The 50,942-nt window shown below is 62.7% G+C and carries 49 protein-coding genes; 17 read left to right on the top strand and 32 right to left on the bottom strand.

The features are described 5' to 3' along the window. Window positions 1-199: 199 nt before the first annotated feature. The gene (locus tag QCE73_RS12895; RefSeq protein WP_309881525.1) at window positions 200-1,834 is read left to right on the top strand and encodes an NAD(P)/FAD-dependent oxidoreductase; all 1,635 of its coding nucleotides are present in this window, start codon (window positions 200-202) and stop codon (window positions 1,832-1,834) included. 56 nt (window positions 1,835-1,890) lie between these two features. On the opposite strand, the gene QCE73_RS12890 is transcribed toward QCE73_RS12895, so the two are convergent. The 3 genes from QCE73_RS12890 to QCE73_RS12880 all read right to left on the bottom strand — a co-directional run bounded on the left by QCE73_RS12890 (window position 1,891) and on the right by QCE73_RS12880 (window position 5,948). Next, window positions 1,891-3,432 (bottom strand): UxaA family hydrolase, encoded by a 1,542-nt coding sequence (locus QCE73_RS12890; protein ID WP_035509878.1) that lies wholly within the window; start codon window positions 3,430-3,432, stop codon window positions 1,891-1,893. A gap of 10 nt (window positions 3,433-3,442) precedes the next feature. Continuing rightward, window positions 3,443-4,729, bottom strand: a complete 1,287-nt coding sequence (locus QCE73_RS12885) for an MFS transporter (RefSeq protein WP_035509880.1) — start codon at window positions 4,727-4,729, stop codon at window positions 3,443-3,445. A 94-nt stretch (window positions 4,730-4,823) separates the two neighbouring features. Then, window positions 4,824-5,948, bottom strand: a complete 1,125-nt coding sequence (locus QCE73_RS12880) for a mannitol dehydrogenase family protein (RefSeq protein ID WP_309881524.1) — start codon at window positions 5,946-5,948, stop codon at window positions 4,824-4,826. 220 nt (window positions 5,949-6,168) lie between these two features. Here QCE73_RS12880 and QCE73_RS12875 point away from each other — a divergent pair, with 220 nt between their 5' ends. Next, a complete protein-coding gene (locus tag QCE73_RS12875) occupies window positions 6,169-6,867 on the top strand; it encodes a FadR/GntR family transcriptional regulator (RefSeq protein ID WP_035509886.1) in 699 nt (232 codons plus the stop codon). A gap of 51 nt (window positions 6,868-6,918) precedes the next feature. On the opposite strand, the gene QCE73_RS12870 is transcribed toward QCE73_RS12875, so the two are convergent. Next, complete coding sequence (locus tag QCE73_RS12870; RefSeq protein WP_035509889.1) at window positions 6,919-7,239, bottom strand: hypothetical protein; 321 nt, start codon at window positions 7,237-7,239, stop codon at window positions 6,919-6,921. 375 nt (window positions 7,240-7,614) lie between these two features. Here QCE73_RS12870 and QCE73_RS12865 point away from each other — a divergent pair, with 375 nt between their 5' ends. Next, complete coding sequence (locus QCE73_RS12865; RefSeq protein ID WP_051627222.1) at window positions 7,615-8,490, top strand: SAM-dependent methyltransferase; 876 nt, start codon at window positions 7,615-7,617, stop codon at window positions 8,488-8,490. Here QCE73_RS12865 and QCE73_RS12860 read toward each other — a convergent pair whose 3' ends face one another. Next, the gene (locus QCE73_RS12860; RefSeq protein ID WP_309881522.1) at window positions 8,491-9,048 is read right to left on the bottom strand and encodes a DUF1415 domain-containing protein; all 558 of its coding nucleotides are present in this window, start codon (window positions 9,046-9,048) and stop codon (window positions 8,491-8,493) included. It lies immediately after the preceding gene. Next, a complete protein-coding gene (locus QCE73_RS12855; RefSeq protein WP_309881520.1) occupies window positions 9,041-9,691 on the bottom strand; it encodes a TetR/AcrR family transcriptional regulator in 651 nt (216 codons plus the stop codon). Before QCE73_RS12855 ends, QCE73_RS12860 begins: the two co-directional genes overlap by 8 nt. A 122-nt stretch (window positions 9,692-9,813) precedes the next feature. Here QCE73_RS12855 and QCE73_RS12850 point away from each other — a divergent pair, with 122 nt between their 5' ends. Both QCE73_RS12850 and QCE73_RS12845 read left to right on the top strand, forming a co-directional pair. Next, window positions 9,814-11,097, top strand: coding sequence for an MFS transporter (locus QCE73_RS12850; RefSeq protein ID WP_035509896.1), 1,284 nt, complete (start codon window positions 9,814-9,816; stop codon window positions 11,095-11,097). 102 nt (window positions 11,098-11,199) lie between these two features. Then, window positions 11,200-11,796 (top strand): nitroreductase family protein, encoded by a 597-nt coding sequence (locus tag QCE73_RS12845; protein ID WP_035509899.1) that lies wholly within the window; start codon window positions 11,200-11,202, stop codon window positions 11,794-11,796. Between the two features lie 6 nt (window positions 11,797-11,802). On the opposite strand, the gene QCE73_RS12840 is transcribed toward QCE73_RS12845, so the two are convergent. Continuing rightward, window positions 11,803-13,257, bottom strand: coding sequence for an MFS transporter (locus QCE73_RS12840; protein ID WP_309881518.1), 1,455 nt, complete (start codon window positions 13,255-13,257; stop codon window positions 11,803-11,805). 237 nt (window positions 13,258-13,494) lie between these two features. Here QCE73_RS12840 and QCE73_RS12835 point away from each other — a divergent pair, with 237 nt between their 5' ends. Beyond that, the gene (locus QCE73_RS12835; RefSeq protein WP_309882001.1) at window positions 13,495-14,745 is read left to right on the top strand and encodes an Hsp70 family protein; all 1,251 of its coding nucleotides are present in this window, start codon (window positions 13,495-13,497) and stop codon (window positions 14,743-14,745) included. A 73-nt stretch (window positions 14,746-14,818) separates the two neighbouring features. Here QCE73_RS12835 and QCE73_RS12830 read toward each other — a convergent pair whose 3' ends face one another. Then, window positions 14,819-15,022 (bottom strand): cold-shock protein, encoded by a 204-nt coding sequence (locus QCE73_RS12830; RefSeq protein ID WP_007000074.1) that lies wholly within the window; start codon window positions 15,020-15,022, stop codon window positions 14,819-14,821. A 401-nt stretch (window positions 15,023-15,423) separates the two neighbouring features. Between QCE73_RS12830 and QCE73_RS12825 the strand changes: the two genes are divergently transcribed. After that, window positions 15,424-17,016, top strand: coding sequence for an APC family permease (locus QCE73_RS12825; protein WP_309881517.1), 1,593 nt, complete (start codon window positions 15,424-15,426; stop codon window positions 17,014-17,016). A gap of 72 nt (window positions 17,017-17,088) precedes the next feature. Here QCE73_RS12825 and QCE73_RS12820 read toward each other — a convergent pair whose 3' ends face one another. From QCE73_RS12820 to QCE73_RS12790, 7 genes are all read right to left on the bottom strand, one after another. Then, on the bottom strand, window positions 17,089-17,874 hold the full coding sequence (locus tag QCE73_RS12820; RefSeq protein ID WP_309881516.1) for a class III extradiol ring-cleavage dioxygenase: 786 nt from the start codon (window positions 17,872-17,874) through the stop codon (window positions 17,089-17,091). A gap of 94 nt (window positions 17,875-17,968) precedes the next feature. Continuing rightward, window positions 17,969-18,571, bottom strand: coding sequence for a UbiX family flavin prenyltransferase (locus QCE73_RS12815; RefSeq protein ID WP_309881515.1), 603 nt, complete (start codon window positions 18,569-18,571; stop codon window positions 17,969-17,971). Window positions 18,572-18,581: 10 nt separating this feature from the next. Further along, complete coding sequence (grxD, locus tag QCE73_RS12810; RefSeq protein WP_035509911.1) at window positions 18,582-18,893, bottom strand: Grx4 family monothiol glutaredoxin; 312 nt, start codon at window positions 18,891-18,893, stop codon at window positions 18,582-18,584. An 83-nt stretch (window positions 18,894-18,976) separates the two neighbouring features. Continuing rightward, entirely contained in the window at window positions 18,977-19,813 is an 837-nt protein-coding gene (prmC, locus tag QCE73_RS12805) for a peptide chain release factor N(5)-glutamine methyltransferase (protein ID WP_309881514.1), read from the bottom strand. Next, on the bottom strand, window positions 19,810-20,892 hold the full coding sequence (gene prfA, locus QCE73_RS12800) for a peptide chain release factor 1 (protein WP_035509915.1): 1,083 nt from the start codon (window positions 20,890-20,892) through the stop codon (window positions 19,810-19,812). Before prfA ends, prmC begins: the two co-directional genes overlap by 4 nt. A gap of 100 nt (window positions 20,893-20,992) precedes the next feature. Beyond that, a complete protein-coding gene (hemA, locus tag QCE73_RS12795) occupies window positions 20,993-22,288 on the bottom strand; it encodes a glutamyl-tRNA reductase (RefSeq protein WP_187609502.1) in 1,296 nt (431 codons plus the stop codon). Window positions 22,289-22,478: 190 nt separating this feature from the next. Further along, the gene (locus QCE73_RS12790) at window positions 22,479-23,297 is read right to left on the bottom strand and encodes a galactosyltransferase-related protein (RefSeq protein ID WP_309881512.1); all 819 of its coding nucleotides are present in this window, start codon (window positions 23,295-23,297) and stop codon (window positions 22,479-22,481) included. A 413-nt stretch (window positions 23,298-23,710) separates the two neighbouring features. Here QCE73_RS12790 and QCE73_RS12785 point away from each other — a divergent pair, with 413 nt between their 5' ends. The 3 genes from QCE73_RS12785 (at window position 23,711) to QCE73_RS12775 (ending at window position 26,546) form a co-directional block, all read left to right on the top strand. Then, window positions 23,711-23,983, top strand: coding sequence for a hypothetical protein (locus QCE73_RS12785; RefSeq protein WP_309881510.1), 273 nt, complete (start codon window positions 23,711-23,713; stop codon window positions 23,981-23,983). A 127-nt stretch (window positions 23,984-24,110) separates the two neighbouring features. Further along, window positions 24,111-25,898: an aminopeptidase P family protein gene (locus tag QCE73_RS12780; protein WP_309882000.1), complete on the top strand. Its 1,788-nt coding sequence runs from the start codon at window positions 24,111-24,113 to the stop codon at window positions 25,896-25,898. 24 nt (window positions 25,899-25,922) lie between these two features. Further along, window positions 25,923-26,546 carry an HAD family phosphatase gene (locus QCE73_RS12775; protein WP_309881508.1) on the top strand — a complete coding sequence of 208 codons (624 nt, stop codon included), beginning with the start codon at window positions 25,923-25,925 and terminating at the stop codon, window positions 26,544-26,546. Between the two features lie 18 nt (window positions 26,547-26,564). On the opposite strand, the gene QCE73_RS12770 is transcribed toward QCE73_RS12775, so the two are convergent. The 4 genes from QCE73_RS12770 to ychF form a co-directional block, all read right to left on the bottom strand. Further along, entirely contained in the window at window positions 26,565-27,692 is a 1,128-nt protein-coding gene (locus QCE73_RS12770) for a DUF748 domain-containing protein (protein WP_035509930.1), read from the bottom strand. A 148-nt stretch (window positions 27,693-27,840) separates the two neighbouring features. Further along, the gene (gene ettA, locus QCE73_RS12765; RefSeq protein ID WP_187609507.1) at window positions 27,841-29,508 is read right to left on the bottom strand and encodes an energy-dependent translational throttle protein EttA; all 1,668 of its coding nucleotides are present in this window, start codon (window positions 29,506-29,508) and stop codon (window positions 27,841-27,843) included. A gap of 144 nt (window positions 29,509-29,652) precedes the next feature. Next, entirely contained in the window at window positions 29,653-29,973 is a 321-nt protein-coding gene (locus QCE73_RS12760; RefSeq protein WP_309881506.1) for a DUF3761 domain-containing protein, read from the bottom strand. A gap of 132 nt (window positions 29,974-30,105) precedes the next feature. Beyond that, the gene (gene ychF, locus QCE73_RS12755; RefSeq protein ID WP_187609508.1) at window positions 30,106-31,200 is read right to left on the bottom strand and encodes a redox-regulated ATPase YchF; all 1,095 of its coding nucleotides are present in this window, start codon (window positions 31,198-31,200) and stop codon (window positions 30,106-30,108) included. 200 nt (window positions 31,201-31,400) lie between these two features. Here ychF and QCE73_RS12750 point away from each other — a divergent pair, with 200 nt between their 5' ends. The 4 genes from QCE73_RS12750 to QCE73_RS12735 all read left to right on the top strand — a co-directional run bounded on the left by QCE73_RS12750 (window position 31,401) and on the right by QCE73_RS12735 (window position 36,061). Next, window positions 31,401-32,573: a UbiH/UbiF family hydroxylase gene (locus QCE73_RS12750; RefSeq protein WP_309881505.1), complete on the top strand. Its 1,173-nt coding sequence runs from the start codon at window positions 31,401-31,403 to the stop codon at window positions 32,571-32,573. A gap of 55 nt (window positions 32,574-32,628) precedes the next feature. Beyond that, entirely contained in the window at window positions 32,629-33,360 is a 732-nt protein-coding gene (locus QCE73_RS12745; protein WP_035510936.1) for a DsbC family protein, read from the top strand. Window positions 33,361-33,519: 159 nt separating this feature from the next. Further along, window positions 33,520-35,319, top strand: a complete 1,800-nt coding sequence (locus QCE73_RS12740; protein ID WP_309881999.1) for a PDZ domain-containing protein — start codon at window positions 33,520-33,522, stop codon at window positions 35,317-35,319. A gap of 145 nt (window positions 35,320-35,464) precedes the next feature. After that, window positions 35,465-36,061 (top strand): FMN-dependent NADH-azoreductase, encoded by a 597-nt coding sequence (locus QCE73_RS12735; RefSeq protein WP_238217917.1) that lies wholly within the window; start codon window positions 35,465-35,467, stop codon window positions 36,059-36,061. A 49-nt stretch (window positions 36,062-36,110) separates the two neighbouring features. On the opposite strand, the gene QCE73_RS12730 is transcribed toward QCE73_RS12735, so the two are convergent. The 8 genes from QCE73_RS12730 to rpe all read right to left on the bottom strand — a co-directional run bounded on the left by QCE73_RS12730 (window position 36,111) and on the right by rpe (window position 43,287). Further along, window positions 36,111-36,890, bottom strand: a complete 780-nt coding sequence (locus tag QCE73_RS12730; protein ID WP_309881501.1) for a uracil-DNA glycosylase — start codon at window positions 36,888-36,890, stop codon at window positions 36,111-36,113. Further along, window positions 36,887-37,534, bottom strand: a complete 648-nt coding sequence (locus QCE73_RS12725) for a CYTH domain-containing protein (protein ID WP_309881499.1) — start codon at window positions 37,532-37,534, stop codon at window positions 36,887-36,889. The genes QCE73_RS12730 and QCE73_RS12725 overlap by 4 nt, the downstream gene beginning before the upstream one ends. 19 nt (window positions 37,535-37,553) lie before the next feature. Further along, window positions 37,554-38,339 (bottom strand): indole-3-glycerol phosphate synthase TrpC, encoded by a 786-nt coding sequence (gene trpC / locus QCE73_RS12720; protein WP_309881497.1) that lies wholly within the window; start codon window positions 38,337-38,339, stop codon window positions 37,554-37,556. An 11-nt stretch (window positions 38,340-38,350) separates the two neighbouring features. After that, complete coding sequence (gene trpD / locus QCE73_RS12715) at window positions 38,351-39,385, bottom strand: anthranilate phosphoribosyltransferase (RefSeq protein WP_035510931.1); 1,035 nt, start codon at window positions 39,383-39,385, stop codon at window positions 38,351-38,353. Window positions 39,386-39,389: 4 nt separating this feature from the next. Then, window positions 39,390-39,974: an aminodeoxychorismate/anthranilate synthase component II gene (locus QCE73_RS12710; protein WP_035510930.1), complete on the bottom strand. Its 585-nt coding sequence runs from the start codon at window positions 39,972-39,974 to the stop codon at window positions 39,390-39,392. Window positions 39,975-39,986: 12 nt separating this feature from the next. Continuing rightward, entirely contained in the window at window positions 39,987-41,483 is a 1,497-nt protein-coding gene (gene trpE, locus QCE73_RS12705) for an anthranilate synthase component I (protein WP_309881494.1), read from the bottom strand. Window positions 41,484-41,854: 371 nt separating this feature from the next. Next, window positions 41,855-42,595: a phosphoglycolate phosphatase gene (locus tag QCE73_RS12700; RefSeq protein WP_035510928.1), complete on the bottom strand. Its 741-nt coding sequence runs from the start codon at window positions 42,593-42,595 to the stop codon at window positions 41,855-41,857. Further along, window positions 42,592-43,287 (bottom strand): ribulose-phosphate 3-epimerase, encoded by a 696-nt coding sequence (gene rpe, locus QCE73_RS12695; protein ID WP_035510927.1) that lies wholly within the window; start codon window positions 43,285-43,287, stop codon window positions 42,592-42,594. Before rpe ends, QCE73_RS12700 begins: the two co-directional genes overlap by 4 nt. Before the next feature lie 231 nt (window positions 43,288-43,518). On the opposite strand from rpe, the gene apaG reads away from it, so the two are divergent. Next, the gene (apaG, locus tag QCE73_RS12690) at window positions 43,519-43,893 is read left to right on the top strand and encodes a Co2+/Mg2+ efflux protein ApaG (protein ID WP_035510926.1); all 375 of its coding nucleotides are present in this window, start codon (window positions 43,519-43,521) and stop codon (window positions 43,891-43,893) included. Between the two features lie 97 nt (window positions 43,894-43,990). Then, window positions 43,991-45,232 carry a murein transglycosylase A gene (locus QCE73_RS12680; RefSeq protein WP_404989751.1) on the top strand — a complete coding sequence of 414 codons (1,242 nt, stop codon included), beginning with the start codon at window positions 43,991-43,993 and terminating at the stop codon, window positions 45,230-45,232. Between the two features lie 64 nt (window positions 45,233-45,296). On the opposite strand, the gene paaK is transcribed toward QCE73_RS12680, so the two are convergent. From paaK to paaN, 4 genes are all read right to left on the bottom strand, one after another. Continuing rightward, window positions 45,297-46,601, bottom strand: a complete 1,305-nt coding sequence (gene paaK, locus QCE73_RS12675) for a phenylacetate--CoA ligase PaaK (protein ID WP_309881491.1) — start codon at window positions 46,599-46,601, stop codon at window positions 45,297-45,299. A gap of 68 nt (window positions 46,602-46,669) precedes the next feature. Further along, the gene (gene paaI / locus QCE73_RS12670; RefSeq protein ID WP_309881998.1) at window positions 46,670-47,056 is read right to left on the bottom strand and encodes a hydroxyphenylacetyl-CoA thioesterase PaaI; all 387 of its coding nucleotides are present in this window, start codon (window positions 47,054-47,056) and stop codon (window positions 46,670-46,672) included. Between the two features lie 64 nt (window positions 47,057-47,120). Next, a complete protein-coding gene (gene paaG / locus QCE73_RS12665; RefSeq protein ID WP_309881489.1) occupies window positions 47,121-47,912 on the bottom strand; it encodes a 2-(1,2-epoxy-1,2-dihydrophenyl)acetyl-CoA isomerase PaaG in 792 nt (263 codons plus the stop codon). A 154-nt stretch (window positions 47,913-48,066) separates the two neighbouring features. Next, window positions 48,067-49,776, bottom strand: coding sequence for a phenylacetic acid degradation protein PaaN (paaN, locus tag QCE73_RS12660; RefSeq protein ID WP_309881488.1), 1,710 nt, complete (start codon window positions 49,774-49,776; stop codon window positions 48,067-48,069). Between the two features lie 138 nt (window positions 49,777-49,914). Between paaN and QCE73_RS12655 the strand changes: the two genes are divergently transcribed. Further along, a complete protein-coding gene (locus QCE73_RS12655) occupies window positions 49,915-50,691 on the top strand; it encodes an enoyl-CoA hydratase (RefSeq protein ID WP_309881486.1) in 777 nt (258 codons plus the stop codon). A 40-nt stretch (window positions 50,692-50,731) separates the two neighbouring features. On the opposite strand, the gene QCE73_RS12650 is transcribed toward QCE73_RS12655, so the two are convergent. Next, window positions 50,732-50,942: hypothetical protein (locus tag QCE73_RS12650; protein WP_309881485.1), on the bottom strand; the 211-nt coding region annotated here is incomplete at its 5' end.

Genomic DNA, 50,942 nt, shown 5'->3' with positions numbered 1-50,942 from the left:
CCGATGATAGTGCGGATCACCCGTGTGAAAGTAGGTAATCGTCAGGCTCCTCATGCTAAAAACAAAAACCCCACCCCATAAAGGTGGGGTTTTTGCGTTGGAGAACGCGCTACGGAAAAGGAGCAAAAGTCGCACCCCCAAGCGCTAAAATCCCCTCCACGTATTTTCGAAAGGCACGGCCAGCGCCGTCGATGTCCCCATGCTACGTTTAAGCGAAATCAAGCTCCCGCTCGATCATCCCGAATCGGCTATCGAATCGGCGGTTCTCGCACGTCTCGCGGAAATCGGCGTGACGGCGAACGAGCTCATCCGCTTCCACGTATTTCGCCGTGCGCACGACGCCCGCAAGCGCTCCGACATCAAGCTCACCTACATCATCGATGTCGAACTGCAAGACGAAGCATCGGTATTGAAGCGTCTCGACGAGCATCCCCATCCGCATTGCAGCGTTACGCCCGACATGGCGTATCGCTTCGTGGCGAAAGCGCCGGCGCATTCGACGTTGCTGCGTCCTGTCGTCATCGGCATGGGGCCTTGCGGGCTGTTTGCAGGCTTGATCCTCGCGCAGATGGGCTTTCGCCCGATCATCCTCGAGCGCGGCAAGGCCGTGCGCGAACGCACGAAAGACACGTGGGGGCTCTGGCGACGCAACGAGCTCAACCCGGAGTCGAATGTGCAGTTCGGAGAAGGCGGCGCCGGCACGTTTTCCGATGGCAAGCTCTACAGCCAGATCAAGGATCCCAAGCACTACGGTCGCAAAGTACTCGACGAATTCGTTAAAGCCGGCGCGCCGGAAGACATCCTGTACTTGAGCCGCCCGCACATCGGCACGTTTCGGCTCGTGAGCATGGTCGAGAAGATGCGCGCGCAGATCCACCAGCTCGGCGGTGAAGTGCGATTCCAGCAGCGGGTCGAGGACATCGACATCGATAACGGCAAGGTGCGTGGTCTCAAGCTTTCGACCGGCGAAACGCTGCGCTGCGATCATGTCGTGCTCGCCGTGGGGCACAGCGCGCGCGACACCTTCGAGATGCTGCACGACCGCGGCGTGTACATGGAAGCCAAGCCATTCTCGCTCGGCTTTCGCATCGAACATCCGCAAGGCGTGATCGATAGAAGTCGCTTCGGCAAATTCGCCGGTCACGAAAAGCTGGGCGCGGCCGACTACAAAGTTGTCCACCATTGCAGCAACGGCCGCGCCGTGTATAGCTTCTGCATGTGCCCGGGCGGTACGGTGGTCGCGGCGACGTCGGAGCCGGGGCGCGTCGTGACGAATGGCATGAGTCAGTATTCACGCAACGAGCGCAACGCGAATGCGGGCATCGTGGTAGGCATTACACCGGATGATTTTCCGGGTGGCCCGCTTGCCGGCATCGCGTTTCAACGCAAGTGGGAAGAAAGGGCGTTCGAACTGGGCGGTGGTGATTATTCCGCGCCCGGACAACTCGTCGGCGACTTCATCGCGGGGCGCGCGTCGACATCGCTTGGTTCGGTCAATCCGTCGTACAAGCCGGGCGTGAAGCCCACCGACCTGAGCACCGCGCTGCCCGATTACGTGATCGAAGCGATCCGCGAAGCCTTGCCCGAACTCGACAAGAAGATCAAAGGATTCGCGATGCACGACGCCGTATTGACTGGCGTCGAGACGCGGACGTCTTCGCCGATTCGCGTGCGTCGCAAGGACGATTATCAGAGCGTCAATGTCGACGGTCTATACCCGGCGGGCGAGGGCGCAGGCTACGCTGGCGGTATCTACTCGGCGGCGATCGATGGCATCGAAGTCGCGGAAGCCGTCGCGTTGCAGATGATGGCGCAGCACGCGGCCGCCCTATAAAAAAAGAGCGCATCGGTCGATCCGCTGCGCTCTTCACAACTCAAACCGCGGCAAGCTCAGGTCACCACACCCACTTGCCAGGGCACGAATTCACTCTGCCCGTATCCGTGCAGTTCGCTCTTCGACGCTACGCCTGACGCGCAGTCGAGCATCATCTGGAAGATCTGTTCGCCGAGTTGCTCGATGGTCGCCGAACCGTCGATCACGCCGCCGCAGTTGATATCCATATCCTCTTCCTGCCGCTCCCACAACGCCGTGTTCGTCGCGAGCTTGAGCGAAGGCGAGGGCGCGCATCCATAAGCAGAACCGCGGCCCGTCGTGAAGCAGATCAGATTCGCGCCCGACGCAACCTGCCCCGTCGCGGACATCGGATCGTATCCGGGCGAATCCATGAAGACGAAGCCCTTCGCATCGATACGCTGCGCGTATTCATACACTTCGACGAGGTTCGTTGTTCCGCCCTTCGCGACCGCGCCGAGCGACTTTTCGAGGATCGTCGTCAGACCGCCGACCTTGTTGCCGGCCGACGGATTGTTGTCCATCGCCGCGCCATTGCGCGCGCAGTATTCTTCCCACCACTTGATGCGCGCGAGCAGCTTTTCGCCGACTTCGCGGCTCACCGCGCGGCGCGTCAGCAGATGCTCCGCGCCATAGACTTCGGGCGTCTCGGAGAGAATCGCCGTGCCGCCGTGAGCGACGAGCTTGTCGACCGCGGCGCCCAATGCGGGGTTCGCCGAAATGCCTGAATAACCATCCGACCCACCGCACTGCAATCCGACGACCAGATGCGCCGCCGGCACCGGCTCGCGCTTCACGCGATTCGCATCGACGAGCATTTCCTCGATCATCGCGATGCCGCGCTCGATCGTCTTTCGCGTGCCGCCGCTGTCCTGAATCGTGAAGCTGCGCAGCTTTGCGCCGTCCTTCAGCCCACTCGATTCGAGCACGCCCGAAATCTGGTTCGTCTCGCATCCCAATCCGACGAACAGCACGGAATGAAAGTTCGGATGGATGGCGTAACCCGCAAGCGTGCGGCGCAGAATGCCGAGGCCTTCGCCCTGCATGTCGATGCCGCATCCGAGTCCGTGCGTGAGCGCGATCACGCCATCGACGTTCGGATAATCCGCGAGCGCTTCCGGATGCACATCGCGCCGGAAGTGATCGGCGATGGCGCGCGCAACCGTGGCCGAGCAGTTCACGCTCGTCAGCACGCCGACGAAATTGCGCGTCGCCACGCGACCGTCCTCGCGGCGGATGCCCATGAACGTCGCGGGCTTATCGACGAACGGCGTCGGATGCTGATCGACGCCGAATTCGTGCTCGCGCGCGAAATCGGCCATCGACAGATTGTGCGTGTGCACGTGCTGTCCGCGCGAAATCGCCTCGCGCGCCACGCCGATGATCTGGTTGTACCGCTTCACGGGCGCGCCCGCGGCGATGTCGCGGGTCGCGATCTTGTGTCCCGGCGGAATCAGCCCCGCGACAACGAGATCCTCCGACGCGATGCGCGCGCCGGAGAGCAGCTGACGCGTCGCGATCACGACGTCGTCGTTAGGATGCAGCCGGATGACCGCATGGTCGGTGGATGTGGTGGACATGGTTTTGTTCTCAGACCGTGGAAGGTGCGCGGTTGTCGAGCCGCGCTTGCTCTTCTTCGGCGCGATTGAGCGGTTCGATCTTGCCGACGATTACAAGATAGCTGAATGCGCCGAGGAAGCAGAAGCCGCCCGCGACACACAGCGGAATCACGAACGAGCCCTTGGTGATCGCGAGCATCACGCCGGTGAAGGTCGTGATGACGATGCCGGCAAGGTTCGACGCGAAGTTCTGGATGCCCCCGATCGATGCGACGTGATCCGGCGTCGGCGCGACGTCGCTCGGCAGCGACCAGATGCTGGCGGCCGCGAACGCAAGGCTGGCGTAAGCGATGCCGAAAAACGCGAGCATCAGATAAATGTTGGTCACGAACGCGCACAGCGTGATGACTGACGAAAGCAGCATGCCGCCGACCATGCAGGTCTTGCGCGCGGCGGTGAGGCTCCAGCCGCGTTTGAAGAGCGCGTCCGACACCCAGCCGCCGAACCAGCCGCCCGGAATCGACATCAGCGCGGGAATCGTGCCGAGCGTGCCGAGCGATTTCAGCGAGAAGCCGTGCGCCTGCACGAGATAGCTCGGGAACCAGGTGATGAAGAAGTAGATGACGAAGTTCAGGCAGAAGAAGCCGAGCATCATGCCCCACAGCGTGCGGTACTTGAACAGCGACGCCCACGACACCTTGGTCTTCGGCGCGACCGGTTGCACCGGCGCGGCATCCACCTCGCCCGTCAGGTCGCCCGTGGACTTGTTACGGTAGATCAGGAACCAGCCGAGAATCCACACGAAGCCGATCACGCCGGTAATGACGAACGACGCTTCCCAGCCGAACGAGCTGATGATGAGCGCGACGACGGGAATCGAAAGCGCCGAACCCACGCGCGAGCCGCTATCGAAGATGCTGGTCGCGAACGCGCGCTGCTCCTTTTTGAACCACTGCGACACGAGCTTTGCGCACGACGGATACGCGCCCGCTTCGCCGATGCCCAGCATCAGGCGGCAGCCGAACATGCCGACGACGCTCGTCGCGACGGCGGTAAGCGCCGTGAATACCGACCACCAGCCCACCGCGAGCGGCAACGCGATACGCGCGCCGACGCGATCGACGAACCAGCCGAAGGGCATCTGCATGAGCGCGTAGCTCCAGAAGAAGCCGCTCAGGATGAAGCCCATTTCAGCGGGGCCGATGCCGAGCGCTTTTTCGATCTGCGGCGCGGCGACCGCGAGGTTCGCGCGATCGATGTAATTGATCGCGATTGCCAGAAAAGCCAGAAATATCACTACCCAACGCATTTTGCGCATCGTTTGTCTCCTCAATGGGCGGCACTTCATGTGTTCCGGCCCGATCCGCGATGCCGGCGCGGTGAGCCGTGATTCGAAAGCTGGGTATCGTTTTTCAGGCGGATTCGAGCGCGTCGCGCAGACGCTTCTGCTCGATGTCGAGATTCAATTCGCGCGCGAGCTCGATGACGGGCCGGAAGCGCCGGACTTTCTTCTCGTCGTGATTGCGCGCGATGTCCGCGAGCCGATGCACGAGAAACGGGTTCTCGAAGCGGTCGCGCACGCTCGACAGATATTCCGCCGCGACATCGTGCTTGCCGAGCGCCGCGAACACGGGCAGCACTTCGTCGCGCCACGTCGCTTCGAGCGGCTCGCGATACGCGGGATCGCGCATCGCGTCGAGCACGGTCATGTCGGGTGAGCCTTCGCGCGTGCGCCAGATTTCGGCGAGCATCGTATGGCCGAGGTTCAGCATCAGCAGCTTCAGACGTTCGTAGTGCGCGAGATCGTCGGTCACGACGATGTCCTCGTGCTCGCACGGCAGCACCATGCCCGCCTGCCGCTCGATCGCCCACAGCGCGTACGGCTCCGCGATCGCGCCGACCGGCTGAATCGGCTCCGACACGATCCGGTCCACGAGCGAATTCACCCACACGCAGTCTTTCGTGAGATAGCCGATGAACGCCTCGTCGGCGTTCCAGCCGCGCGCGATGCCGATCACCAGATCGCGCAGCGTGTCGCCGTTGCGGGAAACCAGTTCGCACGGCAAGAGCGTGATCGCTGCGGCGCCGGCCTGATATCGCGCGTGGAGCAGCACCGCGAGCTTGGCCGCGAAGCCGCGCGGCGTGCGCTGGCCGTCGAGCAGATCGGCGGTGTCTTCGTCGAAAAGTGCGTAGCCGGCGTCCGCCGTGTTCGAAACGATCACTTTCACGTCGTGCTTCACGCGCTCGATCAGCAAGGGCCAGTCGTCGTTCGCGTGCAGCGCCTCGGTGATCGAATCGCATTCGACGGTCGTATCGATGGTCTCGTCGCCGCGACGGCCGCGAATGCGCACCGGATAGCGCCCGGCCGCGCGCAACGCTTCGACGCGCGCGCGGCTGTCGGCGCTGGACGTAGTCTGAACGACGGTGATCTTGCCGAGCGCTTTCGCCGGATCGCGGCGCGCCGCCTCGCTGACGAAGAAGTCGACGTGCGCCTGCAGGAAACGGCTCGTGCCGAATTGAAGAATCGGATTGCTCATCGTCGGGAGCTGGGGAATTGGTCGAGTGGGAACGGTTCCAGATCGCCATAAAAAAATTGGCCACCTGGCCTTACCGGATTGCATACTAGTGTCTTGAAACAGAATTGGTCAAGCCACTTGTAAGCGGTCTGAGAACGGCGAAAGCCCGCCGCGTGGTGCGTCGGCCCTTCCGCTGATTACAATCCACGTTTTCCCCGAGACGAAAAGCAGGAGCCAGCACGTGAGCGTGAAACCAGCCGAGACGCGACGCCTGTATCTACAGATCGCCGACAAGCTGCGCGGATTGATCGAGCAGCAGGATTTCGCCCCGAACGGCCGTCTGCCGTCGGAGCGTGAACTCGCGCTGACGCTCGGCGTGTCGCGGCCATCCGTGCGCGAGGCGCTCGTCGCGCTCGAACTGGAAGGGCGCGTCGAGATACGCATGGGATCGGGCGTCTACATCGTCGCGACGCCCGCGAACAAGCCGCCGACGACCGAAGCGGAACTGGGCGAAAGTCCGATCGAGATCATGACCGCGCGCAGCGTGATCGAAGGCGCGATCGCGGCGAGCGTCGCGCCGTTCGCGAAACCGAAGGAGTTGAAGGCGCTGCGCACCGTGTATGAGACGATGGCTCGCGAAGTCGACAACGGGCAAGTGCCGATGGCCGCCGATCGCGCGTTTCACATCGCGATCGCGCAGATGACGGGCAACGATGTGCTCGTGCGAACGGTCGGCAGTCTCTACGACGAGCGGCACAGTCCGTTATCGTCGACGCTGCGTGGGCACTTCGAAGGGGAAGAAACGTGGGCGGCCGCGCTGGGCGAGCATCGGGAAATTCTGGAAGCGCTGGAGGCGCGCGACGCAATACAGGCGCAGGCCGCGATGCAGCGGCACATGCGTCAGTCCGCGGCGCGTCTGATGACGAAGCGCAAAAGCTGAGTCCGGCGCGCGCGGGAAGCGCGCACCGATGGCGAAGAAAACGTGTCCGCGTCAGCCCGGATAGGCTTCATCGACCTTCAGACCCGCCAGCTTGAAGATGACGCGCAGCGTTTGCGGCGCAATCTCCCGGCGTGAGGCGAGCGTAGTCAGGACGAAATCCATCACTTTGGCGTACTTCAGCATGGTCAGGCACGACTCGATGTCGGTGGAGCCGTCGCGCATCGACTCGGCGAGGCGCAACATTTCCACGGAAATCTCTCGGGCCATTTCCAGTTCGAGCTGCTGCTTTTCACTCCACGCGGGCATCGCGGTCAGTGCCGCGAGCATCTCCTGAAACTGCTTCTCTGCTTTCTTGTCGGGGATCGCATCCATCGCCGTCCTCTCATGTTCATGGCGCCGCGAGTCGCATTCGCCGCGCTGTGCGTTAGGTGTTACGTAACAAGGCCGGGCGCGGGTGACGACGCTTCGCGTGTCGAGACGCGGCCTGTTACCAGCTTGTTGCTTCTGCTGCATCGGTACGCGGCCGAAAGGCCACGGTGTGTCGTCTTTTCCAATGGCCTCATTGCCGGACGATGCACAATCTGTTCCATGCAGCCTTGCTGCCACGCATTGGCCTTCTGCCGATGACTGGAACGAGAGCGTCTTCGCGCTTTTGAGTAAACTTCCTATTTTGAGACAACAGAACCAGCGGTTAGCGCACATTCGGCGCGAACATGCTCCGCTTTTTTACTGATCGAACCTTTTACGATGACCAGGAAAGCCTCCGCGTCGGCTCCGGGCACACCCGACCCCTCCACCAAACACGAGATTCGTCCAGGCCAGTCGATCGAACTGCTGAAGGAACTCCATATCCTCACGCGCGACGGCAAGATGAATCAGGACAGCCGCCGCAAACTGAAACAGGTCTATCACCTCTATCAGTTCATCGAACCGCTTCTTGCCGACGTGCACGCGCGCCAGGGGGCCGTATCACTCGTCGACCACGGCGCGGGAAAATCCTATCTCGGGTTTATTCTCTACGATCTCTTCTTCAAGACTCTGCGCGATCGGTCACACATCTTTGGAATCGAGACGCGAGAGGAGCTGGTAAAAAAATCCGAGGAATTGGCGCAGCGCCTCGGGTTTACAGGGATGTCGTTTCTGAATCTGTCGGTGGCCGAATCAATTGATTCAGATCGTCTGCCTGATTCGATCGATATCGTCACCGCACTGCATGCGTGCAACACGGCCACCGACGACGCCATCCAGTTCGCTCTGCAGAAGAATGCGAAGTACATCGTCGTGGTGCCGTGCTGTCAGGCCGAGGTGGCTTCAGTGCTCCGAAAGAACAAGGGACACGCGCTCTCGAAGAATGTGCTGACGGAAATGTGGCGGCATCCGCTGCATACGCGCGAATTTGGGAGCCAGATCACGAACGTGCTGCGCTGCCTGCAACTCGAATCGCACGGATATCAGGTGAGCGTGACGGAACTGGTCGGCTGGGAACATTCGATGAAGAACGAGCTCATCGTCGCGCAGTTCAAGGACTTGCCGCGTGGCCGGCCTGCGCAAAGGCTTTCGGACGTGCTCGAAACGCTCGGGCTGGACGAACTGCGCGAGCGATTCTTTTCGCCCGCGCACTGATCAGGATTTGTCTTTCATCCACGCGTCGAAGCCGTCATGCCCCAGACGGCGCAGCGTTTCGATATTGCGCTCGTAGATGTCGGATGCATCGGGAAACGCGGCAACGGCGCGATCGATGCTCGCTTCGCGAATCAGATGGAACGTCGGATACGGCGCGCGATTCGTGTAGTTGTCGATATCGTCGGGCCCGGTGCCCTCGAACCGATAGTCCGGATGGAAGCTCGCGATCTGCAATTCGCCCGCGAGTCCAAGCTGGACGAGCAGATTTTCGGCGAAATAGAGCGCGTCGTTGTAATCGGCGAAATCCGCGAACGCGTGCGGTGTAATGAAAAGCGTGGTGTCGATGACCTCGGGATCCGTATCGTGCAAAAGACGAAGCTCATCCGTCAGTTCTACGACGAGATCGTCCACGCCGTGCGCCTCGCTCACCACGTAGCGAATCTGCTCTTTGACATGCACGCTCTTCGCGAACGGGCACAGATTGAGTCCGATCACCGCGCGGGTGAGCCAGTGTCGAGTCGCCGCGATCACCTCGTCGCGGGTGCTGCCGTCAGTCATGAGAATCCTGTTTTCGATACGCGGGACACGCCGCCGCGATCAGCGTGCGCGCGATGCGCGGCGCGGCGAGCAGCGGGCCCGAGCCGGGTCCGTAAGTCTGGCTGGTCGCGTAGATGCCGTCGACAAGCAACGCGAGCGATTCCGCCAGTTCAGCGGGATTATCCGCTTCGGCTGCCGTGCAAATCTCGACGAGACGCGTCATCAGGTAATTTTTGTTGCGCTCAACCGACTGCCGCGCGGGATGCGCCGGATCGCCGAATTCACACGCGATGTTCACGAACGGGCAGCCGCGATAATCCGGCGAGGACGCCCGTTTCACCAGATCTTCGAGCGCCTGAATCATCTGCTTTGCCGGTTCGCCGGGATGTTTCGCGACGCTCGCCTCGAAGCGCCGCCGAAAACCCTCGTCCATGCGTTCCAGATACGCGACGACGAGTTCGTCCTTCGACGCGAAACGCCGATACAAGCTCATCTTGTTGACGCCCGCGCGTTCCACGACGGCATCGACGCCGATTGCGCGGATGCCGTCGCGATAAAACAGCTCCTGCGCCGCGTCGAGCAATTGCTCCTGCGCGGTCGCGCCATCCGTGCGGACACTTCGGCGGGCGGGGGCTTTCGGCTGGTCGGCGGTTGATCGTGTCACAGTCGGTTCCTCGAAGAATTCTGCTGCATGCTTGACATGTTACCGATCGGTAACTAAGCTCGCAACTCTGATGTGACAGAGCGGTAACGTCGCAGGGCAAAAATCAACGTAACGGAGCAGCGATGAACTGGGTAGCGAGACGGCTGAACGGCCGGATACATTACGGCTGGGTCGCGGTGGGCGTCGTGTTTTTCGTGCTGCTCGCGGCAGCCGGTACGCGCGCGACGCCGAGTGTGATGATGTTGCCGCTCGAAAAGCAGTTCGGCTGGTCGCGCGGCACGATTTCGCTCGCGATCTCGATCAATCTCGCGCTTTACGGCCTCGCAGGCCCGTTCGCCGCGGCCGCGATGCAGCGCTTCGGCGTGCGCCCGACGGTGCTCGCCGCGATCGCGACGCTTGCGGCGGGCGTCGGCATCTCGTCGATGATGACCGAGCCGTGGCAAATGGTGCTCGTGTGGGGCGTGATGGTCGGCAGCGCGACGGGCGTCGCGGCGCTCACGCTGTCGGCGACGATCGTGAACCGCTGGTTCACCACGCATCGCGGTCTCGCGATGGGTATTCTCACCGCGAGCTCCGCGACCGGCCAGCTCGTGTTCCTGCCGTTCCTCGCATCGATTTCCGAGCGTTTCGGCTGGCGTCCGGTCGTGTTCGTGGTCGCGGCGGCGGCGGCGGTCGTGTTGCCGCTCGTCGCGTGGCTGCTGCCCGAGCGTCCGGCGGATCTTTCGCTGCGGCCCGTCGGCGAAGCGGCGAATGTGCCGCCCGCCGCGATCTCGCCGCCGAAAAATCCGATCAAGGTCGCATTCGGCACGCTCGCATCGGCCAGCAAGACGCGCGATTTCTGGCTGCTTTTCTTCAGCTTCTTCGTCTGCGGCGCGAGCACGAACGGTTACGTCGGCACGCACCTGATCGCGATGTGCTCCGACTACGGCATGACGCAGGTCCAGGGCGCAACCCTGCTCGCCGCGATGGGCATCTTCGATCTGTTCGGCACGACGCTCTCCGGCTGGCTTTCCGACCGCTTCAACGCCCGCGTGCTGCTGTTCTGGTACTACGGCCTGCGCGGACTTTCGCTGATTTACTTGCCGTACGCGTTCGGCATCGATTTCTTCGGCCTGCCGCTTTTCGCCGTCTTCTACGGTCTCGACTGGATCGCCACCGTGCCGCCGACCGTGCGCCTCGCCACCGATGTCTACGGCAAGGATTCGGCGCCGATCGTGTTCGGCTGGATCGTCGCGGGCCATCAGCTGGGCGCGGCGTTCGCGGCGCTCGGCGGCGGTATGTTGCGTTCGAGCCTCGGCAGCTACACCATCGCGACGATGATCTCCGGCGGCCTGTGCCTCGTCGCGGCCGTGACCGTTCTGCGCATCAATCGCGCGGGCCGCTCGGTGGGCGTCGCCGCGACCTGACGATCTGCACGCGCGCGCGAGCTTGTTTATCCTTGTCGCCTGACGGCGCGCATCTTTGCCGATGCGCGCCTTTTGCTTTTCATTACGCCAACGAGGACGAACATGACCACGAAGCCCGCTCCGACCGATATCGACATCCACGAACTGATCGCCGGCCGTTGGAGCCCGCGCGCGTTTTCCAGCGCGCCCGTCGAGCGCGCGCAGTTGCATCGTCTGCTGGAAGCAGCGCGCTGGGCGCCGTCGTCGAATAATTTGCAGCCGTGGCGCTTTATCGTGTTCGACCGTCATCGCGACGAAGCCGCGTTCAAGCGCGCGTTCGACACCCTCATGCCCGGCAATCAGAAGTGGAACGTGACCGTGCCGCTGCTCGTCTGCGTGACGGCTTCGTCACTCACGCCGAAGGGCGACGCGAACCGCACCGCGACGTACGACACCGGCGCGGCCGCGATGGCGCTCGTGCTCCAGGCGCACGCGCTCGGGCTGGCTACGCATCAGATGGGCGGCTTCGATCGCGACGCGTTCCGTCAGGCGCTTTCGATTCCGGCGGACGTGGAGATCATCGCGATGATCGCGATCGGTCATCACGGCGACGCGAGCCAGCTCGACGAAACGCTGCGCGAGCGCGAGGCGGCGCCGCGTGCGCGCAAGACGTTGGCGGAAACGGCCTTCGAAGGCGCGTGGGACAAGGCGTTCAAGTAATCGCGCTCAATGCTCGTCCGCCGCGGAAAGCGGACGAGCGACATCCTCGAGCGATTTGCGCTCCGCCGCGACGCCCCAGATGCCAGCGACGACCGCCGCCGCGATCATCAGCAGCGATCCGATCAGATAGCCCACGAACACGGCGCCGCGCTCGTGGGTATCGATCAGTTGGCCAAAAAGCGTCGGCCCGATGATGCCGCCAAGCGCCGTTCCGAACGCGTAGAACACCGCGATGGCGAGCGCGCGAATCTCCAGCGGAAACGTCTCGCTCACGGTCAGATACGCCGAACTCGCCGCCGCCGACGCAAAGAAGAAAATCACCATCCACGCGATGGTCTGCGTCGTCACGGTCAGCATCCCGTGCATGAACATCCAGCCGCTGATGGTCAGCAGCACGCCTGACATCGCATACGTGAACGCGATCATCTTGCGACGGCCGAGCACGTCGAAGAGCTTGCCGAGCAGAACCGGACCGAGGAAATTCCCCGCCGCGAACGGCAACACGTACCAGCCGATGTGATCGCCCGGCACGTGATAGAAGTCGGTCAGCACGAGCGCGTACGTGAAAAAGATCGCGTTGTAGAAAAACGCCTGCGCCGTCATCAACGTGAGTCCGACCAGCGATCGGCTGCGATGCGCGTTGAAAAGCGTATGCACGACTTCGCGCAACCGCGTCCCCTCGCGCGCGTGCAGGCGCAACGGCTTGATGGGCGTATCGGGAATCTCGACGCCGTGCTGCCGGAAATGCGCCTCGATTTCCTCGACGACTTCTTGCGCTTCCTTCTCGCGATTGTGCGTGATGAGCCAACGTGGGCTTTCCGGCACCCACATCCGCATGAAAAGGATCGTGAGTCCGAGCACCGCGCCGATCAGAAAGCACGCGCGCCATCCCCAATCGGGCGGAAGCAGGCCGGGATCGAGCAGCACGATGGAGCCCGCCGCGCCGATGCCCGCGCCAACCCAAAACGTGCCGTTGATCGCGAGGTCGGTCCAGCCGCGCAGGCGGGCAGGCGTGAATTCCTGAATCGTCGAATTGATCGCGGTGTATTCGCCGCCGATGCCCGCGCCAGTCAGAAAGCGGAACAGCACGAAGGTCGCGAGATTCCACGAGAACGCGGTCGCGGCCGTGGCGGCGACATAAAGAAAGAGCGTGATGAAAAAGAGCTTGCGCCGGCCGAGCCGGTCTGTGAGCCAGCCGAAGCCGAGCGCGCCGAGCACCGCGCCCGCGATATACGCGCTGCCCGCGATGCCGACATCGGCATTCGAAAATTGCAGCGCGGGGCTCGACTTGAGCGCGCTCGCGACCGCGCCCGCGAGCGTTACTTCGAGTCCGTCGAGCAGCCACGTGATGCCGAGCGCAAGCACGATCAGCGTGTGAAAGCGGCCCCACGGCAGACGATCGAGGCGTCCGGGCAAATCGGTTTCGATGATGGCCGGACGATCGCTGGCTTTATCGGTCAAACGGTTCTCCCTGTGGCGCGGCGCTTGCGTTCATCGTCGGAGGCGTGCTTTTCACTGCGAAATCGCACGGAAAAAAGTGAACAAATTGCCGCCAAGTACGCAAATTGCATTCCGCTTTTGTCGAATAAACCCGGTGGTTTAAAAATAGCCGGAATGCGGTTGATGCGTCCCGCGGAACGTGTTAAAAACGCCGTCCATGTTTGAATGCGACGTCCTCATCCGACGCCGCCGATGCCCATGACTTATTGCGCGATCGATTTCGGCACGTCGAATTCCGCCGTCGCCGTGCCTGACGGATTGTCGATCCGGCTGGCGCCCGTGGAAGGCGACGCGAGCACGCTGCCCACCGCCGTCTTCTTCAACACCGACGAGAATAACCAGTCCTACGGACGCGCCGCGCTCGAAGCGTACATCGACGGCTTCGACGGCCGCCTGATGCGCTCGATGAAGAGCATTCTCGGCTCGCCGCTCGCGGACAACAGCACCGATCTCGGCGATGGTTCCGCAATCAAGTACACCGATGTCATCACGCTCTTTCTGCAACATCTGAAGCAGAAAGCGCAGTTGCTCGCCGCCGAGCCGCTGACACGCGCGGTGCTCGGCCGCCCGGTCTTTTTCGTCGACGACGATCCGCGAGCCGATCACCTTGCGCAGAAACAACTCGAAGCCTGCGCGCATTCTGTCGGATTGCGCGAAATCCACTTCCAGTACGAGCCGATCGCCGCGGCATTCGATTACGAAGCGGGCCTGACGAACGAAGGGCTCGTGCTGGTCGCGGATATCGGCGGCGGTACGTCGGACTTCTCGCTCGTGCGCGTCGGTCCGGAGCGCGCGCGTCATCTGGAACGCAAGGGCGATGTGCTCGCGCATCATGGCGTGCACGTCGCCGGGACGGATTTCGATCGGCGCGTGGAACTCGTCACCGTGCTGCGCGAACTCGGTTACCAGTCGCTCGATACCAAGGGACGCGAATTGCCGAGTCCCGTGTACTTCGATCTCGCGACCTGGCATCTGATCAACACGGTCTATACGCCGAAGCGCGTGAGCGAATTGCAACTGATGCGCCATCTCTATACCGATGTGCGCCATCACGACCGGTTGATGCGCGTCGTGTATCGCCGGCTCGGTCACGCGCTGACGGCGCACGCCGAAGAAGCGAAGATCGATGTCTCAGCGGGCGGCACGACCGAAATCGATATGGAAGAGGTGGAAGAAGCGCTGCGCGTCGCGTTCGACGAGTCGCAACTGATCGCGGCCGGCGTCGACGAAACGCGGCGGATCGTCGAGGCGGCGCACGAAACGCTCAAACGGGCCGGCGTGGCTCCCGCCGACGTGAGCGCCGTCTATTTCACGGGCGGTACGACCGGACTGCGATTTCTCTCGGAAGCGCTTTCGGCGGCATTTCCGGCCGCGCAACCGGTGTTCGGCGATCGCCTCGCCAGCGTGGCGAAGGGGCTGGGCATCTATGCGCAGCGCATCTTCACCTGAGTCCGCGCGCAGACCTGCGCGACAAAAGAAAAACCCCGCCGAGGCGGGGTTTTTTTACGAATTCCAGCGGTACTTAGACCGGCTTGATGTTCGCTGCTTGCTTGCCCTTCGGGCCAGTCTTCACTTCGTAGGAAACCTTTTGGTTTTCCTGAAGCGTCTTGAAGCCTTCGATGCGGATTTCCGAGAAGTGTGCGAACAGATCTTCGCCGCCGCCATCCGGAGTGATGAAGCCAAAGCCCTTTGCGTCATTGAACCACTTGACGGTACCGGTTTCCATGTTACGTATTCCAAAAAATTGATGAATAAGGCCGAAGCCCAAGGGTGCGGAAAATCAAGGAAGGGGCAATGGGACCAACCGGAGTACCGTGATGGCGAACTCGAAAGAACCAATTCACTCGCCACTTGAAATCCTGCAAGAAGGTTTATACGGCGAAACGATTTCGCGGTCAATTAATATCCGACAACTCTGAAGGGCTTTTTTCGAGACAAGCAGGCAAAAATTACAGAACGTGTAATTCCGGGCCGGATCGCCCGTCGAAAACCCCACTTTGGGGCAACTTCTTTCCAGTATGCACTGCATTCGAAAGGTGCAACCGTTAAACTACGCGCCTTTCTACGGTTGCACCCACATCGTCGTAGTGGGCGATGCGCGCGCGGCGCGAGACACTGGAGATAAAGTTGAAGAGTTCGATACAGAGAAATATCGGCCCGATGGCACTGTTGTTGACCGGCCTCGGATCCATCATCGGTTCAGGCTGGCTGTTCGGCGCGTGGAAAGCCGCCAAGATCGCCGGGCCGGCAGCGATCGCCGCATGGGTGATCGGCGCGGTCGTCATTCTGGCAATCGCGCTGACGTATGCCGAACTCGGCGCGATGTTTCCCGAGTCTGGCGGCATGGTGCGCTACGCGCGCTACTCGCACGGCGCGCTCGTCGGTTTCATCAGCGCGTGGGCGAACTGGATCGCGATCGTATCCGTGATCCCGATCGAAGCCGAAGCGTCGATTCAATATATGAGCACCTGGCCGTACGACTGGGCGCATGCGCTCTTCGTCAACGAGTCGCTGACGCCGATGGGTCTCGTGCTGTCGGCGCTGCTCGTGATCGTCTACTTCATGCTGAACTACTGGGGCGTGAAAGTGTTCGCGCGTGCGAACTCCGCGATCACGATTTTCAAGTTCCTGATTCCGGGCGCCACCATCGCGGGCTTGATCTTCACCGGATTTCATTCGGAGAATTTCGGCACGACGTCGAGCTTCGCGCCGTACGGCTGGCCCGCCGTGCTGACGGCGGTGGCGACGAGCGGCATCGTTTTCAGCTTCAACGGGTTTCAGAGCCCGGTGAATCTCGCCGGCGAGGCGCGTAATCCGGCGCGCAGCGTGCCGTTCGCCGTGATCGGCTCGATTCTGCTCGCGCTCGTGATCTACGTGCTGCTGCAAATCGCGTATATCGGCGCGGTGAATCCCGCCGACGTGATGAAGGGCTGGTCGCACTTCAACTTCGCGTCGCCGTTCGCTGAACTGGCGCTCGCGCTGAACCTGAACTGGCTCGCGTTCCTGCTTTATGTCGATGCGTTCGTCAGCCCGAGCGGCACCGGCACGACCTACATGGCGACGACCACGCGCATGATCTATGCGATGCAGCGCAATAACACGATGCCCAAGATTTTCGGCCTCGTGCATCCGTTCTACGGCGTGCCGCGCCCGGCGATGTGGTTCAACCTGATCGTCGCGTTCATCTTCCTGTTCTTCTTCCGCGGCTGGAGTTCGCTGGCGGCGGTGATTTCGGTCGCGACCGTCATCTCGTATCTCACCGGCCCGGTCAGCCTGATGGCGCTGCGCCGCTCGGCTACCGATCTCGATCGCCCGCTCAAGTTGCCGATGATGGGCGTGATCGCGCCGTTCGCGTTCGTGTGCGCGTCGCTTGTGCTTTTCTGGGCGAAGTGGCCGCTCACCGGCGAAATCATTCTGCTGATGGTGGTCGCGCTTCCCGTCTACTTCTACTTTCAGAGCAAAACGGGCTTTTCGGGCTGGGGACGCGATCTGAAGGCGGCGTGGTGGCTCGTGACGTATTTGCCGTCGATGGCGGTGATGTCGCTGATCGGCAGCAAGGATTTCGGCGGCAGCGGACTTCTGCCGTACGGCTGGGACATGGCCGCGGTCGTCGTGCTCGCGTTGGTCTTCTACTACTGGGGCGTGCACACGGGATATCGCACGAAGTATCTCGACGAGCGCGAAAGCCGCGACGACATTCTTCACGAAGTCGGCGCTTAAAGCTCCTCCGCTTCACGACAAAACCCGCCCGAGCGATCAGGCGGGTTTTTTCATTTCAGCGCAGATTCGAGATCAATCGTCGGTGAAGACGTAGTTGGTCATCGCGAGTGCGCGCTGGAATGTGCCGAGCGACTGGATGCCGAGCCGATAATCATCCGCCGCCGCGCCGAGCGCGCTGAACACGGGCAGCAGATGCTCGTCGGTCGGATGCATCAGCGCGGCGTGCGGCGCGCGGGCGCGATAGTCGAGCAGGGCGTCGATATCGCGTGCGGCCGTGCGGCTTTCGAACCAGTCGGTGAACTCTACGACGCGCGGATCGGCATCTTCCGGACGCGCGCTGAAATCGGCCATGCGCAGATTGTGCGTGATCTGGCCGGAACCGACGATCATCACGCCGTCATCGCGCAAATCGCGCAACGCCCGGCCGATGCGGAAATGATGCGCTGCGTCGCGATGCGGCTGAATCGATAGCTGCGCAACCGGGACGTCGGCATCCGGAAACATCAGGAGCATCGGCACCCAGGCGCCGTGATCGAGCCCGCGATCCGCGGTCGTCGCCGGAATGTCTTGCTTGCCGAGCAGCGCGGCGGCGTGTTTCGCCAGTTCGGGCGCGCCGGGCGCCGGATAGCGCAGTTCGTAAAGCGCGCGCGGAAAGCCATAGAAATCGTGGATCGTTTCCGGGCGTTCGGCCGTGCTGGCCACCGGCTGCGCGGTGCCCCAATGGGCGGACAGCATCAGAATGGCGCGCGGGCGCGGCAGCGTTTGTCCGAGCGAAGCGAATTCGGCGGACGGCATCAACGGATCGATCGGCAACGTCGGTGCGCCGTGGGAAATGAAAACGGTGGGCAGTCGGCTCATGGCGGCAAATTCCTGTGGGGTCTGACGTCAATGTAGGGCCGCTGGCCTTGTTGATAAATGGCTCGAATGGCAACGAATTGTGTCGCCGCCGTTGTTAATCCGATGCTTCGTCTCGCAGGCCTCGCCAGGCGGGCGCGACTGGCTGCCCGAAGCCGAACAGATCGATGACCCGCGCGACCGTGTGATCCACCATTTCGTCGATGGTCGCGGGTTTTTGATAGAACGCGGGCAAGGGCGGAAAGATCACGCCGCCCATTTCGGTGACGGCCGTCATGTTGCGCAGATGCGCGAGATTGAGCGGCGTCTCGCGCACGAGCAGCACGAGGCGGCGACGCTCTTTCAGCACGACATCGGCGGCGCGGGTGATGAGATTGTCGGAAAGACCGTGCGCGATGCTCGCGAGCGTGCGCATCGAACACGGCGCGACGATCATGCCGCCGGTCGCGAAGGAACCCGATGCGATAGTTGCGCCGACATCGCGCACGCTATGGACGACATCGGCGAGCGCGTGAACCGCGGCCTTGTCGAGATTGAGTTCGTGTTGGATATTCAGCCAGCCGGCGCTGGAAACGAGCAAATGCGTTTCGACGCCGCCGAGCTTGCGCAGCGTCTCTAGCAGACGTACGCCGTAGATGGCGCCCGTTGCGCCGGTAATCGCGACGATGAGCCGTCGCTTTTCGGCGTCGGGCGCGCTCACTTGCGGAAGGTCAGGCTGCGGCGAAGAGCTGCTGCAGTTCGCCCGATTGATACATCTCCATCATGATGTCCGAGCCGCCGATGAACTCGCCCTTCACGTAGAGCTGCGGAATGGTCGGCCAGTTGGAGAATTCCTTGATGCCCTGGCGGATCGCGTCGTCTTCGAGCACGTTCACGGTCATGATCTGATCGGCGCCGCATGCCTTCAGCACCTGGATCGCGCGGCCGGAGAAACCGCACATCGGGAATTGCGCCGTGCCCTTCATGAAAAGGACGACCGGGTTTTGATCGACGATCTGCTTGATGCGTTCTTGCGTGTCCATGGCGTTCCTGCGCTTTGAAGTCGGTGGATTGATGCTGAAATGATAGCGGATTTCGGTTTCGCGGGCTGACGTCGGCCAGACGCTCAGGCCGTGAAAAGACCGCCGGAGCAACGCTCGATGCCGGCGAGATCGCGCATCGAGCGGACGCTGGTGAAGCCGCGTGCCTTTAGCAGCTCGCGTACGGATTCCGCCTGATCGTAGCCGTGCTCCAGCCACAAGGCGCCGTTCGACGTGAGCAGAAAGGGCGCGGCCCCGATGATCGTGCGGATCGCGGACAAACCGTCGGCGTCGTCGGTGAGTGCGCCGCGCGGCTCGAAGCGCAAGTCGCCTTGCGCGAGATGCGGATCGTCGCTCGCGATATACGGCGGGTTGCTGACGATCGTCTCGAAGAGCAGCGACGGATCGATATTCGCGGCCCAGTCGCTTTCGACGAAGGTGACCGGGCCACCCGCGCGCGTCGCATCGAGCAACGCGTGCGCGTTGCCGCGTGCGACATCGAGCGCGGCGCGCGATCGGTCGACGGCCCATACGCGCGTATCGGGCCGGGCATGAGCGATCGAAATCACGATCGCGCCGGTCCCGGTGCCGAGATCGAGCACGCGCGGGTTCGGCACATCAGCGATGGATTCGAGCGCGAGTTCCACGAGCAATTCGGTTTCCGGACGCGGGATCAGCACGTCCGGCGTCACGTCGAATTCGAGACCGAAGAATTCGCGCTTGCCGGTCAATTGCGCGATGGGCTCGCCGTTCGAACGCCGCTTTGCGAGCGCTTCGAAACGCGCGACCGCGTCCGGATCGAGCGATTCACGATCACGCGTGATGAGCTCGGTGCGCCGCCAGCCGAGCACGTGCATCAGCAGAATGCGCGCTTCGAGTAGCGGCAGTCCGGCAGTGCACAGCAAATCGGCCGCTGTGCTCACTCGGTTTCCCCGAGCGCGGCGAGCAATTCGGCCTGATGCTCCGAAACGAGCGAGGCGATCATTTCATCGAGATCGCCGTCCATGATGTATTCGAGCTTGTAGAGCGTCAGGTTGATGCGGTGATCCGTCATGCGCCCTTGCGGGAAGTTGTACGTGCGGATGCGCTCCGATCGGTCGCCCGAGCCGATCAGGCTCTTGCGCGTCGCTGCTTCCTTCGCATGCTGCTCGTGATACTGCTTGTCCTTGATGCGCGCGGCGAGCACCTTCAGCGCGCGATCCTTGTTCTTGTGCTGCGAGCGGTCGTCCTGACACTCGACGACGATGCCCGTCGGCAAGTGCGTGACGCGCACGGCGGAATCGGTCTTGTTGATGTGCTGCCCGCCCGCTCCCGACGCGCGGAACGTGTCGATACGCAAATCGGCCGGATTGATGACCACTTCGCTGATTTCATCGGCTTCCGGCATCACCGCGACCGTGCACGCGGACGTGTGGATGCGCCCTTGCGTTTCCGTCGCCGGGACGCGCTGCACGCGATGCCCGCCCGATTCGAACTTGAGCCGCGAGTACGCGCCTTGCCCCGCGATGCGCACGATCACTTCCTTGTAGCCGCCGAGATCCGACACGCTCTCCGACATTGTTTCGGCGGTCCAGCGGTTGCGTTCCGCGTAACGAAGATACATGCGCAGCAAATCGCCCGCGAACAGCGCGGATTCGTCGCCGCCCGTGCCCGCGCGGATTTCGATGAAGATGTTGCGGTCATCGTTCGGATCCTTCGGCAAGAGCATCATCTGCAAGTCGCCTTCGATCTTCACCATGCGCTCGCGCGCCTCGCCGATTTCCTCTTCGGCGAAATCGCGCATCGACGGATCGGAGAGTAGTTCCTGCGCGGTGGCTTCGTCGGTGAGCGCCTGACGCCAGAGCGCGTATTGATCGACGATCGGGCTGATTTCCGCGTGCTCGCGCGTGAGCTTGCGATACTGGTCCATGTCGGCCGTCACGTCTTCGCGGCTCAACAATTCGTTGAGATCGACCTGCCGTCTTGCAAGCTGGTCGAGCTTGCTTTGCATGCTCGTTTTCATCGGGCGGAATCGGCGCGGTCAGCGCCAGGAAATACTGCGATCGGGGAGCGCCGCGCTAGCTAGCCGCGCGGAGCATTTGAGAATAGCAAAGAGAAGGCCGCTAACGTTCCGACGAATCGGACGACGGACCGTGGCGGTAGAAACCGCTCATCAGGTCGATGAGCTGGTCGCGCTCCTCACGGCTCGCGCGGTTGAGCGCGTGCGTCGGGCCGTGGATCAGCTTGTTCGTGAGCGATTGCGACAGCGCTTCGAGCACGGCGGCGGGATCGTCGCCACGCGCGAGCATCTTGCGCGCGCGCTCGAGTTCGGCGCGGCGCAGCGTGTCCGCCTGCGTGTGCATGTGGCGGATGACGGGCACGATGCTGCGCGCATCGAGCCACTGCATGAAATTCGCGACACGCGTCTCGATGATCGCCTCGGCCTGCGCGACCGCCGCCTGACGCGACGCGTTGCCTTCGCGCACGATCGCGCCGAGATCGTCGACGGTGTAGAGGAAGACGTCGTGCAGATTGCCGACTTCCGGCTCGATATCGCGCGGCACGGCGAGATCGACCATAAAAATCGGCCGATGGCGGCGCGCGCGCACTGCACGCTCGACCGCGCCGAGACCGATGATCGGCAGCGTCGACGCTGTGCACGACACGATGATGTCGAACTCGTGCATGCGCGCGGGCAGTTCGGAAAGCGGGATCGCGCGGCCATTGAAGCGTCCGGCGAGCTTTTCGCCGCGCTCCGCCGTGCGATTCGCGACGACCAGCTCGCGCGGATTCTGCGCGGCGAAGTGCGTCGCGCACAACTCGATCATTTCGCCCGCGCCGATGAACAGCACACGCTGGCTCGAAATGTTCTCGAAGATGCGCTGCGCGAGACGCACAGCAGCGGCGGCCATCGACACCGACTGCGCGCCGATTTCCGTCGTCGTGCGCACTTCCTTCGCGACCGCGAACGTGCGCTGGAACAACTGATTGAGATACGTGCCGAGCGCGCCGGCTTCGGACGCCGTGCGCACGGCATCCTTCATTTGTCCGACGATTTGCGTTTCGCCGAGCACCATCGAATCGAGCCCCGATGCGACGCGAAACGCGTGGCGCACGGCTTCCGACTGCGGCAGCGCATAGACGTGCGGCGCGAGTTCGGGAACGGGGATGCTGTGATACTTCGAGAGCCACTGGATCGCGGCTTCGCGAGCGGCGGCGTCGTCAGTGGCGCAGTAGAGTTCGGTGCGGTTGCAGGTCGAGAGGATGGCCGCTTCGGGCGATGCCTTCGCGAGCGGTCCGAGCCAGATGTCCTTCAGCGCGCCCAGCGCGGGCTTGAGCTGTTCGAGCGGAAACGCCACGCGTTCGCGCAGGGCGACAGGCGCAGTGTGGTGGTTGATTCCGATCGTGAGGAGCTGCATTGTTTTGAGCTGATGCTTTGGGCCTAAGCCGATGGCCTTTCAGATAGCCCAATATTATAGCCTTTTGCGTATTTCTTCATTTATAGGTGGCATTTGGGGCGCGACCACCGCCAAATGCCGCCCGCGCCCACACAGCGGGCGATGAACGTCCGCTGCAGGACGAGTGTGACAGAACGCCGCGGCATGCGGCTCAGCGGAAATACGCTGCCAGTTCGGCCGCGCGCGCTTCGAGTTCTTCGATGGGAATCTCGCGAGTGCGAAGCGCCATCTGCCGGTTTTTGGCGGTGAGCTCCTCTTCAAGGAGCTGAGCACGCGAGGCGGAATCGTGATTGAGGTGAAACAGCGTCGCCTCGGGATCCGAGAACGAATGCCAACGCACGCCGAGTCGCGCGGCGCGGAGGATCAGTTCGTCGTCTTCGCCGCCCCAGCCGACGAAGCCAGGATCCAGCCCGCCGACGCGAATGAATTCAGTGCGCTTGAAGAAATTGATCGCACCCGGCGTACTCACGTACAGCACGCTCATTTCGTCCGGCAAATCGCTCGTTAAAAACGGTGCGAATTCGTCGAATTCACCCGATTCGATAAACGATTGTCGCCGATTGCCAGAAACATTCAATACGCGTGTGAAAGGACACAGCGCATCGCTGTTGTCATGGTCCATCAGCGCGTTTATCGCACCTCTCATGTAATGCGGGTTCGCGATCATATCGGCATCGTGCATGCAGATAATCGAGCTCTTTGCCATGAGCGCGCCGAGATTAACCAGTCGCGCCTTCGGGAACGGGCCCGTATCGTGCACGAACACATGCCTGATCTTCGGGTCGCCGAGTTCGGCCCAGTTGAACGTGGGCGTGGCGTCTGCCTCGAGCAACCAGATCTGATAATCCGAGTAGGTGCGGTTCAAGTGATGCAGGACGCCGCGCAGGTTGTCGCGCCTGTCCTGGCTAGCGCCGCGATACGTGATGATCAGCTCGAGGCCGCGCAGGGAAATCAGATTGGTTTCCGCCATGAAATGAATACCTTTGAAAATCGCAATGCTGCTGTTTCGGCGATCGAGTAATTAAATTCGTAAATCGGATTCGTGTCTCGAGCGCAACTCGAAACTGAAGTCCGCTTTCAGCGCATTTAAATCGGAATATTCTGAGTTAATGCGAGCGCCATGTAAATCAAATCATAGCATTCGGTCAAATCGAAAAAACTCAGAAAATTCATAGAGGTGTATCGAATGAAAAATGGGCCGTCCAATGTTCCCTGAGTCGCGCGATACGCACGCGTGCCCTGCGTCCGGCCGACTCCAGAGCCTTGCGCTGGCTATGTCCGGCCCCTAAACTCAACCGCTGCATCCGCCGAGAATTCCCGAACCATGCCTGTTATCCGAGACGCTTCACTTCCGAGATCGATTCCAGCGGAGCATCGCTGCTGATGGGCTGGATCGGACTGATTTTTCTCGGCGCGGTGATCGGCGCGGCGGGCTGGTGGCTGCATCCGCTGCGGCGTGCGGGACGCGGCGCGCCCGGTCCGGCGGGACGCATCTGGACGGCCATCGGCGCTGGCATACTGGCGACGGTCGTCGCGCGCATGCTGGGCAATATCGTCGACGTTTATCACGACGGCGATACGCTCGAATGGCTGGCGTGCGCCGTGTTCGCGCTCTTCGTCGTGACGATGACCGTCGGACTGGCGGCGCGCCGCTGATCCAATTTTTCTGACGTGCGACGGGTGATCCTCGCCGCGCGCCGTGCTCTTCGCGCCCTACGCGGGCTTTCAAGCAGGTGACTTCATGAACGATCGCATTGCAGATTCAGCCATTCCAGAGCCCGCCATGTTCGCGAGACGCATCGAGTCGTTGCGCGGCCAGATGGCGCTCGAAAAGCTCGCCGCCGTGCTCATTCCGTCGGCCGATCCGCATCTTTCCGAATATCTGCCGGAGCGCTGGCAGGGACGTCAATGGCTGTCGGGCTTCACCGGATCGGTCGGCACGCTCGTAGTGACGGCGGATTTCGCGGGCGTCTGGGTCGACAGCCGCTACTGGACGCAGGCCGAAGCTCAACTCGCCGGCACCGGCATCGCGCTCATGAAGATGATGGGCGGCCAGCAGACCGCGCCGCACATCGAATGGCTCGCGGAACAAGTACCTTCGGGCGCGACCGTCGCGGTCGATGGCACCGTGCTCGGCGTCGCGGCGGCGCGCGCGTTGTCCGAAGCGCTGACCGCGCGCGGCATCGTGCTGCGCACCGATCTCGATCTGCTGGATTCGGTGTGGCCCGCGCGTCCTGGTTTGCCGGAGGCGGTCGTCTACGAGCACGCCGCGCCGCACGCGAGCGTCTCCCGCGTGGACAAACTCGCGCAAGTGCGCGCCACGATGCACGCGAAAGGCGCGCAATGGCACTTCGTTTCCACGCTCGACGATCTCGCGTGGATCTTCAATCTGCGCGGCGGCGATGTGAGCTACAACCCGGTGTTCGTCGCGCACGCGCTGATCGGTCTCGATGACGCGACGATCTTCGTCGCCGACGGCAAGGTTCCTGCCGCGCTCGTCGCTTCGCTCGCGCGCGATAACGTGCGCGTCGCGCCGTATCCCGCAGCGCCCGAATCGCTCGCTTCGTTGCCGGCGGGCGCGACACTCCTGATCGACCCGCGCCGCATCACGCACGGCCTGCTGGAGCAAGTGCCCGCGACGGTGACGATCGTCGAGGCTGTAAATCCGTCGACGTTCGCCAAATCGCGCAAGACCGCGGCGGAAGCGGAGCACATCCGGGCGACGATGGAACAGGACGGCGCCGCGCTCGCCGAATTCTTCGCGTGGTTCGAGGATGCGCTCGGCCGCGAACGCATCACGGAATTGACCATCGACGAGAAACTGACCGCCGCCCGCGCGCGCCGTCCGGGTTTCGTCACGCTGAGTTTCGGCACGATCGCGGGCTTCAACGCCAACGGCGCGATGCCGCATTACCGCGCGACCGAGGCCTCGCATGCGGTGATCGAAGGCAACGGCCTGCTGCTGATCGATTCGGGCGGCCAGTATCTGAGCGGAACGACGGACATCACACGCGTCGTGCCGATCGGCGAACTCAGCGCAGAGCACAAGCGCGATTTCACCGTCGTGCTAAAGGGCACGATGGCGCTTTCGCGCGCGCGCTTTCCGCGCGGCATCCGTTCGCCGATGCTCGATTCGATCGCCCGCGCGCCGATCTGGGAAGCGGGCGCGGACTACGGTCACGGCACGGGACACGGCGTCGGGTATTTCCTGAACGTGCACGAAGGCCCGCAGGTGATCTCGCACTACGCGCCGGCCGAGTCATGGACTGCGATGGAAGAAGGAATGATCACGTCGATCGAGCCGGGGATCTATCGGCCGGGCAAATGGGGCATCCGCATCGAAAATCTCGTGATGAACCGCTCGGCCGCCAAGACCGAGTTCGGCGATTTCCTCGAATTCGAAACGCTGACGCTGTGCCCGATCGATACGCGCTGCATCGACTTGTCGCTGTTGCGCGAAGACGAACGCGCGTGGCTCAACGCGTATCACGAGACGGTTCGCACACGCGTGTCGCCGCATGTGTCGGGGAAAGCGCTGGCGTGGCTCGAAGCGCGGACGAAGGCGATCTGACGAACAGCACGGGAGCGCAGCGAGATGACCATCAAGGCAGTCGTGTTCGATTTCGGCGGCGTGCTGATCGACTGGAATCGCGAATATCTCTACAGGCATCTGATTCCGGACGATACCGAGCGCCGCTGGTTTCTCGACAACGTCTGCAAGATGGAGTGGGTCGTGCAGCAGGACGGCGGCCAGACGATCGAGGAAGGCACGGCCGAATTGATCGCGCTCTATCCGGGGCACGAAGCGCTGATCCGCGCGTTCTATGCGCGCTGGCCGGAAATGGTGTCGGGCGTGATGGAAGAGGGCGTCGCGCTCGTCGACAGGCTGGAGGCGGCGGGCGTTCCGCTCTTCGGCCTGACGAACTGGTCGGCGGAAACTTTTCCGTACGCGTGGGAGCGTTTCGACGTGCTGCGGAAGTTTCGTGAGATCGTCGTGTCGGGGCGCGTCGGTCTCGTGAAGCCCGATCCGCAGATTTTCCATCTGATGCGCGTGGAAATCGAAAAGCAGTTGCCGGGCATTCGACCGGAAGAGCTCGTGTTCATCGACGACAATCTGAAGAACGCGCAAGCCGCGACCGCGCTCGGCTGGCACGGCGTTCACTACACCGGCGCGCTGGACACGGAAACGAAGCTGCGCGCGCTGAATCTGCCGATCTGACAACGCGAACGCAACGCGCTACTGCCCCAGCAGATTCTTCAGCGCGTTGCCGATTCCCCGCACCGTATCGCCCGCGCCCCGCGCGACGCCTTCCGCGCTCACGCCGAGGACTTTCGCGAAGCCCGCCGCAAGCTTCTTCGACAGACTCTCACTCAGCGAAAACTTCGGATCGCGCAAATCGCCGTCGAGCACGAAATCGAGCTTGATTTGCTCCTTGCGGTCCTTCAGCGCGGCGATCGCGGCTTTGGTCGGAATCGAGAGGAAGGTGTCGAGCGGATTGCCCGCGTCGCTGATCTGCAAGTGATTCAGCGTCAGCGTGCCGGGCGCGTGAATGCGGTAATCCTTCACGGTCGCATCGATCGACAAATCGATCGTGCCGCCCGTCACCGCCGCCTTTGCGCCGGCCTTCTTGAGCAGATACGGATCGAGCGTCGCGACATCGACGTTGCGCAATGTCACGCGCGTCTGGGAATCCTTGTTCGCGATGACCATCCAGCCCGCCCACGTGACATTGCCCGTATGCGACGGACCTTTGATCGAGCCGGTCATCGAAAGCTCGGTGCGGTCGGTGAGGGCAGGCAGATGAATGTGATCGACCGTGGCGCGCGCATCGCCGATCAGCACGCGGTACGGCGGGTTCTGCACCGAGCCGTCGAAGAACTCCATCGAACCACGCTCGAACGACACGCGATCGATGAGCTTTTCCTCGCGCGCATGTTCCTCGCGCTCCTTGCTGTCCGGCGTGGCGTTGGCTTCCTGCGCGGTTTCCCTGAGGCCCGGCAGGATGCGCACGCGGCCATCGGCGGAACGGACGATCGACAGATAGTAGTTGTCCACGCTCACGCTGCGCAGATGAATCGGCTTCGATATGAGCGAATGCATGTCGATATCGAGCACGATGCGTTCGGCGCGCATGGCGTCGCTCGCCGGCCAGTCTTTCGGGCCGCGCAGGCGCACGCGCGAGAGCGTCACGTGACCGAAGCCGACGTCGATTTCTTCCACCGAACCGTTCGGGCCGAGCGTCTCGATGATGCGCTCTTTGATCTGATGCACGGCGATCAGCCAGCCGCCGACCGCCACGACGGCGAGCGCCACGACGATTCCGATTGCCCAAAGCGCCCCCCGCCTCGCGCTCGATCCCGCCATCTTCGTGTGTCTCCCGTGTCGGCTTTTCGGAAAGTGCCGCTCGAAAATGAAAGTGGCGACTGCGTCCTACACAGTCGCCACTTTTATACCTGACGTCGGTGCGCGCGCCCGCATTGGCGCGCGGTAAATCATCAGATGTTTGACGCGCTCAACGCGTGATCGGCTTGTAGCGCAGACGCTTCGGTTTCGCGGCTTCTTCGCCGAGGCGCGTGCGCTTGTCGGCTTCGTATTCCTGGTAGTTGCCGTCGAAGAACTCGACATGCGAATCGCCTTCGAACGCGAGGATGTGCGTCGCGATGCGGTCGAGGAACCAGCGATCGTGCGAGATCACCATGACCGAGCCGGCGAATTCAAGCAACGCGTCTTCGAGCGCGCGCAGCGTTTCGACGTCGAGATCGTTCGACGGTTCGTCGAGCAGCAGCATGTTGCCGCCGGCGATGAGCGTCTTCGCCAGATGCAGACGACCGCGTTCACCGCCCGACAGGTTGCCGACAAGCTTCTGCTGATCGCCACCCTTGAAGTTGAATCGGCCGATATACGCGCGCGACGGCGTTTCGTACTTGCCGACCGTGAGCACGTCGGCGCCGCCGGAGATTTCCTCGAACACGGTTTTATCGGCGGCGAGCGCGTCGCGGCTTTGATCCACATAGGCGAGCTTGACGGTCGGTCCCTTGACGATCTCGCCCGAATCCGGCTGTTCCTTGCCGGTCAGCATGCGAAAGAGCGTCGACTTGCCGGCGCCGTTCGGCCCGATGATGCCGACGATCGCGCCCGCCGGAATCTTCATGCTGAGATTGTCGATGAGCAGACGATCGCCGTAGGCCTTGCTGACGTTCTTGAACTCGATGACTTCATTGCCCAGTCGATCGCCGACCGGAATGAAGATTTCCTGCGTTTCGTTGCGCTTCTGGTATTCCTGGCTGTTGAGTTCCTCGAAACGCGCGATACGCGCCTTCGATTTCGCCTGACGGCCCTTCGGGTTCTGGCGCACCCATTCGAGTTCCTTCTTGATCGCCTTCTGGCGCGCGGATTCGCTCGCTTCTTCCTGCTTCAGGCGGTCTTCCTTCTGGTCGAGCCAGCTCGAATAGTTGCCCTTCCACGGAATGCCGTGGCCGCGGTCGAGTTCGAGAATCCATTCGGCGGCGTTATCGAGGAAGTAGCGATCGTGCGTCACCGCGACGACGGTGCCCGGATAGCGCGTGAGGAACTGCTCCAGCCATTCGACGGATTCGGCGTCGAGGTGGTTGGTCGGCTCGTCGAGCAGCAGCATGTCGGGCTTTTGCAGCAGCAGCTTGCACAGTGCGACGCGGCGCTTTTCGCCGCCCGACAGATGTTCGATCTTGGCGTCCCATGCCGGCAGGCGCAGCGCGTCGGCGGCGACTTCGAGCTGTTGTTCGGGGCTGCCGCCATCGCTCGTCGAGAGAATCGCTTCGTACTTTGCCTGTTCGGCGGCGAGCGCGTCGAAGTCGGCGTCGGGCTCGGCGTAGGCGGCGTAGATTTCGTCGAGCTTCTTTTGCGCCTGGAAGACATCGCCGAGACCTTCCTCGACGGCCTGACGCACGGTCTGTTGCGGATCCAGTTGCGGCTCCTGCGGCAGATAACCGATGTTCAGGTTCGGCATCGGTGTGGCTTCGCCTTCGATGTCCTTATCGACGCCCGCCATGATCCGGATGAGCGTCGACTTGCCGGAACCGTTCAGGCCGAGCAGACCGATTTTCGCGCCGGGGAAGAACGAGAGGGAGATGTCTTTCAGGATCTGACGCTTCGGCGGGACGATCTTGCCGACGCGGTTCATGGTGAAGACGTATTGGGCCATGTTGTCCGTGATTGATTGAGGGTATGAACGCGGCGCGTCCGAGTCGGCGCGCGAGGATGTCCGGTCGCGCGGCTTCGCGCGTTCCCGCCGCTGCGCCTGGCGCGGGCGGGATCAAATGGCATTGTACTTCGCGGTGCGTTTCCGTCACTCCCAGCTCGCCACGCCGCCGTGGCGGGAGCATGTGCCGCTGTGGTGTTGGCTGAAGCTGTACGAGCCGTCGCGGCATTGGGCCGTTGCGCCCGCGGGGACGGTGCCAGAGCGCGTGTGTGCGGGTGAATGGATGACGTTGCCGTCGTGATTGACGTAGTGGCCGTGGTTGTCGAGGTCGGATTCGTCGGGTTGCGGCTGATACTGGTATTGATTGCCGCGATAGGCGAACGCGCCCGGTGTCCAAACGACGCTCGCCGCGATCAGCGCGGTGACCGCGAACGCACGCAGCACGCGTATCGATGCGTGTCGCTTCATCTTCTTGTTCTCTCTCGTTGTTGTTATTTATCGCGCATCGCTGCGCTGCCTCATCCGCGCAAGAAAAAAGCGGAGTCCCTTTATCGGGTACTCCGCTTCGCGAGGCAAGCAGCTGTGACTGTTCTTGACGCTTTACACGTTGAACAGGAAGTTCATGACATCCCCGTCATGCACGACGTACTCCTTCCCTTCCGCCCGCATCTTTCCAGCCTCTTTGGCACCTTGCTCGCCCTTATAAGCGATGTAGTCATCGAACGAAATCGTCTGCGCGCGGATAAAGCCGCGTTCGAAATCCGTGTGAATCGCGCCCGCGGCTTGCGGCGCCGTATCGCCGATATGAATCGTCCACGCGCGCACTTCCTTCACGCCCGCCGTGAAGTACGTGTGCAATCCAAGCAGCTTGAATCCCGCGCGAATCACGCGGTTCAAACCCGGCTCGTCCATGCCCATGTCAGCCAGGAATTCGATCTTGTCGGCATCTTCGAGATCGGCGATTTCCGCTTCGATCGCCGCGCACACCGCGACCACCGGCGCGTTCTCCGCTTCCGCGTGCTTGCGCACCGCGTCGAGATACGGATTGTTCTCGAAACCGTCGTCCTTCACGTTCGCGACGTACATCGTCGGCTTCGACGTGATCAGGCAGAGCGGCTTGATGGTCAACTGCTCTTCGTCGGTCAGCGAGAGACCGCGCACCGGCTTCGCCTGATCCAGTTGCGCGCGCACCTTTTCGAGCACGGCGACGAGCTTCGCCGCTTCCTTGTCGTTGCCCGACTTCGCCGCCTTCGAATAACGCGTGAATGCCTTTTCGACCGTCGCCAGATCGGCGAGCGCGAGTTCGGTGTTGATGACTTCGATATCCGCGATCGGGTCGATCTTGCCCGCGACGTGGATCACGTTCTCGTCCTCGAAGCAGCGCACGACATGCGTGATCGCATCCGTCTCGCGGATGTTCGCGAGGAACTGGTTGCCGAGGCCTTCACCCTTCGATGCACCTGCAACGAGCCCCGCGATATCGACGAACTCGACCACCGCCGGCAGGATGCGCTCGGGCTTCACGATCTCGGCGAGCGCGTTCAGACGCGCGTCCGGCACTTCGACCACGCCGACATTCGGCTCGATCGTGCAGAACGGATAGTTCTCGGCGGCGATGCCCGCCTTGGTCAAAGCATTGAAAAGTGTGGACTTACCGACATTGGGCAAGCCGACGATGCCGCATTGGAGGCTCATGGGATCCTTCGAACTGGTGAGACGGCGCGGGCCGCGCGGGTTTCGTCAAAAATGGTGCGCAAAGAGCGGGCGAGATCCGCCCGCCACGCTGCGGCCGCGTCAGACGGCCGGGCAAACCGCTATTGTACCGCCGCGCCGGCACGCGCAAGCGCCGCCCTCGGCCCGCAAACCCGTTCGAACCCCACGGCTATAATGCCCGCATGACTCCGCATCCCCTCAGATTTCACGCTGTCGTCGTCGGCGGCGGGCTCGTCGGCAAGACGGCCGCGCTCGCGCTCGCGCAATCCGGCCTGCGCACCGCGCTCGTTGCGTCGCGTGCCGCCGGCCTGCCGCCGGGCGCGGCGTTCGATTCGCGCATCTACGCGCTGTCTTCCAGCTCGCAGGCGCTGCTGGAGCGGCTGCGCGTCTGGCAGGCGCTCGATCGCTCGCGTCTCGGTCCGGTGCTCGACATGCGTGTTTTCGGCGATGCCCACGCGGAACTGCACTTTTCGGCGTTCCAGGCGTCGGTGCCGCAGCTCGCGTGGATCGTGGAATCGTCGCTGATCGAACAGTCGCTCGATGCCGCGTTGCGCTTCCAGCCGAGCCTCTCGTGGTTCGAATCGCGCGCGCAGGGCATGACGATCGAAACCGACGCCGCGCATGTCGCGCTCGCGAGCGGCGAAATGCTCGAAACGGATCTGATCGTCGGCGCGGATGGCGCGCATTCCTGGGTGCGCGCGCAGATGGGCGCGAAGATGAATCGTCGCGATTACCGGCAAACGGGTGTCGTCGCCAATTTCCGGACCGAGCGGCCGCACGGCGAAACCGCGTATCAATGGTTCCGCGATACCGAAATCATCGCACTGCTGCCGTTGCCCGGCGATCACGTGTCGCTCGTGTGGTCGGCGCGCACGGAACACGCCGACGAACTGCTCGCGCTCGATCCCGCCCAACTCGCGGCTCAGGTCGAACAGGCGACGCAAAACATGCTCGGCGCGCTCGATTGCGTGACGCCCGCGCAGGGCTTTCCGCTCGGGCTGCAGACCGTCGACAAGCTGATCGCGCCGCGCGTCGCGCTCGTCGGCGATGCCGCGCATCTGATTCACCCGCTCGCGGGGCAGGGCATGAACCTCGGCCTGCGCGACGTCGCCGCGCTCGCGGATGTCATCGCAAACAAGGAGTCGTTCCGCGATCTCGGCGATCCGATTCTGCTGCGCCGCTACGAACGCGCGCGCCGCGAAGACATCCAGAAGCTCATGTTCGCGACCGACGGCCTGCAGCGGCTCTTTTCCGTGCCGGGCACGCTCGCGCGCGCGGTCCGCAACACGGGCATGGCGTTCGTCGGCGCGCAGCCGCTCATCAAGCGCTGGCTGGTGTCGGCGGCACTTGGTTGAAACAGTCTATCGATACTCCATTGGCGCCACGCTCAAGCGACTCACAGGAAACCGCATGAAAACCACTTTTCGTATCGCCCTCGCGACGGCTGCCGCGCTCGCCGTGACGCTCAGCATCGGCTGTTCGGCGCAGGCCGATGAAACCACCGACAAGATCAAGTCGACGCTCGAATCGCGCATGGGCGACGCCACCATCAAGAGCATCCAGAAGACGCCCGTGCCGGGACTCTACGAAGTGAATCTCGGCTCGCAGATCGTCTATAGCGATGCGACCGGCAACTACGTGCTGATCGGCGATCTCGTCGATACGCGCAGCAGCAAGAACCTCACCGAGGCGCGCCTCTCGGAAACTAACAAGATCGACTTCGCGAAACTGCCGTTCGAAAACGCGGTGAAGGTCGTGAAGGGCAACGGCAAGCGCAAGATCGCGGTGTTCTCCGATCCGAACTGTCCGTACTGCAAGCAGCTCGAATCGACGCTGAAATCGATCGACAACGTGACGGTCTACACCTTCCTGTACCCCGTGCTCTCGCCGGATTCGACGGCCAAGTCGAAGTCGATCTGGTGCTCGCAGGATCGCGCCAACGCGTGGGAAGGCTGGATGCTCGACCGCAAGACGCCGACCATGGCGGCATCGTGCGACACGACCGCCATCGACAAGAACCTGAAGCTCGGCCGCTCGATGAACGTCACCGGCACGCCGACCGTGTTTCTCGCCGATGGCCGGCGTCTGCCGGGCGCCGTGCCCGCCGACCGGCTCGAAAAGGAACTGTCCGACGTGCACTGAGCGCGGCTCGAACGAAGAAGGGAGGCGCGTCATGCGCCTCCTGTGTTTTTACGGCCTTGCTTTTGCGAAAGCGCAGCGCAAAGAAGCAAGGCGCCGGGCGTGGCCAGGCGCGCCCAGAACAAGAACAAGGACATCGAGATGACTACGCTCACGCAAGCGATGCAGCCCGTCCGCTACCGCATCGTTCCGAAAAATCCCGCCGCGCATCTCTTCGAAGTGACGCTCACCGTCGCGGAGCCGGATCCCGCTGGCCAGCGGTTCATGTTGCCGGTCTGGATTCCGGGCAGCTACATGATCCGCGAGTTCGCGCGCAACATCGTGACGCTGCAGGCGTTCAACGCGGCGGGCCGCAAGATCGCGATCGAAAAGACCGACAAGCACGCGTGGCAGGCCGCGCCGGTCGACGGACCGATCACGCTGCGTTACGAGGTCTACGCGTGGGACATGTCGGTGCGCGCCGCGCATCTGGACGACACCATCGGCTTCTTCAACGGGACGAGCACGTTTCTCGCCGTGGAAGGGCAGTCGGCGGCGCCGTGCATCGTCGATATCGAACCGCCGCCGGGCGGCGCGTATCGCAACTGGCGCGTCGCGACGGCGCTCGCCGAAGCGCGTGGCACGAAGCGCTACGGCTTCGGCAGCTACGAAGCGGCGAATTACGACGAACTCGTCGATCATCCCGTCACGCTCGGCGAATTCGCGCTCGGCAGTTTTACGGCGCACGGCGTGAAGCACGACATCGTGATCTCGGGGCGCGTCGTCAATCTCGACATGAACCGGCTCGCCGCGGATCTGAAGCGCGTGTGCGAAGCGCAGATCGCGCTGTTCGAGCCGCGTACGAAGACGGCGCCGGTGGAGCGCTACGTGTTCATGACCGTCGCCGTCAGCGATGGTTACGGCGGGCTGGAGCATCGCGCATCGACGGCGCTGATCTGCAATCGCACGGATCTCCCCGTGCAGGGCCGCCCGGAAACGACCGAAGGCTATCGCACGTATCTCGGGCTGTGCAGCCACGAGTACTTCCATACGTGGAACGTGAAGCGCATCAAGCCCGCGGCGTTCGCGCCGTACGATCTGTCGCAGGAGAATTACACGACGCTGCTGTGGCTCTTCGAAGGCTTCACGTCTTACTACGACGATCTTTTGCTCGTGCGCAGCGGCCTCATTTCGGCGGGCGACTACTTCAATCTGCTCGGTAAAACCATCGGCGGCGTGCTGCGCGGCACGGGGCGGCTCAAGCAGTCCGTCGCGCAAAGTTCGTTCGATGCGTGGGTGAAGTACTACCGCGCCGACGAAAACGCGCCGAACGCGATCGTCAGCTATTACCAGAAGGGCTCGCTCGTCGCGCTGGCGTTCGATTTGTCGATTCGCGCGCAAACCGACAACCGCAAATCGCTCGACGACGTGATGCGCCTCCTGTGGCAGCGCTACGGGCGCGAGTTCTACAACGGCCGGGCGCGCGGCATTCTGGAGGAAGACGTCGAGGCGCTCTTCGCCGAAGCGACCGGCGCGGACCTGCGTTCGCTTTTCCGCGACGGCGTGCGCGGCACGCGCGATCTGCCGCTCGATGCGCTGTTCGAGCCGTTCGGCATCGCGATGACGCCTGATTTGCCGGGCAACGGCGCGTCGGTCAAGCCATCGCTCGGCGCGCGCGTGCGGGGCGGCGCGGATTGCACGCTCGCCGTCGTCCATGAAGGCAGCGCGGCGCAGAAGGCGGGTTTGTCGGCAGGTGACGTGCTCGTCGCGATCGACGGACTGCGCGTCACCGGCTCCAATCTCGACGCGCTGTTGTCGCGCTATCTGCCGGGCGCGAAGGTGGACGTGCACGCGTTCCGCCGCGACGAACTGCGCCGCACCGAGGTCAAGCTCGACGGGCCGGAAATCGCGCGCTACGTGCTGACGGCCATCGACGGACGCGGCCCGTCGAAACAATGGCGCGAGCGCTGGCTGAAAGGCTGAGTCGGCAAAGTGTGGCGGATTGTTCTACCGATGCAACAATCCGTCATGACTGGATGGCTTTTTCTCGGGCGTCGAAAAACGAAGAATGCTTCCTAAGCCGGGTGCCGACGGTGCCCGAAACCCGATCAAGGAACAGGAAGCCATCATGACGACGATTCTGCAAATCAACTCCGCCGCCCGTTCGCAAGGTGCTCAATCGACGCTGCTCGCCGACGAACTGACCGCGAAGCTGCAACAAAGCAACCCGGGCGCAAAGTTGGTCGTGCGCAATCTGCTGGGCGACAGCCTGCCGCACCTCGACGACGCCACGCTCGGCGCGTTCTTCACGCCCGCCGATCAGCGCAGCGCGGAACAAACCGCGATCAACGCGAAGAGCGAAGCGCTGATCGCCGAGCTGCAAGCGGCGGATATCGTCGTGATCGCGGCGCCGCTGTACAACTTCGGCATCTCGTCGCAACTAAAGACGTATTTCGACTGGATCGCGCGTGCCGGCATCACGTTCAGCTACACCGCGAACGGTCCGGAAGGTCTCGTGAAGGGCAAGAAGGTGTACGTGGTCTCGGCGCGCGGCGGCAAGTACGCGGGCACGCCGAACGATTCGCAGACGCCGTTCCTCACGACGTTCCTCGGTTTCCTCGGCATGACCGATGTGAGCTTCATCTACGCCGAAGGCCTGAACATGGGGCCGGAAGCGGCCGGCGCTGCGCTGGCGTCTGCGCGTGAGGCGATTGCTGCTGTTTAAGCGTCTCCGCTTCGATAAAAAAACCCCGCTGATGCGGGGTTTTTCGTTTTCAGGCGAGCAATTCCGGCTCGGCGGGCAATCGCCAGTCGATTGCTTCGCGGCCGTGCTTCGTCAGGTATTCGTTCGCGAGCGCGAAATGCCCGCAGCCGAAAAATCCGCGATACGCCGACAGCGGCGAAGGGTGCGCCGACTCCAGCACGCAATGCGCTTTCCCCGTGCCTTCGATCAAACCGCGCTTCGCCTGCGCGTGCGCGCCCCAAAGCATGAACACGAGCCCCTCGTGACGCTGCGCCATTTCGTGGATCAGCGTATCGGTGCATTGCTCCCAGCCGCGTTTCGCATGACTGCCGGCCTTGTCGCGCTCGACGGTCAGCGACGTGTTGAGCAACAGCACGCCTTGCTTCGCCCATGAATCGAGACAGCCGTGCGCGGGCGCGGGAAAACCGAGACTCGCGTGAATTTCCTTGAAGATGTTGCGCAACGACGGCGGCGGACGCACCGGCGCGGGCACCGAAAACGCCAGGCCGTGCGCTTGCGGCGCGCCCTTGTCCTCGCCGTGATACGGGTCTTGCCCGAGAATCACGACTTTCACGTCGCCGGGACTCGTGAGACGCAGCGCGCGGAAGACATCGGCGGGATAAACCGTCTTGCCGGCGGCGCGCTCGGCATCGACGAATGCGCACAATGCCGCGTAATGCTTGCCGTCGATGAAAGGCTTCAGATGGCGGCGCCAGTCGGCGGGCAGCGCCTCGAACTGGCTTTCGAGCGTCGTAAAAGTCGACGCAGCCGCGGATTCGTTATCCGCGAAGAGGGAAGGCTGTCGGCTCATGCTCGGGCGTTGCGGGTTTTTTCGGGCTCGCGCAGGAGATATCCGCGCTGGGCCTTGCTGAGATCCTCGGGAACGATCTCGGGAAACGCGCCGCGCAGTTCCGCGGCAAGCATCGAAAGCGCGCTTTCTTCGCCGGATTTCAGTTCCAGCTCCAGCTCGCTGATGTCCGCGCTACGCGTCTCGCCGTCGACTTCGGCGGTGATCTGGCCGAGATCCAGCGCGACTTCGATCTGCGAACCCTCGCGCTCGATGTCCCACACGATGCGCCTGAAGTCGGTCTTGAAGAGCGCGATCAGATCGGGCGCGGCGCGTTCCAGCGCCTGGCGTGCGGCGTCGTTGTCGCAGGCGGCGATCAGCGCGTCGATTTCGAGCGCTTCGCCTTTCACGGGCAGTTCCCACTCGTGACGGTTGCTCAAACCCGCGACCGATTTTCCGAGCGTCTTGAACGTCTGCAGCCATTGTTCCGGCGTGCGGCGCAGGCGCAGCGCGGACTTCGCCTTCGCGAGCGCGCAGTCCGGCGTGTCGAAATAGACGTTGGCAAGCTCGATCGGCTTGCCCGCGCCGGTGCGTTCGTCGAAGAAGCGCGCGACGTCGTCGTGTTGCGACGGCGCGAGCGCGAGTTTGAGTTCCCGTTCGATGCCCATGCGGTTCCTGTCGATGAAATCAGAAGAACATGCGCGCGAGTTCCGCGCCGGGGTCGTCGGCGCGCATGAACGCTTCGCCGACGAGGAACGTATGCACGCGCATCGCGCGCAACCGTTCGACGTCGAGGCGCGACAGAATGCCCGATTCCGTCACGACGATGCGATCATCCGGCACCGATTCCAGCATGCCGATGGTCGTGTCGATCGTCGTCTCGAATGTGCGCAGATTGCGGTTGTTGATGCCGATGAGCGGCGTCTTCAGCGTGAGCGCGTCGCGCAGTTCGTCGGCGTCGTGCACTTCGACCAGCACGGCGAGCCCGAGCGAATGCGCGTAGGCTTCGAGATCCTGCATGTGCGAGAGTTCGAGCGCGGCGGCGATCAGCAGGATGCAGTCCGCGCCCATCGCGCGCGCTTCCATGATCTGATACGGATCGACGATGAAGTCCTTGCGCAGCACCGGCAGGCTGCACGCGGCGCGCGCTTCCTGCAGATACGCGACGCTGCCCTTGAAGAACTGCACGTCGGTGAGCACGGAAAGGCACGCGGCGCCGCCTTGCTCGTACGAACGCGCGATGTCGGCGGGCACGAAGTTCTCGCGCAGCACGCCTTTCGACGGGCTCGCTTTCTTGACTTCGGCAATGACCGCCGCCTGATTCGCCGCATGTTTCGCCCGCAACGCGCCGACGAAATCGCGCAGGTCGCGCGAACTGGCTTCGAGCTTCAGCTCTTCGAGCGGCGCGGTCTGTTCGGCGGCGCGAATTTCCTCGCGCTTGACCGCGATGATGTGTTCCAGAATGTCACTCATATTGGCTTCCGTTATTTCTTCGCGAACTGCTGCGTGAACTTCGCGAGCGTGTCAATTTTCTCGCGCGCCGCGCCGCTTTCGATTGCTTCGCGGGCGGCGGCCATGCCCAGGTCGATCGAATCGACGATATCCGCAGCATAGAGCGCCGTGCCGGCATTCAATGTGACGATCTCGCGCGCGACGCCCGCCTTGTTGTTCAGCGCGCCGAGCAGCATGGCCTTCGATTCCTGCGCGTCCTGCACCTTCAACGAGCGATTCGACACCATCTGCAGGCCGAAATCCTCCGGATGAATCTCGTACTCGGTCACTTCACCGTTCTTCAGTTCGCCGACCTTCGTCGCGGCGCCGAGCGACACTTCGTCCATGCCGTCCTTGCCGTACACCACGAGCACGTGTTTCGCGCCGAGACGCTGCATCACCCGCACCTGAATGCCGACGAGGTCTTCATGAAACACGCCCTGAAGCTGATTCGGCGCGCCGGCCGGATTCGTCAGCGGCCCGAGAATATTGAAAATGGTCCGCACGCCGAGTTCGCGGCGCACGGGCGCGATGTTCTTCATCGCCGGATGATGGTTCGGCGCGAACATGAAGCCCATGCCGGTTTCGGCAATCGACGCGGCCACTTGTTCCGGTGTCAGATCGATGTTCACGCCGAGCGCTTCGAGCACGTCCGCGCTGCCCGATTTGCTCGACACACCGCGGTTGCCGTGCTTCGCGACCTTCGCGCCCGCCGCGGCGGCCACGAACATCGACGCGGTGGAGATGTTGAACGTGTGCGAGCCGTCGCCGCCCGTGCCGACGATATCGACAAAATTCGAGTTGTCCTCGACTTCGACGTGATTCGCGAACTCGCGCATGACGGTCGCGGCGGCAGCGATCTCGCCGATGGTTTCCTTCTTCACGCGCAAGCCGGTGATGATCGCGGCCGCCATGACGGGCGACATCTCGCCGCGCATGATCTGGCGCATGAGGTGCAGCATCTCGTCGTGAAAGATCTCGCGATGCTCGATCGTGCGTTGCAGCGCTTCCTGTGCGGTGATGGTCATATGCTTAGGCCCGCTTCCCGGATGAAGAGTGCTTCACGAAGTTTTCCAGCAGCGCGTGGCCGTGCTCGGAAAGAATCGATTCCGGATGGAACTGCACGCCTTCCACTTCGAGTTCCCTGTGACGCACGCCCATGATTTCGCCGTCCGGCGTCCATGCGGACACTTCCAGACAGTCGGGCAAAGACTCGCGTTCAATTGCCAGCGAGTGATAGCGCGTCACGTTGAAGTGTTTGGGCAGGTCGGCGAACACGCCTTTACAGTCTGTCTCGATCTGGCTCACCTTGCCGTGCATGATGGTCTGCGCGCGCACGACGCGCCCGCCGAACGCCTCGCCGATCGCCTGATGGCCGAGGCACACGCCGAGAATCGGCAGCTTGCCGGAGAATTCGCGCAGCACGTCGAGCGTGATGCCCGCATGTTGCGGATTGCTCGGCCCCGGCGAAAGGCAGATGCGCTCCGGGTTGAGCTTCGCGATTTCGTCGAGCGTGATTTCGTCGTTCCGATACGTGTGCACGTCCTCGCCGAGTTCGCCGAAGTACTGGACCAGGTTGTAGGTGAAGGAATCGTAGTTGTCGATCATCAGCAGCATGGTCTTGTCTCCTCAGAAGTCGCTGTCGAGGCCGTCTTGCACTTGCTCGGCGGCGCGGAGCACGGCGCGCGCCTTGTTCTCCGTTTCCTGCCATTCGGATTCGGGCACCGAATCGGCGACGACGCCCGCTGCCGCCTGAACGTAGAGATTGCCCTTGTGGATCAGGCCGGTGCGAATCGCGATCGCGAGATCCATTTCGCCGCTGAACGACAGATAACCGACTGCGCCGCCGTACAGGCCGCGCTTGACCGGCTCCAGTTCGTCGATGAGTTCCATCGCGCGGACCTTCGGTGCGCCGGACAGCGTGCCGGCGGGGAAGGTCGCGCGCAGCACGTCGTAGTTGTTCATGCCGTCTTTGAGCTTGCCTTCGACCGAGCTCACGATGTGCTGCACGTGCGAATACTTCTCGATGATCATCTTGTCCGTCACGGAAACCGAGCCCGTCTGCGCAATGCGGCCGACGTCATTGCGCGCCAGGTCGATCAGCATCACGTGTTCGGCGACTTCCTTCGGATCGTTCAGCAGCTCGGTGGCGAGTTCGGCATCGCGCTCGGGCGTGTTGCCACGCGGACGCGTGCCCGCGAGCGGACGAATCGTCACGATGCGATCGTCCGCGCGTTTTTCCTGACGCACCAGAATTTCCGGCGACGCGCCGACCACGTGCATTTCGCCGCCGAAGTTGTAGTAGTACATGTACGGCGACGGATTCAGCGAACGCAGCGCGCGATACAGTGAAAGCGGGTTATCGCGGAACGGCTTGATGAGTCGCTGACCGACCTGAACCTGCATCAGTTCGCCGGCCGCGATGTATTCCTTCGCCTTGCGCACGGCGTTCAGATAGTCGTCCTTCTTGAACTCGCGGAACGTCTCGGTGCGCACGCTCGCGGACGTCACCGGCGGTTGAACCGTCGTACGCAGACGCGCGCGCAGTTCGCGCAGACGATGCTTCGCCTTGGCATACGCTTCAGGCCGAGTCGGATCGGCGTAGACGATCAGATAGAGCTTGCCCGCGAGGTTGTCGATGACCGCGACTTCTTCAGTCAGCAGCAGTTGAATGTCGGGCAGATTGAGATCGTCGGGCGGCGCGGTGTGCACGAGTTTCTTCTCGATGTAGCGCACCGCGTCATAACCGAAGTATCCGGCGAGACCGCCGCAGAAACGCGGCAGGCCCGGTCGCGTCGCGACTTTGAAGCGCTTCTGATATTGCTCGATGAACGCGAGCGGATCGCCTTCATCCGTCTCGACGACGTTGCCGTCCGTGACGACTTGCGTCTTGCCGTTCTGCACGCTCACGGTCGTGCGGGCCGGCAGGCCGATGAACGAGTAGCGCCCGAAGCGCTCGCCGCCCACGACGGATTCCAGCAGGAACGAGTTCGCGCCGTTGCGCTCGGTCTGCGCGAGCTTGAGGTAGAGCGAGAGCGGCGTTTCGAGGTCGGCGAGGGCTTCGGCGATGAGCGGAATGCGGTTATAGCCTTCGTTCGCCAGCGATTGGAATTCGAGTTCGGTCATGTTGCGATCCTTGAGCGACGCGCGCTTTCAGGGTGGCGCGGCATCGGGGAGTGCAGGGCGCTGCGGTCGGTCGAATCTCGTGATGATCGCATACGGCGACCCCGCCGCTTCGAATTGTCGAAGCGGAAAAGGCGACTCGCGCGGCACGACACAAGACGTGCCTGAGCGAGGCTCGATATACGACGAATCAACGGGACGGCGCGAGAATGCGCAGCGAAACAAAAAACGGATGCTGAAGCGGATGAAGCGAATCGCGACATGGCTTCAGCGAACCTCGGGCGAGGTTAGCGCGACCAGCGACGCCAGGGCCAGGCTCCCCGGTCGATGCTGCTCAGACTCCGTTTTCTGTTGAGAAACATGAATGGATGGACTTATTCAGTGAGTGTGGCATCCGGCGGCGCCAAGGTGGCAGCGATCGCCAGTGCTGCGGTGCGCAGCGAGGAAACTATACCATCGGATTTCACCGATTGCACAGGTTTCCCATGGTTGTAGCCGTACGGAACGGTCAGGGTCGCGAGGCCGGCGGCGCGGCCTGCGAGCGCATCGTTCTCCGAATCGCCGACCGCTACGGTTTCGCGCGGCAGGACGTCCAGGCGTTCGCATGCGGTGAGCATCGGCAGAGGATCGGGCTTCTTCGCGGGCAGGGAATCGCCGCCGAGAATCACCTTGAAGAAATCCGCGATGCCGAAGTGCGCGAGCAACTCCACCGCGAACCGATGCGGCTTGTTGGTCACGCACGCGAGCACGATGCCGCTTTCGCGCATCGCTTCGAGGCCTTCCTTCACTTCCGGGAAGAGCGCCGAATGCTTGCCGTTGACCTTCGCGTATTCGCTTTGATAGATCGCGAGCGCGTCGTCGAATTGCGCGACCGCTTGCAACGGCGAAAGGCGCACCGCGAGCACGCTGCGAATCAGATTCTCCGAGCCCTTGCCGACGTAGCCCGTGACTTCATCGCGCGTGACCGGCTGTTCGACGCCGATGCGCGCGAGCATCGCGTTCAGTGCGGCGACGAAATCGTCCGCAGTGTCGACCATCGTGCCGTCGAGGTCGATGATGGCCGCCCGGATCGGACGGTTCACGAAAGGCGACTGCGCCGCTGCGATCTCGCTCATGCCTTCGCTCCCGATTCGACCTTGGCCAGTTCCGCACGCATTGCGTCGATGACCTGCTTGTAGTCGGGTTTGCCGAAAATCGCGGAGCCCGCGACGAACGAATCGGCGCCGGCTTCGGCGATTTCCGCGATGTTGTCGATCTTCACGCCGCCGTCGACTTCCAGATGGATCTCGCGGCCGGTGCGATCGCGATACGCATTGATGCGCGCACGCGCCTCGCGCACCTTGTTGAGCGCCTCGGGAATGAACGATTGCCCGCCGAACCCCGGATTCACCGACATGATCAGTACGAGATCGACCTTGTCCATCACGTGGTCGAGATAATTGAGCGGCGTCGCGGGATTGAACACGAGGCCCGCCTTGCAGCCGTGATCGCGGATCAGCGACAGCGTGCGGTCGATGTGATCCGAACCTTCCGGGTGAAAACTGATCACATTGGCGCCGGCTTTCGCGAAATCGGGCACGATGCGGTCGACCGGGCGCACCATCAGATGCACGTCGATGGGCACGTCCACGTGTGGCCGGATGGCTTCGCACACCAGCGGACCGATCGTCAGATTCGGCACGTAGTGGTTGTCCATGACGTCGAAGTGGATCCAGTCGGCGCCGGCGGCGACGACGTTGCGGACTTCCTCGCCAAGGCGGGAGAAGTCGGCGGAAAGGATGCTGGGAGCGATGTGGAATTGCGCCATGGACGTATGCGGGTAGCGGCCTAAAGCGGTGATTTTAACCCGCGTTTTCGTTCAAGTCCCTCGTCCGAATGGCCAACGAATGGCGTGCGGACCTGGGCTCGGGCGCCAATCGTGTTGCGGGCGCCGCTCGCATCAAGCAGAATGCCTGACCAATGGCGGCGCGTCCGCGCGCTTTTATCCGCGCTTTCGTCCGGCGACGCAGCGAGCAGTTGAACTGGAATTGGAACGACGATGAGCCAGTACGAATTCAGCGTTTCCGTGGAGACGCGGTATTTGCCCGAGCAGTCCGACCCGGATAGCCGGCAGTACGCATTTGCCTACACGCTGACGATCCGCAACACCGGCCAGGTCGCGGCGCAATTGATTTCGCGACACTGGATCATCACCGACAGCAACGATCACGTGCAGGAAGTGAAGGGGCTCGGCGTCGTCGGACATCAGCCGCTTCTGCCTCCGGGCGAGCAGTTCGAATACACGAGCTGGGCAGTGATCGCGACGCCGGTCGGCACGATGCGCGGCGAGTATTTCTGCGTGGCCGAAGATGGCGAGCGTTTCGAGGCGCCTGTAGCGGAATTTGCATTGCATATGCCGCGCACGCTCCATTGAGCAGGAACCGGCGGCACGTGGCGCGTATCAGCGCCGTTTCGCCGGATCGTTCGAGCGGTTCTGGTTCTTCTTCTTGCCCGAAGCCGTCCACACGACGATGAAGATCAGCAAGGCGAGCGCCACGAGCGACTCGAGCGCAAAAATAAGCATTGGATATTCGTCGAACAGATCAGACATGGCGGTTCCCATCAAGAACGAGCATTGTATGCGTTTCGTGCGGCCGACCGCGCGAGCAGCGGCCTGGGCCGCATCGATTGCAACCGCTGTCCTGCTCGCCTCGTGCGGCGGCGGAAACTACGTGAAGCCGGGCCCGGGCACGGCGACCGGCACGCCGACCGTCCCCGGACAGCGCGCCGCATCGCGGCTCACCGCGGTGAGCTGGCAGCAGGTGCCGGGCTGGCAGGACGATTCGCTGATCGGCGCGACAGCCGCGCTCCGTCAGAATTGCAGCCGGCTCTCGCGGCAGGCCAACTGGCAGAAGGCGTGCTCGGCGGCGTTGCGGCTCGACGACCTCGATATGTCGGCGGCGCGCAGCTTCTTCGAAACCTATTTCACGCCCTTCCAGCTTGCCAACACCGACGGCACGCTCGATGGCCTCGTGACCGGCTACTACGAGCCGCTGCTGCGCGGCTCGCGCACGCGTCACGGGCCGTATCAATACCCGTTGTATCGCTGGCCGTATCGCTTCAAGCCCGGCTCCGCGTTGCCTGTGCGCGCGCAACTCGAACGTTCGGGCGTATTGAACGGCAACGAACTGGTGTGGGTCGACGATCCGATCGAAGTGTTCTTTCTGCAGGTGCAGGGTTCCGGACGCGTCACGATGGAAGACGGCAGCGTAATGCGCGTCGGCTTCGGCGGCACGAACAATCAGCCGTACCGATCGATCGGCAAGGAACTGCTCGATCGCGGCGAGCTCACGCCCGCACAGGCGACGATGCAAGGCATCAAGGCCTGGGCGAAAGCGAACCCGGCGCGTGTCGACGCTCTGCTGGACGTGAATCCGCGCTTCGTGTTCTTCCGCGAGATGCCCGCGAACGAGACGATGCCCGCGAGTCTGGGCGACGGACCTGTCGGCGCGCTCGGCGTGCCCTTGACACCGGAACGCTCGATCGCGGTCGATCCCTCCGCCATCCCGCTCGGCACGCCCGTCTTTCTTCAGACGACGCGTCCGCTCAGCAACCAGCCGATGAACCGTCTCGTGTTCGCGCAGGACACCGGCACGGCAATCAAGGGCGGCGTGCGGGCGGATTACTTCTGGGGTCTCGGCGACGATGCCGGCGATCTCGCCGGACGCATGAAGCAGGGCGGCAGAATGTGGCTGCTATTGCCGAACTCCTGATTCCCGCGTCTCATGCAGACGATAAAAAAGCTCGCGGCTTTTATGGCTCGCGAGCTTTTTTGCTTCATGACGTCATGTTGCGCCGATCGATCACGCGCCGCGCCTTTCCAACCGAACGTTCGATGCCGTTCACCGCGAGCACGTTCACCACGGCGCTCACGCCGATCAGCGCCTTGATGTCGTAGGCGAGCGCGGCCCTCGCGCTGTCGAGCGCCACGGCATCCGGCGCCGATTCCGGACAAGGCTCCACGTTCAGCGTGAAAACATCGAGCGGGCCTTCCTTGGTGAGCACGATCTGATAGTGCGGCGCGAGCACCGGACGCTTGAGCAGCAACTCTTCGATCTGCGTCGGGAAGACGTTCACGCCGCGCACGATCATCATGTCGTCGGAGCGGCCCGTGATTTTCTCCATGCGACGCATCGTGCGAGCGGTGCCGGGCAAGAGGCGCGTCAGATCGCGCGTGCGATAGCGGATGATCGGCAGCGCTTCTTTCGTGAGCGACGTGAACACGAGCTCACCGAATTCGCCGTCGGGCAGCACTTCGCCGGTTTCCGGATCGATGATTTCGGGATAAAAGTGATCTTCCCAGATCGTCGGACCGTCCTTGGTCTCTGCGCATTCGGACGCCACGCCCGGCCCCATCACTTCCGAGAGCCCGTAAATGTCGACGGCGTCGATGCCCATGCGCGTCTCGATCGCGCGACGCATGTCGTTCGTCCACGGCTCGGCACCGAAGATGCCGATGCGCAGCGAGCACGTCGCCGGGTCGATGCCCTGGCGCTCGAGTTCATCGGCAATCGAGAGCATATAGCTCGGCGTGACCATGATGATGTCAGGACGAAAGTCCTGAATCAGTTGCACCTGCTTTTCGGTCTGGCCGCCGCCGAACGGGATCACCGTGAGGCCTGCGCGTTCAGCACCGTAATGCGCGCCGAGACCGCCCGTGAAAAGTCCATAACCGTAGCTCACGTGAACCTTGTCGCCACGGCGCGCGCCGGCCGCGCGAATCGAGCGTGCGACGAGGTTCGCCCAGTTGTCGAGATCCTGCGCCGTATAGCCCACGACTGTCGGCTTGCCCGTCGTGCCGGAGGACGCGTGAATGCGCGAAACACGCTCTTGGGGCACGGCGAACATGCCGAACGGATAGTTGTCGCGCAGATCCTTCTTGGTCGTGAAGGGGAATCGCGCGAGGTCCGAAAGCGAAGTGACGTCATCCGGATGCACGCCGGCTTCGTCGAACTTGCGCCGATAGACCGGCGAATTCTCGTAGGCGTGTTTGAGCGACCATTTGAGGCGCTCGAGTTGCAGCGCCGCGAGTTCGTCGCGGCTCGCCTTCTCGATGGGATCGAGCGGCAGCGGTGTGGTCATTGCTGTCTCCTTAATGCTGACTGTGCGGCGCGGCTTTTCATGCCACGTCCGTTATTTGACGAGTTCCGTCACGCGGGGATCACGGTGCCTTTGATCTGCGCCGACTTGCCGCGAAACATCGCGACCGCCTCGCCTTCCCGATTTGTGACGCGGATATCGTAGATTCCGGTGCGGCCGCTCAAGGTCTGCTCGATCGCCTCGGCAGTCAACCGATCGCCGCCACGCACGGGACGTAGAAACTCGATCGAGCAACCTGCGGCGACCGTGCTGATGTTGTACGAATTGCAGGCGAAGGCGAACGCGGAGTCCGCCAGCGTGAACATCAGGCCGCCGTGGCAAATCGCATGACCGTTGAGAAAGTCGGGGCGCACGTCCATTTGCAGTCGCGCATAGCCGGGCCGCACTTCGACCAGCTCGATGCCGAGTGCGCGCGTGCATGCGTCCGCTTCGTACATGGCGTTGGCCGTGGCTTCCGCGAGTTGTTGTGGCGTCACAGGTGTCTCCAGATTGATTCGATTCTCACAGACCTTCGAAGCGCGGCGCGCGTTTCTGCTTGAACGCGGCGACACCCTCGATGTAATCGGGCGAAGCGCCCAGCTCGCGCTGCAGATCGCGTTCGAGGTCGAGCTGCTGGTCGAAAGTCTTGTTCGCGCTCGCGCGGATTGCCTGTTTGATTGCGACGACCGCACGCGCCGGCTGTTGCGCGAGTTGGGCGGCCAGATGCGCTGCCGCTTGTTGCAACTCGGCGTCTTCGACGACGCGCCACACGATGCCCCAGGCCTCCGCTTTTTCCGCGCTGAGCTTTTCGCCGGTCAGTGCAAGACCGAGCGCGCGCGCTTCGCCTACGCGGCGCGGCAAAAGCCATGTTCCGCCAGAATCCGGCACGAGGCCGATCTTCACGAAAGCCTGAATGAAGCTCGCCGATCGCGCCGCGACGACGAGGTCGCACGCCATCGCGAGATTCGCGCCCGCGCCCGCAGCCGTGCCGTTCACAGCGGCGATGACAGGCAGCGATATGGCCTGCAGTCTTCGCACCAGCGGATTGAAGTATTCGTCGATCAGGTCGCCGAGATCCGACATCGAACCGGGCGTGAAATCCAGATCCGCGAGATCCTGGCCCGCGCAAAATCCGCGGCCGGCGCCGGTAATGACCAGCGCGCGCGCGTTGCCCGCCTCGATTTCAGTGAGCGCCTGATTCAGTTCGCGATGCATCTCGCGTGTGAAGCTGTTCAGCTTGTCGGGCCGATTGAGCGTCAACGTCGCTACGCGCGTTTCGACATCGACGTGGAACAACACGGACTTCTCTGTCATTGCTTCTCCTCTGTCGCCGAATCTGGCCGCGGCGGCTGTGCTGACCGGTTTCCTTACATGCCGATACTAGCCGCGCGGCTCGCTGCTTTCCATTAGGCCGAATGGCATAAGCCGTTTGCACGGCGATTCGGCCTTTACCCGTCGGTAGTTTGGCTTATGCCGTTTGGCCGACTTCCGCTTGCGCGGCCTTCGGGGCAACATGAACTCGGCTCTGCACCACGCGGAAGCGGTTGGCGACGAAAGCGGCGTCGGAGAGCGCGGCATTGGCGGCCGGATTCGCTCCCGTTCCGTGGAAGTCCGAGAACGCAGCCGTTTGATTGACGAACACGCCGCCCGTAAGGTTGATCGAGAGCGCGACACCGCCTTCGATGGCTGCGTCATGCGCGGCTTCGATCACCTTGTCATCGGTGCTGTAGACCGACAACGTCAGCGCGCCGTGCGTGCGCGCGATCGAGCCGGCGAGTTCGAGCGATTGCGCGGTCGAGTCAGTGGCGACGATGAACGAGATCGGACCGAACCATTCCTTCGTGAACTTGGCTTCGTCCGTGCGCGCGTCGAGCTTGAGCACGAGCGGGGTGTGCACGCGCGCGTCGGGAAACGCCGGGTGCGCGAGCGATTGGCTGTCGAGCAGAATGTCGCCGAGTTTGCGCGCTTCGGCGACGCGTTCCACGACGCCTTCGTTCTGGATTGCGCCCATGAATTCGACAGCGCGTGCCGGATCGGATACCAGTTTTTCGACGGCGCTCGCGAGTGCTTTCGCGACGTCATCGAAGCTCAGTTGACCGTCGGCAGTGCGGATGCCATCGCGCGGCACATAGATGTTCTGCGGCGCCGTGCACATCTGGCCGGAATAGAGAGCGAGCGAAAAGGCGATGTTGCGGGCGGCGGCCTTCATGTCGTCCACGGAGTCGATGACGATCTGATTCACGCCAGCCTTCTCCGTGTACACCTGCGCCTGATGCGCGTTGCGTTCGAGCCAGGTGCCGTTTTGCGTGCTGCCCGTGAAATCGATCAGCTTGATCTCGGGACGCACGGCCAGTTCTTGAACCAGGGCACCATCGTTGGGCTCGGTGGCGAGCAGAGTGACGACGTTCGGGTCGAATCCCGCCTCGCGAAGCACTTCACGCGCGATGCGCACGGTGATTGCGAGCGGAAGGATCGCGCCGGGGTGCGGTTTGACAATGACGGTGTTGCCCGTCGCGAGATCGGCGAACATGCCGGGGTAGCCGTTCCAGGTCGGGAACGTGCAGCAGCCGAGCACGAGACCCGTCCCGCGCGGGACGATGGAGAAGCGCTTTTGCATCGCGAGCGGGGGATTCTTGCCTTGCGGCTTTTCCCAATGTGCTTCAGAGGGAATGCGGCGCAACTGGTCCCACGCGTAGACGACTGCTTCGAGCGCGCGGTCTTGCGCGTGGGGGCCGCCAGCCTGGAAAGCCATCATGAACGCCTGGCCGGTCGTATGCATCACGCTATAGGCAATTTCGAAGCTGGCGCGGTTCAGACGCGACAGGATTTCGAGGCTCACGCCGATCCACGCTTGCGGGCCGGCGGCGCGCCATTTCGCCTGCGCGTCGGCCGCGGCGCGAATGAGCGTGTCAGCGTCGGTTTTTTGATAGCCGATGTCGAGCGAAAGGCCGAACGGCGAGCGCTCTTTGCCGATTGTCTCGTCAGTCGAAGGCTGATCGAGTTCGAAGGTCTTGCCGAAGTGCGCTTTGAACGCGGCCTCTCCATCGGCGTTGGCCGTTTCCCCGTACACTTTGGGGCTCGGCATCTCGGCAAACGGGCTCCAGTAGCCGCGCGTTTCGATGGCTGCGAGCGCTTTGTCGAGCGTCGCTTCGTGCTTCGTGAATAGCGGATGTGTCATGGTCGCGAGAAGAGAACGAGGGGAAGTTGCCGGGCCGAATAATTAACCGACCGGTTGGTTGGTAATGGTAGCATTATCGAGATGATGTGACGACGTCTTTTCATTAGGGCTTACCTGAGGATCCCAAGGAGGGAGCGAATGGCATACGAGAATCTGCTGGTCGAAACGCGCGGTCGGGTTGGGCTGATCACGCTGAACCGTCCGAAAGCGCTCAATGCGCTGAACGACGCGCTGATGGACGAGTTGGGCGCCGCGCTCAAGGCCTTCGACGCCGACGAGGGCATCGGCGCGATCGTCCTGACCGGTAGTGAGAAGGCCTTTGCTGCCGGAGCTGACATCGGCATGATGGCAAGCTATTCCTATATGGATGTCTACAAGGGCGACTACATCACGCGCAATTGGGAAACGATCCGCACGATTCGCAAGCCGATCATTGCAGCGGTTGCAGGCTTCGCGCTCGGCGGCGGCTGTGAACTTGCGATGATGTGCGACATCGTCATCGCCTCTGATACGGCCAGGTTCGGTCAACCCGAGATCAAGCTGGGTGTGATTCCCGGCGCAGGAGGCACTCAGCGCTTGCCGCGCGCCGTCTCCAAGGCCAAGGCGATGGATCTCTGCCTGACCGCACGCATGATGGACGCGAGCGAGGCCGAGCGTGCGGGGCTGGTGTCGCGTGTCGTCGGCGCCGACCGCCTTCTCGATGAAGCCGTCGAAGCCGCGACGATCATCGCCGGTTTCTCGCTTCCCGCCGTGATGATGGCCAAGGAGGCCGTCAACCGCGCTTACGAGACGACGCTCGCCGAAGGTGTGCATTTCGAAAGACGCTTGTTCCATTCGCTGTTTGCTACCGACGATCAGAAGGAAGGCATGGCGGCGTTTGTCGAGAAGCGAAAGCCAGCCTTCAGGCATCGTTGATCTTCTTCGAGAAAGCGCTTGCGCTTCTCGATCTCACTCACTAGAATTCCGTTCCTTCGCGATTCGATGAACGCGAAGGAAGCGGGTGTAAGGCGGTATCGGTGGTGTGCTCGGGATGGGTTGTAGAAGGTTCTGAGCGCGGTTGGCAAGAAGAGAAAACGCTTCGAATCTTGTTGACACGAACCGAAATGTTGTTCATAATCTCGTTTCTCTGCTGCTGATGCAGCGACGCAAGACGGAAGTTGAGGTGG

It is taken from the genome of Caballeronia sp. LZ029, from assembly GCF_031451275.1.
Classification (GTDB): Bacteria; Pseudomonadota; Gammaproteobacteria; order Burkholderiales; family Burkholderiaceae; genus Caballeronia; species Caballeronia jiangsuensis.
The sequence above is the reverse complement of the archived record's forward strand: the minus strand, read 5'-3'. Positions and strand labels throughout refer to the sequence as shown.

What these genes read in the sequence shown, in the direction of transcription:
- QCE73_RS12895 (WP_309881525.1), top strand. Translation starts at nt 200, where the DNA reads ATGCTACGTTTAAGCGAAATCAAGCTCCCGCTCGATCATCCCGAATCG.
- QCE73_RS12890 (WP_035509878.1), bottom strand. Translation starts at nt 3,432, where the DNA reads ATGTCCACCACATCCACCGACCATGCGGTCATCCGGCTGCATCCTAAC.
- trpC (WP_309881497.1), bottom strand. Translation starts at nt 38,339, where the DNA reads ATGAGTGACATTCTGGAACACATCATCGCGGTCAAGCGCGAGGAAATT.
- QCE73_RS12725 (WP_309881499.1), bottom strand. Translation starts at nt 37,534, where the DNA reads ATGGGCATCGAACGGGAACTCAAACTCGCGCTCGCGCCGTCGCAACAC.
- trpD (WP_035510931.1), bottom strand. Translation starts at nt 39,385, where the DNA reads ATGACCATCACCGCACAGGAAGCGCTGCAACGCACGATCGAGCATCGC.
- hemA (WP_187609502.1), bottom strand. Translation starts at nt 22,288, where the DNA reads ATGCAGCTCCTCACGATCGGAATCAACCACCACACTGCGCCTGTCGCC.
- QCE73_RS12790 (WP_309881512.1), bottom strand. Translation starts at nt 23,297, where the DNA reads ATGGCGGAAACCAATCTGATTTCCCTGCGCGGCCTCGAGCTGATCATC.
- QCE73_RS12760 (WP_309881506.1), bottom strand. Translation starts at nt 29,973, where the DNA reads ATGAAGCGACACGCATCGATACGCGTGCTGCGTGCGTTCGCGGTCACC.
- QCE73_RS12745 (WP_035510936.1), top strand. Translation starts at nt 32,629, where the DNA reads ATGAAAACCACTTTTCGTATCGCCCTCGCGACGGCTGCCGCGCTCGCC.
- QCE73_RS12735 (WP_238217917.1), top strand. Translation starts at nt 35,465, where the DNA reads ATGACGACGATTCTGCAAATCAACTCCGCCGCCCGTTCGCAAGGTGCT.
- QCE73_RS12775 (WP_309881508.1), top strand. Translation starts at nt 25,923, where the DNA reads ATGACCATCAAGGCAGTCGTGTTCGATTTCGGCGGCGTGCTGATCGAC.
- QCE73_RS12740 (WP_309881999.1), top strand. Translation starts at nt 33,520, where the DNA reads ATGCAGCCCGTCCGCTACCGCATCGTTCCGAAAAATCCCGCCGCGCAT.
- QCE73_RS12820 (WP_309881516.1), bottom strand. Translation starts at nt 17,874, where the DNA reads ATGAGCCGACTGCCCACCGTTTTCATTTCCCACGGCGCACCGACGTTG.
- grxD (WP_035509911.1), bottom strand. Translation starts at nt 18,893, where the DNA reads ATGGACACGCAAGAACGCATCAAGCAGATCGTCGATCAAAACCCGGTC.
- QCE73_RS12710 (WP_035510930.1), bottom strand. Translation starts at nt 39,974, where the DNA reads ATGCTGCTGATGATCGACAACTACGATTCCTTCACCTACAACCTGGTC.
- QCE73_RS12865 (WP_051627222.1), top strand. Translation starts at nt 7,615, where the DNA reads ATGACCAGGAAAGCCTCCGCGTCGGCTCCGGGCACACCCGACCCCTCC.
- QCE73_RS12680 (WP_404989751.1), top strand. Translation starts at nt 43,991, where the DNA reads ATGAAGATCAGCAAGGCGAGCGCCACGAGCGACTCGAGCGCAAAAATA.
- QCE73_RS12845 (WP_035509899.1), top strand. Translation starts at nt 11,200, where the DNA reads ATGACCACGAAGCCCGCTCCGACCGATATCGACATCCACGAACTGATC.
- paaI (WP_309881998.1), bottom strand. Translation starts at nt 47,056, where the DNA reads ATGTACGAAGCGGACGCATGCACGCGCGCACTCGGCATCGAGCTGGTC.
- paaG (WP_309881489.1), bottom strand. Translation starts at nt 47,912, where the DNA reads ATGACAGAGAAGTCCGTGTTGTTCCACGTCGATGTCGAAACGCGCGTA.
- QCE73_RS12830 (WP_007000074.1), bottom strand. Translation starts at nt 15,022, where the DNA reads ATGGAAACCGGTACCGTCAAGTGGTTCAATGACGCAAAGGGCTTTGGC.
- paaK (WP_309881491.1), bottom strand. Translation starts at nt 46,601, where the DNA reads ATGACCACACCGCTGCCGCTCGATCCCATCGAGAAGGCGAGCCGCGAC.
- QCE73_RS12730 (WP_309881501.1), bottom strand. Translation starts at nt 36,890, where the DNA reads ATGAGCCGACAGCCTTCCCTCTTCGCGGATAACGAATCCGCGGCTGCG.
- QCE73_RS12885 (WP_035509880.1), bottom strand. Translation starts at nt 4,729, where the DNA reads ATGCGCAAAATGCGTTGGGTAGTGATATTTCTGGCTTTTCTGGCAATC.
- ettA (WP_187609507.1), bottom strand. Translation starts at nt 29,508, where the DNA reads ATGGCCCAATACGTCTTCACCATGAACCGCGTCGGCAAGATCGTCCCG.
- QCE73_RS12850 (WP_035509896.1), top strand. Translation starts at nt 9,814, where the DNA reads ATGAACTGGGTAGCGAGACGGCTGAACGGCCGGATACATTACGGCTGG.
- QCE73_RS12750 (WP_309881505.1), top strand. Translation starts at nt 31,401, where the DNA reads ATGACTCCGCATCCCCTCAGATTTCACGCTGTCGTCGTCGGCGGCGGG.
- rpe (WP_035510927.1), bottom strand. Translation starts at nt 43,287, where the DNA reads ATGGCGCAATTCCACATCGCTCCCAGCATCCTTTCCGCCGACTTCTCC.
- apaG (WP_035510926.1), top strand. Translation starts at nt 43,519, where the DNA reads ATGAGCCAGTACGAATTCAGCGTTTCCGTGGAGACGCGGTATTTGCCC.
- paaN (WP_309881488.1), bottom strand. Translation starts at nt 49,776, where the DNA reads ATGACACATCCGCTATTCACGAAGCACGAAGCGACGCTCGACAAAGCG.
- QCE73_RS12655 (WP_309881486.1), top strand. Translation starts at nt 49,915, where the DNA reads ATGGCATACGAGAATCTGCTGGTCGAAACGCGCGGTCGGGTTGGGCTG.
- prfA (WP_035509915.1), bottom strand. Translation starts at nt 20,892, where the DNA reads ATGAAAACGAGCATGCAAAGCAAGCTCGACCAGCTTGCAAGACGGCAG.
- ychF (WP_187609508.1), bottom strand. Translation starts at nt 31,200, where the DNA reads ATGAGCCTCCAATGCGGCATCGTCGGCTTGCCCAATGTCGGTAAGTCC.
- QCE73_RS12700 (WP_035510928.1), bottom strand. Translation starts at nt 42,595, where the DNA reads ATGAGCGAGATCGCAGCGGCGCAGTCGCCTTTCGTGAACCGTCCGATC.
- QCE73_RS12770 (WP_035509930.1), bottom strand. Translation starts at nt 27,692, where the DNA reads ATGGCGGGATCGAGCGCGAGGCGGGGGGCGCTTTGGGCAATCGGAATC.
- QCE73_RS12785 (WP_309881510.1), top strand. Translation starts at nt 23,711, where the DNA reads ATGGGCTGGATCGGACTGATTTTTCTCGGCGCGGTGATCGGCGCGGCG.
- QCE73_RS12780 (WP_309882000.1), top strand. Translation starts at nt 24,111, where the DNA reads ATGTTCGCGAGACGCATCGAGTCGTTGCGCGGCCAGATGGCGCTCGAA.
- QCE73_RS12835 (WP_309882001.1), top strand. Translation starts at nt 13,495, where the DNA reads ATGACTTATTGCGCGATCGATTTCGGCACGTCGAATTCCGCCGTCGCC.
- trpE (WP_309881494.1), bottom strand. Translation starts at nt 41,483, where the DNA reads ATGACCGAACTCGAATTCCAATCGCTGGCGAACGAAGGCTATAACCGC.
- QCE73_RS12880 (WP_309881524.1), bottom strand. Translation starts at nt 5,948, where the DNA reads ATGAGCAATCCGATTCTTCAATTCGGCACGAGCCGTTTCCTGCAGGCG.
- QCE73_RS12870 (WP_035509889.1), bottom strand. Translation starts at nt 7,239, where the DNA reads ATGGATGCGATCCCCGACAAGAAAGCAGAGAAGCAGTTTCAGGAGATG.
- QCE73_RS12860 (WP_309881522.1), bottom strand. Translation starts at nt 9,048, where the DNA reads ATGACTGACGGCAGCACCCGCGACGAGGTGATCGCGGCGACTCGACAC.